General features: G+C 66.5%; 52 protein-coding genes and 1 pseudogene (1 of these 53 running past the window's edge). 19 read left to right on the top strand and 34 right to left on the bottom strand.

Annotated elements, in window-relative coordinates; all coding sequences use genetic code 11:
- The 8 genes from hslU to V3B41_RS18385 all read right to left on the bottom strand — a co-directional run.
- Positions 1-784: the 5' portion of an ATP-dependent protease ATPase subunit HslU gene (gene hslU, locus V3B41_RS18420; RefSeq protein ID WP_049429260.1), read on the bottom strand. Its footprint begins 590 nt before the window's first position; 784 of the gene's 1,374 nt are visible here — the first part of the coding sequence; its start codon is at positions 782-784; its stop codon lies beyond the left edge, outside the window.
- 94 nt (positions 785-878) lie between these two features.
- Positions 879-1,430 (bottom strand): ATP-dependent protease subunit HslV, encoded by a 552-nt coding sequence (gene hslV, locus V3B41_RS18415; protein ID WP_005411093.1) that lies wholly within the window; start codon positions 1,428-1,430, stop codon positions 879-881.
- 85 nt (positions 1,431-1,515) lie between these two features.
- The gene (xerC, locus tag V3B41_RS18410) at positions 1,516-2,412 is read right to left on the bottom strand and encodes a tyrosine recombinase XerC (RefSeq protein ID WP_049429259.1); all 897 of its coding nucleotides are present in this window, start codon (positions 2,410-2,412) and stop codon (positions 1,516-1,518) included.
- A 16-nt stretch (positions 2,413-2,428) separates the two neighbouring features.
- On the bottom strand, positions 2,429-3,103 hold the full coding sequence (locus V3B41_RS18405) for a DUF484 family protein (RefSeq protein ID WP_049429258.1): 675 nt from the start codon (positions 3,101-3,103) through the stop codon (positions 2,429-2,431).
- Complete coding sequence (gene dapF / locus V3B41_RS18400; protein WP_010481382.1) at positions 3,100-3,951, bottom strand: diaminopimelate epimerase; 852 nt, start codon at positions 3,949-3,951, stop codon at positions 3,100-3,102. Before dapF ends, V3B41_RS18405 begins: the two co-directional genes overlap by 4 nt.
- Positions 3,944-4,216, bottom strand: coding sequence for a lipoprotein (locus tag V3B41_RS18395; RefSeq protein ID WP_329861766.1), 273 nt, complete (start codon positions 4,214-4,216; stop codon positions 3,944-3,946). The genes dapF and V3B41_RS18395 overlap by 8 nt, the downstream gene beginning before the upstream one ends.
- A 159-nt stretch (positions 4,217-4,375) precedes the next feature.
- A complete protein-coding gene (locus tag V3B41_RS18390) occupies positions 4,376-4,801 on the bottom strand; it encodes a YbaN family protein (protein ID WP_049429256.1) in 426 nt (141 codons plus the stop codon).
- A gap of 54 nt (positions 4,802-4,855) precedes the next feature.
- Positions 4,856-6,967, bottom strand: a complete 2,112-nt coding sequence (locus V3B41_RS18385; protein ID WP_329861765.1) for a S9 family peptidase — start codon at positions 6,965-6,967, stop codon at positions 4,856-4,858.
- Positions 6,968-7,158: 191 nt separating this feature from the next.
- Between V3B41_RS18385 and V3B41_RS18380 the strand changes: the two genes are divergently transcribed.
- Positions 7,159-8,343, top strand: coding sequence for a pyridoxal phosphate-dependent aminotransferase (locus tag V3B41_RS18380; RefSeq protein WP_049429254.1), 1,185 nt, complete (start codon positions 7,159-7,161; stop codon positions 8,341-8,343).
- Between the two features lie 162 nt (positions 8,344-8,505).
- Here V3B41_RS18380 and V3B41_RS18375 read toward each other — a convergent pair whose 3' ends face one another.
- Together V3B41_RS18375 and V3B41_RS18370 are read right to left on the bottom strand one after the other, a co-directional pair.
- The gene (locus V3B41_RS18375) at positions 8,506-10,602 is read right to left on the bottom strand and encodes a prolyl oligopeptidase family serine peptidase (protein WP_049429253.1); all 2,097 of its coding nucleotides are present in this window, start codon (positions 10,600-10,602) and stop codon (positions 8,506-8,508) included.
- Positions 10,603-10,671: 69 nt separating this feature from the next.
- Complete coding sequence (locus V3B41_RS18370) at positions 10,672-11,001, bottom strand: hypothetical protein (RefSeq protein ID WP_049429252.1); 330 nt, start codon at positions 10,999-11,001, stop codon at positions 10,672-10,674.
- A 127-nt stretch (positions 11,002-11,128) separates the two neighbouring features.
- Between V3B41_RS18370 and V3B41_RS18365 the strand changes: the two genes are divergently transcribed.
- Positions 11,129-11,731, top strand: a complete 603-nt coding sequence (locus V3B41_RS18365; protein WP_049411005.1) for a lipocalin family protein — start codon at positions 11,129-11,131, stop codon at positions 11,729-11,731.
- 120 nt (positions 11,732-11,851) lie between these two features.
- Here the strand turns inward: V3B41_RS18365 and V3B41_RS18360 are convergent, their stop codons facing one another.
- The 3 genes from V3B41_RS18360 to V3B41_RS18350 all read right to left on the bottom strand — a co-directional run bounded on the left by V3B41_RS18360 (position 11,852) and on the right by V3B41_RS18350 (position 14,652).
- Positions 11,852-12,541, bottom strand: a complete 690-nt coding sequence (locus V3B41_RS18360; RefSeq protein ID WP_049429251.1) for a methionine ABC transporter permease — start codon at positions 12,539-12,541, stop codon at positions 11,852-11,854.
- Entirely contained in the window at positions 12,538-13,545 is a 1,008-nt protein-coding gene (locus V3B41_RS18355; protein ID WP_010481369.1) for a methionine ABC transporter ATP-binding protein, read from the bottom strand. Before V3B41_RS18355 ends, V3B41_RS18360 begins: the two co-directional genes overlap by 4 nt.
- 210 nt (positions 13,546-13,755) lie before the next feature.
- Entirely contained in the window at positions 13,756-14,652 is an 897-nt protein-coding gene (locus tag V3B41_RS18350; RefSeq protein ID WP_008268196.1) for a DMT family transporter, read from the bottom strand.
- 91 nt (positions 14,653-14,743) lie between these two features.
- Here V3B41_RS18350 and V3B41_RS18345 point away from each other — a divergent pair, with 91 nt between their 5' ends.
- Positions 14,744-15,226, top strand: coding sequence for a YajQ family cyclic di-GMP-binding protein (locus V3B41_RS18345; protein ID WP_005419468.1), 483 nt, complete (start codon positions 14,744-14,746; stop codon positions 15,224-15,226).
- Between the two features lie 35 nt (positions 15,227-15,261).
- Here V3B41_RS18345 and V3B41_RS18340 read toward each other — a convergent pair whose 3' ends face one another.
- From V3B41_RS18340 to V3B41_RS18330, 3 genes are all read right to left on the bottom strand, one after another.
- Positions 15,262-16,356, bottom strand: a complete 1,095-nt coding sequence (locus V3B41_RS18340; protein WP_329861764.1) for a helix-turn-helix domain-containing protein — start codon at positions 16,354-16,356, stop codon at positions 15,262-15,264.
- 339 nt (positions 16,357-16,695) lie between these two features.
- A complete protein-coding gene (locus tag V3B41_RS18335; protein WP_049429250.1) occupies positions 16,696-17,823 on the bottom strand; it encodes an NAD(P)-dependent alcohol dehydrogenase in 1,128 nt (375 codons plus the stop codon).
- Positions 17,824-17,839: 16 nt separating this feature from the next.
- The gene (locus tag V3B41_RS18330; protein WP_049429249.1) at positions 17,840-19,306 is read right to left on the bottom strand and encodes a benzaldehyde dehydrogenase; all 1,467 of its coding nucleotides are present in this window, start codon (positions 19,304-19,306) and stop codon (positions 17,840-17,842) included.
- Between the two features lie 193 nt (positions 19,307-19,499).
- On the opposite strand from V3B41_RS18330, the gene V3B41_RS18325 reads away from it, so the two are divergent.
- Together V3B41_RS18325 and V3B41_RS18320 are read left to right on the top strand one after the other, a co-directional pair.
- Positions 19,500-20,066, top strand: coding sequence for a DUF1415 domain-containing protein (locus V3B41_RS18325; RefSeq protein WP_049429265.1), 567 nt, complete (start codon positions 19,500-19,502; stop codon positions 20,064-20,066).
- Positions 20,063-20,866, top strand: coding sequence for an SDR family oxidoreductase (locus tag V3B41_RS18320; protein ID WP_049429248.1), 804 nt, complete (start codon positions 20,063-20,065; stop codon positions 20,864-20,866). Before V3B41_RS18325 ends, V3B41_RS18320 begins: the two co-directional genes overlap by 4 nt.
- A gap of 108 nt (positions 20,867-20,974) precedes the next feature.
- Here V3B41_RS18320 and V3B41_RS18315 read toward each other — a convergent pair whose 3' ends face one another.
- Positions 20,975-23,005, bottom strand: a complete 2,031-nt coding sequence (locus V3B41_RS18315; protein ID WP_049429247.1) for a M3 family metallopeptidase — start codon at positions 23,003-23,005, stop codon at positions 20,975-20,977.
- Positions 23,006-23,175: 170 nt separating this feature from the next.
- On the opposite strand from V3B41_RS18315, the gene V3B41_RS18310 reads away from it, so the two are divergent.
- Complete coding sequence (locus tag V3B41_RS18310) at positions 23,176-23,580, top strand: hypothetical protein (protein ID WP_049429246.1); 405 nt, start codon at positions 23,176-23,178, stop codon at positions 23,578-23,580.
- 48 nt (positions 23,581-23,628) lie between these two features.
- On the opposite strand, the gene V3B41_RS18305 is transcribed toward V3B41_RS18310, so the two are convergent.
- Positions 23,629-24,741, bottom strand: coding sequence for a PLP-dependent cysteine synthase family protein (locus V3B41_RS18305; protein ID WP_049429245.1), 1,113 nt, complete (start codon positions 24,739-24,741; stop codon positions 23,629-23,631).
- A 125-nt stretch (positions 24,742-24,866) separates the two neighbouring features.
- Here V3B41_RS18305 and gloA point away from each other — a divergent pair, with 125 nt between their 5' ends.
- Positions 24,867-25,385 carry a lactoylglutathione lyase gene (gene gloA / locus V3B41_RS18300; RefSeq protein ID WP_049429244.1) on the top strand — a complete coding sequence of 173 codons (519 nt, stop codon included), beginning with the start codon at positions 24,867-24,869 and terminating at the stop codon, positions 25,383-25,385.
- A gap of 79 nt (positions 25,386-25,464) precedes the next feature.
- A complete protein-coding gene (locus tag V3B41_RS18295) occupies positions 25,465-25,893 on the top strand; it encodes a VOC family protein (protein ID WP_049429243.1) in 429 nt (142 codons plus the stop codon).
- A gap of 67 nt (positions 25,894-25,960) precedes the next feature.
- Here the strand turns inward: V3B41_RS18295 and V3B41_RS18290 are convergent, their stop codons facing one another.
- Together V3B41_RS18290 and glmS are read right to left on the bottom strand one after the other, a co-directional pair.
- Positions 25,961-26,392, bottom strand: coding sequence for a CBS domain-containing protein (locus V3B41_RS18290; RefSeq protein ID WP_005411115.1), 432 nt, complete (start codon positions 26,390-26,392; stop codon positions 25,961-25,963).
- 444 nt (positions 26,393-26,836) lie between these two features.
- Positions 26,837-28,675, bottom strand: a complete 1,839-nt coding sequence (gene glmS / locus V3B41_RS18285) for a glutamine--fructose-6-phosphate transaminase (isomerizing) (protein WP_049429242.1) — start codon at positions 28,673-28,675, stop codon at positions 26,837-26,839.
- 203 nt (positions 28,676-28,878) lie between these two features.
- Between glmS and V3B41_RS18280 the strand changes: the two genes are divergently transcribed.
- The 7 genes and pseudogenes from V3B41_RS18280 to V3B41_RS18250 all read left to right on the top strand — a co-directional run.
- Positions 28,879-30,156: an efflux RND transporter periplasmic adaptor subunit gene (locus V3B41_RS18280; RefSeq protein WP_049429241.1), complete on the top strand. Its 1,278-nt coding sequence runs from the start codon at positions 28,879-28,881 to the stop codon at positions 30,154-30,156.
- Positions 30,157-30,191: 35 nt separating this feature from the next.
- Positions 30,192-30,917: an ABC transporter ATP-binding protein gene (locus V3B41_RS18275; protein ID WP_049429240.1), complete on the top strand. Its 726-nt coding sequence runs from the start codon at positions 30,192-30,194 to the stop codon at positions 30,915-30,917.
- 10 nt (positions 30,918-30,927) lie between these two features.
- Positions 30,928-32,226 carry an ABC transporter permease gene (locus tag V3B41_RS18270; protein ID WP_329861763.1) on the top strand — a complete coding sequence of 433 codons (1,299 nt, stop codon included), beginning with the start codon at positions 30,928-30,930 and terminating at the stop codon, positions 32,224-32,226.
- 20 nt (positions 32,227-32,246) lie between these two features.
- Complete coding sequence (locus tag V3B41_RS18265; RefSeq protein ID WP_049429239.1) at positions 32,247-33,464, top strand: FtsX-like permease family protein; 1,218 nt, start codon at positions 32,247-32,249, stop codon at positions 33,462-33,464.
- Between the two features lies 1 nt (position 33,465).
- Positions 33,466-33,858, top strand: coding sequence for a PDZ domain-containing protein (locus V3B41_RS18260; RefSeq protein WP_049429238.1), 393 nt, complete (start codon positions 33,466-33,468; stop codon positions 33,856-33,858).
- Between the two features lie 123 nt (positions 33,859-33,981).
- Positions 33,982-35,328 (top strand): sigma-54 dependent transcriptional regulator, encoded by a 1,347-nt coding sequence (locus V3B41_RS18255; protein WP_049429264.1) that lies wholly within the window; start codon positions 33,982-33,984, stop codon positions 35,326-35,328.
- Positions 35,253-36,677: pseudogene (locus V3B41_RS18250) on the top strand (HAMP domain-containing sensor histidine kinase); the annotation flags it as partial. The gene V3B41_RS18255 and the pseudogene V3B41_RS18250, both read left to right, overlap by 76 nt.
- A gap of 90 nt (positions 36,678-36,767) precedes the next feature.
- Here V3B41_RS18250 and V3B41_RS18245 read toward each other — a convergent pair.
- Together V3B41_RS18245 and glmU are read right to left on the bottom strand one after the other, a co-directional pair.
- Entirely contained in the window at positions 36,768-37,301 is a 534-nt protein-coding gene (locus tag V3B41_RS18245) for a GNAT family N-acetyltransferase (protein WP_049429236.1), read from the bottom strand.
- Positions 37,270-38,637: a bifunctional UDP-N-acetylglucosamine diphosphorylase/glucosamine-1-phosphate N-acetyltransferase GlmU gene (gene glmU / locus V3B41_RS18240; protein WP_049429235.1), complete on the bottom strand. Its 1,368-nt coding sequence runs from the start codon at positions 38,635-38,637 to the stop codon at positions 37,270-37,272. Before glmU ends, V3B41_RS18245 begins: the two co-directional genes overlap by 32 nt.
- 83 nt (positions 38,638-38,720) lie before the next feature.
- Here glmU and V3B41_RS18235 point away from each other — a divergent pair, with 83 nt between their 5' ends.
- Positions 38,721-39,104 carry a GtrA family protein gene (locus V3B41_RS18235; RefSeq protein ID WP_329861762.1) on the top strand — a complete coding sequence of 128 codons (384 nt, stop codon included), beginning with the start codon at positions 38,721-38,723 and terminating at the stop codon, positions 39,102-39,104.
- A 173-nt stretch (positions 39,105-39,277) separates the two neighbouring features.
- Here the strand turns inward: V3B41_RS18235 and V3B41_RS18230 are convergent, their stop codons facing one another.
- From V3B41_RS18230 to V3B41_RS18190, 9 genes are all read right to left on the bottom strand, one after another.
- Entirely contained in the window at positions 39,278-39,700 is a 423-nt protein-coding gene (locus V3B41_RS18230) for a F0F1 ATP synthase subunit epsilon (RefSeq protein ID WP_005411127.1), read from the bottom strand.
- Positions 39,701-39,813: 113 nt separating this feature from the next.
- Positions 39,814-41,220: a F0F1 ATP synthase subunit beta gene (gene atpD, locus V3B41_RS18225; RefSeq protein WP_049429233.1), complete on the bottom strand. Its 1,407-nt coding sequence runs from the start codon at positions 41,218-41,220 to the stop codon at positions 39,814-39,816.
- Between the two features lie 38 nt (positions 41,221-41,258).
- Positions 41,259-42,122, bottom strand: coding sequence for a F0F1 ATP synthase subunit gamma (gene atpG, locus V3B41_RS18220; RefSeq protein WP_006471334.1), 864 nt, complete (start codon positions 42,120-42,122; stop codon positions 41,259-41,261).
- A 97-nt stretch (positions 42,123-42,219) separates the two neighbouring features.
- Positions 42,220-43,767 (bottom strand): F0F1 ATP synthase subunit alpha, encoded by a 1,548-nt coding sequence (gene atpA / locus V3B41_RS18215; RefSeq protein ID WP_005419511.1) that lies wholly within the window; start codon positions 43,765-43,767, stop codon positions 42,220-42,222.
- 44 nt (positions 43,768-43,811) lie between these two features.
- Positions 43,812-44,339 carry a F0F1 ATP synthase subunit delta gene (locus V3B41_RS18210; protein WP_005411131.1) on the bottom strand — a complete coding sequence of 176 codons (528 nt, stop codon included), beginning with the start codon at positions 44,337-44,339 and terminating at the stop codon, positions 43,812-43,814.
- Positions 44,340-44,341: 2 nt separating this feature from the next.
- Entirely contained in the window at positions 44,342-44,812 is a 471-nt protein-coding gene (locus tag V3B41_RS18205) for a F0F1 ATP synthase subunit B (RefSeq protein WP_005419512.1), read from the bottom strand.
- A gap of 106 nt (positions 44,813-44,918) precedes the next feature.
- Positions 44,919-45,224, bottom strand: coding sequence for a F0F1 ATP synthase subunit C (gene atpE / locus V3B41_RS18200; RefSeq protein ID WP_005411133.1), 306 nt, complete (start codon positions 45,222-45,224; stop codon positions 44,919-44,921).
- 73 nt (positions 45,225-45,297) lie between these two features.
- On the bottom strand, positions 45,298-46,098 hold the full coding sequence (atpB, locus tag V3B41_RS18195) for a F0F1 ATP synthase subunit A (protein WP_010481316.1): 801 nt from the start codon (positions 46,096-46,098) through the stop codon (positions 45,298-45,300).
- A 31-nt stretch (positions 46,099-46,129) separates the two neighbouring features.
- Positions 46,130-46,495, bottom strand: coding sequence for a hypothetical protein (locus V3B41_RS18190; RefSeq protein ID WP_014648497.1), 366 nt, complete (start codon positions 46,493-46,495; stop codon positions 46,130-46,132).
- Positions 46,496-46,954: 459 nt separating this feature from the next.
- Between V3B41_RS18190 and V3B41_RS18185 the strand changes: the two genes are divergently transcribed.
- Positions 46,955-47,773 (top strand): hypothetical protein, encoded by an 819-nt coding sequence (locus V3B41_RS18185; RefSeq protein ID WP_049429263.1) that lies wholly within the window; start codon positions 46,955-46,957, stop codon positions 47,771-47,773.
- 438 nt (positions 47,774-48,211) lie between these two features.
- Here V3B41_RS18185 and lpdA read toward each other — a convergent pair whose 3' ends face one another.
- The 3 genes from lpdA to V3B41_RS18170 form a co-directional block, all read right to left on the bottom strand.
- Entirely contained in the window at positions 48,212-50,020 is a 1,809-nt protein-coding gene (gene lpdA / locus V3B41_RS18180; RefSeq protein WP_329861761.1) for a dihydrolipoyl dehydrogenase, read from the bottom strand.
- 107 nt (positions 50,021-50,127) lie between these two features.
- Positions 50,128-51,840, bottom strand: a complete 1,713-nt coding sequence (gene aceF / locus V3B41_RS18175) for a dihydrolipoyllysine-residue acetyltransferase (RefSeq protein WP_100443694.1) — start codon at positions 51,838-51,840, stop codon at positions 50,128-50,130.
- Between the two features lie 167 nt (positions 51,841-52,007).
- Positions 52,008-52,523 carry a DNA-deoxyinosine glycosylase gene (locus tag V3B41_RS18170; RefSeq protein WP_197620385.1) on the bottom strand — a complete coding sequence of 172 codons (516 nt, stop codon included), beginning with the start codon at positions 52,521-52,523 and terminating at the stop codon, positions 52,008-52,010.
- Positions 52,524-52,709: 186 nt separating this feature from the next.
- On the opposite strand from V3B41_RS18170, the gene V3B41_RS18165 reads away from it, so the two are divergent.
- Entirely contained in the window at positions 52,710-53,345 is a 636-nt protein-coding gene (locus V3B41_RS18165) for an OmpW family outer membrane protein (RefSeq protein WP_005411140.1), read from the top strand.
- Positions 53,346-53,537: 192 nt separating this feature from the next.
- A complete protein-coding gene (gene glpD, locus V3B41_RS18160; protein ID WP_329861760.1) occupies positions 53,538-55,025 on the top strand; it encodes a glycerol-3-phosphate dehydrogenase in 1,488 nt (495 codons plus the stop codon).
- Positions 55,026-55,084: the final 59 nt, after the last annotated feature.

Genomic DNA, 55,084 nt, shown 5'->3' with positions numbered 1-55,084 from the left:
GCTCGCAGGCCTCGATCGCCGCGGTGCGGATGTCGTCTTCGTTGACCAGCTTGCCGGCCTCTTCCTCGATCAGCAGCGGACGCGCGGCCTTGATGGTCAGCGTGCGCTTGTGCGCCTTGGCGCCACCGCCGAGGTTGGCGAACATCGACTTCAGCTGCTGGCCCATTTCCTCCATGCCCGGCGGGGTCATGATGTCCATGCTGACATTGGCGGTCAGGTCGAGTTCGATCTCGCGCTCGTCCAGCTCACCGTTGCGCAGCATCTTGCGGAACTTGATGCGGGTCTCGTTGTCCTGCGCCGACGGTTCGTTGCGGGCGACTTCCGGATCGAAGCCGATGCCACCGCTGCGGCGCGGCAGCAGCGCATCGAGGATGCGGTCTTCGGCGCGTTCTTCGGCCTGGGTACGCACGCGCACCTTGGCCTGTTCGCGGTACAGCTTCACTGCGGTATCGGCCAGGTCACGGATGATCTGCTCGACATCCTTGCCGACGTAGCCGACTTCGGTGAAGCGGGTCGCTTCGACCTTCACGAACGGCGCGTTGGCCAGCGTGGCCAGGCGACGCGCGATCTCGGTCTTGCCGACGCCGGTGGGGCCGATCATCAGGATGTTCTTCGGCATCACTTCATTGCGCAGCTCCGGCACCAGCTGCATGCGACGCCAGCGGTTGCGCAGGGCAATGGCCACCGCGCGCTTGGCGTCGTGCTGGCCCACGATGTGCCGGTCCAGTTCCTGCACGATCTCGCGCGGGGTCATGGTGGCGGAGGAAACTTCGATCTTCGGCATGGTTGTGCTCACGAATTCAGATGCATGTAGAGCCGAGCCATGCTCGGCTGACGGGCAGCCCTGCCGAGCATGGCTCGGCACTACAGAAGAGCGGTCAAAGCTCCTCGACCACCACGTTGCGGTTGGTGTAGATGCAGATGTCACCGGCGATGCCGATCGCCTCGCTGGCGATGGTGCGTGCATCCAGCTCGGTGTGTGCCATCAGCGCACGCGCAGCCGAAAGGGCATACGAACCGCCGGAACCGATGGCGATGATGCCGTCCTCCGGCTCGATCACATCGCCGGTGCCGCTGATGATCAGCGAGGTTTCCTTGTCAGCCACTGCCAGCAGGGCTTCGAGCTTGCCCAGGCGGCGCTCGGTGCGCCAATCCTTGGCCAGCTCGACCGCTGCACGCTGCAGCTGGCCGTGCTTTTCCAGCTTGGCCTCGAACAGCTCGAACAGGGTGAAGGCGTCGGCGGCGGCACCGGCAAAGCCGGCCAGCACCTGGCCATCACGGCCGAGGCGGCGCACCTTGCGCGCATTGCCCTTCATCACGGTGTGGCCCAGCGTGACCTGGCCGTCGCCGGCAATGGCCACGTGCTCGCCGCGACGGACGCAGACGATGGTGGTGGCGTGGAAAACGTTGGGGTTCTGACTGGGGTCCATGATGCCTCCGGGGTGACAGAACCAGAGGTGGGGACTGCGCTGCGCCCTTCAAGCCACCCGCGACCGCCTGCCGCAGGGGCAACGTTCAGCTTTCTCCGCTGCCCTCGTTGCTGCGTCGACGCTTCGCGCGCGGATGCGCGGCGTCGTAGACCTTGGCCAGGTGCTGGAAGTCGAGGTGGGTATAGATCTGCGTGGTGGCGATGTCCGCATGGCCAAGCAGTTCCTGCACGCCACGCAGGTCACCGGACGATTCCAGGATATGGCTGGCGAAACTGTGCCGCAGCATGTGCGGGTGCACGTGCTTGAACAGGCCCTGGCGTTGCGCCAGCTGGCGGATGCGGATCTGCACCGCGCGTTGGCTGATCGGCCCGTTGCGGCCGGGAAACACCGGCGAGGCCGGGCCACCACCACTCTCCGTGCGCCACGCCTGCAGCGCTTCGCGCGCCGGCCGGCCGAACGGCACGCGGCGTTGGCGATTGCCCTTGCCCAGCACGTTGACCAGGCCACTGGCGAAATCCAGGTCGCGCCAGGTCAGCGCGCAGACTTCGCTCAGGCGCAGGCCGGAGGAGTAGAACAGTTCCAGCAGCGCGCGGTCGCGGCGGCCGAGCTCGCCTTCCGGCTCCAGCTCGACCAGCTGCACGGCTTCGTCGGCGTCGAGGACCTGTGGCAACCGGCGCGGTGCGCGCGGTGCCTTCAGCGTCGCCGCCGGGCTGACCTCGATGCGCCCGTGCTTGAGCAGCCAGGCATAGAAGCTCCGGCACGCCGACAACCGGCGCTGCAGGCTCTTCGCGGACAGGCCACGGCGATGCTCATCGGCAACAAACTGGCGCAGCGCGTCGGCATCGAGTGCCTCCACCGCCACGCCACGCGGCTCGGCCCAGACCGAGAGCGCATCCAGGTCGCGGCGGTAGGCGTCGAGCGTATGCGCCGACATCCGCCGCTCCACCTGCAGGTGCTGCAGGAAGGCCTGTACCGCGCTCATCGTCGTGATGTCCTGCTCAGCCCGCGAAGCGCTTCAGGCCGGCGACCAGGGCATCGCCCATCATGCGCAGGAACAGCGTGCCCATGCCCGGATAGAAGCGGTTCGGATCGTGGCTGCCGACCGCGATCAGGCCCACGCCCGGCAGCGGCAGCAGTGCGGTGGTCTGCACCTCCTCGCTGCGCACGCCATACAGCACGGCGTTCTTTTCCGGCTGCAGGCGGCCACAGATCGGCTCGCCGTCCTTCAGGCAGTCGCGGAACGGGCCCAGCTGCGGATCATCGGCGGCGATCACCTGCAGCCAGTCGGCCTGCTCCAGCCCGGCCACCGGCGTGTGCACCACCAGCCGTACCAGGTCCCCGGCGAAATCTTCCTGCAGCGAGGCGGCCATCGCACGCAGGGTATCGGCGGCGTTGTCCTGCTTCATCAGTGCCAGGGTCAGCTGATGCGTGCGCACTGCCAGGCGTTCATTGATCTGGGCGGTGGCGCCCAGATCGGCCAACCGTCGTGCCAGCTCGCGGTTCTTCTCGCGCAGCACTTCCAGCTGGTAGCTGGCCAGCGACGCGGTCGGACCGTCGTCACGCGGCACCACCAGGGTCAGGGCCAGGTCCGGGAACTGCTTGAGGAAGCCCGGATGACGCCGCAACCAGGCAGCGACTTCATGGGCTCCGAGCTTGTCGACGGTTTCGGTCATGCGATCCACTCCCCTTCGAAGACGAATGCGGTCGGGCCGGCCATCACTACCGGCTGGCCATCGCCCGGCCACTGGATGCGCAGGTCACCACCGGGCAGGCTGATGCGCGCGTCACGCTGCAGGCGGCCACGCTGCATCAGGGTCACCGCAGCGGCACAGGCACCGCTGCCACAAGCCAGGGTTTCACCGACGCCGCGCTCATTCACACGCAGACGCGCATGCGCCGGGCCCATCACCTGGGCGAAACCCACGTTCACCGAGCGCGGGAACGATGCATGCTGCTGCAGCAGCGCACCGACGCGCTCGACCGGCGCAGCATCGATCAGGCCCACTTCGATCACCGCATGCGGGTTGCCCATCGACACCGCGGCAAATCGCACGCTTTCCCCCTGCAACGGCAGCAGGTATTCCTCACGCGCGTGGGCGAAGCCCATCAGCGGCACGTTGGCCGGCTCGAAGGCAGGCACGCCCATGGTTACCGCGAACTGGCCCTCGCCCAGCACCTTCACTTCGTGGCTGGCCAACGGGCTGTCGATGACGAATGCATCGCCCTGCGCACTGCCCTCGCGCACCAGCCAGGCCGCGATGCAGCGCGCGCCGTTGCCGCACTGCTCGGAGTTGGAACCGTCGGCATTCCAGATGCGGTAGGACGCCACCGAGCCTTCCGCGCGCGGTGCTTCGATGGTCAGGATCTGATCGCAGCCGACGCCAGTGTGGCGGTCGGCCAGGCGCGCGGCCAGTTCAGGCGTGGGCGGCGCAGTGCCGCCACGCAGGTCGATCACTACGAAATCATTGCCCGCGCCATGCATCTTGCTGAAGCGCAGCGCCTTGGAACCGGCCTTACTCATTCCCGCCGCCCACCTTCTTCGCAGGCGCAGGCGCCGGTTGGGTGGTCGGTGCAGCCGGGTCCACGGTCGTGGCCGGCGTGCCGCTGCCCTGGGTCTCCGCCGGGGTCGCTTCGGTCGCGGGCTCGGCAACGGGTTCAACGGTCTCTTCCACCGGCACCGGCTTCTGCGGCAGTACCAGCGGGCCCTTGTTGCCGCAGGCGGCGAGGAACAGCAGCGAGGCCGCTGCCAGCGGAATCAGGATGGCGTTTCGATGGGGGGTCTTCATGCCCCGAGTATAGCCATTGGCGGCTGAGCGGTAGGTAGAGTCGACTGTTAGTCGACTGCTCTTCGATCAGATAGCGAAAACCCCGCGCTGCGCGCGATAGTCGACTAACAGTCGACTCTACCCCTTGCCGCCCCCATGGGGGCCGCTGGCGGGCCATGTTCAGCCCTCCGACGGTGGCAACGGCCGGGTCCACAGCCAGATCGCCACCACGGTCATGCTGCCGATCGAGAACCACTTCACCCAGGCGATCGGCACGCACCACAGCATGATGCCGGCACATACCGCCATCGTGATCGTGGCCATCCACTTGCCGTAGCGGCTGACCGCCCCGTGCGCCTGCCAGTTGGCGATGGCCGGACCGAAGCGCGGATGCTGCAGCAGCCAGGTGTGCAGGCGCTCGGAGCCGCGCGAAGCGGCCCAGGCCGAAATCAGGATGAATACGGTGGTCGGCAGGCCCGGCACGAAGATGCCGACGATGCCGGTGCCAAGGCTGACGTAGGCCAGCAGCCACCACGCCCAGCGGAAACGCACCACGCGCGGTGGCGTGGTGGCGTCGCGTGGGGCGGAAGGATCTGGCGCGCTCATGGCCGCAAGGATACCGGTTCAGGGTGCCCGGCAGTGCCCGGCACCCTGTCGCGATCACGGCTGGGCGATGCCCAGCTGCTGCAGCACGAACGCGTACGACTCGGACAGCTCGCGGTAACGCTGGAAGCGCCCCGACTTGCCGCCGTGGCCGGCTTCCATGTTGGTGCGGAACAGGATCGGGTAATGGCCGGTGTTGTCGTCACGCAGCTTGGCCACCCACTTGGCCGGTTCCCAGTACTGCACCTGCGAATCCCACAGGCCGGTGCCCACGAACAGCGCCGGATAGGCCTGCTTCTTCACGTTGTCGTAGGGCGAGTAGGACAGCATGTAGTCGTAGTACGGCTTCTGCTCCGGGTTGCCCCACTCGTCGTACTCGTTGGTGGTCAGCGGAATGGTCGGGTCGAGCATGGTGGTGACCACGTCGACGAACGGCACCTGCGCCACCATCACGCGGTAGTCCTGCGGCGCCTGGTTGGCTACCGCGCCCATCAGCAGGCCACCGGCACTGCCTCCGGATGCCGCCACGCGATCCTTCGCCGCCCAGCCCTGCGCCACCAGGGCACGGGTGACGTCGATGAAGTCGTTGAAGGTGTTCTGCTTGTGCAGCAGCTTGCCGTTCTCGTACCAGTCGCGGCCCATTTCCTGGCCACCACGGATGTGGGCAATGGCATACACCACGCCACGGTCGAGCAGGCTCACCGCGGTCTGGTTGAAGTACGGGTCCATCGACATGCCGTAGCTGCCATAGGCGTACTGGAACAGCGCGCCCTTGCCGTCCTTCTTGTAGCCCTTGCGGTAGACCAGCGACACCGGCACCTTCACGCCATCGCGCGCGGTGATCCAGACGCGGTCGGTTTCGTACTTCGACGCGTCATAGCCGATCACCGGCTGCACCTTCAGCTGGCGACGCTCACCGGTGGCGGTATTCAGTTCGAACACCGTGGTCGGGGTGGTCATCGAGGTGTAGATGTAACGCAGCCACGGCGTGTCGGCTTCGGTATTGTCGCCCAGGCCCATCGAATACGCCGGCTCATCGGCCTTCACGTAGTCGCTGCGGCCGTCCTTGAAAAGCAGGCGGATGCGCTCCAGGCCTTCGGAACGTTCGGCGATGGCGGTGTAGCTGTCGAACAGTTCGAAGCCCTCGATCAACACGGCATCGTCATGCGCGATCCAGTCCTTCCACTGCGCGCGCGAGGTGGCATCGGTGGGTGCGGTGACCAGCTTGAAGTTCTTCGCACCGTCGTTGGTGCGGATCACCCAGCGGCCATCGTAGTGGTCGGCGTCGTACTCGACGTCGCGCTGGCGCGGCGCCAGCACGGTGAAGGTGGTCGGGTCGCTGGCGGGTGCATATCGCTCTTCCGAGGACACCGTGCTGTGCACGCCGATGGTGATGAAGCGATCGTCGCGGGTGCGGCCGATGCCCATGTAGAAGCTGTCGTCCTTCTCCTCGTAGACGACGGTGTCGGCGCTGGCCGGGGTGCCCAGCACGTGCTTCTTCACGCGCACGGTCAGCAACGTTTCCGGATCGTTCTCGACGTACAGCACGGTGCGGTTGTCGTCGGCCCAGACCAGGTCGCCGGAGCTGCCGGTGATCACGTCGGGCAGCACCTTGCCGGTGGCCAGGTCCTTGAAGCGGATCGTGTACTGGCGGCGACCGACGTCATCATCGGCCCAGGCCAGCAGCTGGTTGTCCTGACTCACTTCCATCGAGCCGACGCTGAAGTAGCCCTTGCCGGCAGCCATCGCATTGACGTCCAGCAGGACTTCTTCGGCCGCGTCCATGCTGCCCTTGCGGCGCGCATGGATCGGGTAGTCCTGGCCGGTCTCGAAGCGGCTGTAGTACCAGTAGCCGCGCTCACGCGCCGGCACGCTGGAATCGTCCTGCTTGATGCGGCCGACGATCTCCTTGTACAGGGTGTCTTCCAGTGGCTTCAGCGGTGCCAGCAGCTGGTCGGCATAGGCATTCTCGGCCTGCAGGTAGGCCAGCATGTCCTTGTTCTCGCGCTTGTCGTCGCGCAGCCAGTAGTAGTCATCGCTGCGGGTCGCGCCGAACGGCGCCTTGACCACATGCGGGTGCTTGGCGGCATCCGGCGGAACAGGCAGGGGGGCGGCGTTGGCAGTGGTGGTCATCAGGCTGGCAAGCAACAGGCAGAGGGTAGGTTTCATGAAATAAGGCTCCAGGCGCATCAATGCAATGGTCTTCGACGGGGTCAGATCCCTTTTCCCGAAAAGGGATCTGACCCCAATCGCGGCGATGCGGCAACCCTGCGGATCGTCATGGTGCGGCTCCTGCTGGGGTCAGAGCCCTTTTGCGTGCAAAAGGGATCCGACCCCAGCGCGCGGCGTACCATGGGCGCATGAGCACCCTGCCCCACACGCCGGGCTACAGCCGGCGCAGCCATGAAATCGCCCCGTTCCACGTGATGTCCCTGCTGGCCCGCGCCCAGGCGCTGGAACAGGCGGGCCACGATGTGATCCACCTGGAGATCGGCGAACCGGACTTCACCACCGCCGAACCGATCGTGCGTGCCGGACAGGCCGCACTGGCCGCCGGCCATACACGCTACACCGCCGCACGTGGCCTGCCGGCCCTGCGCCAGGCAATCAGCGGCTTCTATCGCAGCCACTACGGGCTGGACATCGACCCCGAGCGCATCCTGGTCACCCCTGGCGGCTCCGGGGCGCTGCTGCTGGCCAGCAGCCTGCTGGTCGACCCCGGCCGCCACTGGCTGCTGGCCGACCCCGGCTATCCGTGCAACCGCCACTTCCTGCGCCTGGTGGAAGGCGGCGCGCAGCTGGTGCCGGTCGGGCCGGAGACCGCCTATCAACTCACTCCGTCGCTGGTCGAACAGCACTGGAATGCCGACAGCGTCGGCGCGCTGGTCGCCTCGCCGGCCAACCCCACCGGCACCGTGCTCTCCGCCGACGAACTGGCAGCCCTGTCGCAGACCCTGCACGCGCGCGGCGGCCACCTGGTGGTGGACGAGATCTACCACGGCCTGACCTACGGCCTGGATGCACCCAGCGTGCTGCAGGTGGACGACAGCGCATTCGTACTGAACAGTTTTTCCAAGTACTTCGGCATGACCGGCTGGCGGCTGGGCTGGCTGGTGGCACCGCCGGCGGCGGTGCCGGACCTGGAGAAGCTGGCGCAGAACCTGTACATCAGCGCCTCGAGCATCGCCCAGCATGCCGCACTGGCGTGTTTCAGCGAGGAAGCGATGGCGATCTTCGAGCAGCGTCGCGAAGCCTTCCGCCAGCGCCGCGATTTCCTCCTGCCGGCATTGCGTGAACTGGGCTTCCGCATCGAAGTCGAGCCGCAGGGTGCGTTCTACCTGTACGCCGATGTCAGCGCATTCACCGGTGACGCGCAGGCGTTCTGCGCCCATTTCCTGGAAACCGAGCACGTGGCATTCACGCCGGGGCTGGATTTCGGCTTCCACCGTGCGAACCAGCACGTGCGGTTGGCCTACACGCAGGAAGTGCCGCGGTTGCAGGAGGCGGTGGAGCGGATCGCGCGCGGGTTGAAGCATTTCCGGTAGCGGGGGGGGGGGGGCGCGGCGCCCCGCCCCCGCCCCCCCCGGCCCGCGGGGGCGCGCCCCGGGGCGGGGGCCCCCGCCCCCGCGGCCCCCCGCGCCGCCCCCCCCCCCCCCCGCTACCCGATAACGGAAAACGCCGCCCTGGGGCGGCGTTTTCCGTTCTGCTTACTTACCGCCGAGGCGTTCCCACAGGAAGCTGTAGGCCAGCGCCGACATGTGTGCGGCCTGCGCGTTGTTGGCTGCGCCGCCGTGGCCACCTTCGATGTTCTCGTAGTAGGTCACGTCCTTGCCGGCGTCGATCATCTTCGCCGCCATCTTGCGGGCATGGCCCGGGTGCACGCGGTCATCGCGGGTGGAGGTGGTGAACAGCACCGGCGGGTAGTTCTTCTTCGCGTCGAACAGGTGGTACGGCGAGAAGGTCTTGATGAACTCCCAGTCGCTGGTATCCGGGTTGCCGTACTCGGCCATCCACGACGCACCGGCCAGCAGGTGGCTGTAGCGCTTCATGTCCAGCAGCGGCACCTGCACCACCACCGCACCGAACAGCTCCGGGTACTGGGTCAGCATGTTCCCGGTCAGCAGGCCACCATTGCTGCCGCCCTGCACACCCAGGTGCTTGGCGGTGGTGATCTTGCGCTTGACCAGATCGCGTGCCACGGCGGCCATGTCTTCATAGGCCTTGTGGCGGTTCTGCTTCAGCGCCGCCTGGTGCCAGCGCGGGCCGTACTCGCCGCCGCCACGGATGTTGGCAACCACGTACACGCCGCCCTTCTCCAGCCAGGCGCGGCCCATGCCACCGGAGTAGCCCGGGGTCAGCGAGATTTCGAAACCACCGTAGCCATACAGCAGGGTCGGGTTGGAGCCGTCCAGCTTCATCGCCTTGTCGTGCACCACGAAGTACGGCACGCGGGTTCCGTCCTTGCTGGTGGCGAAGTGTTGCTCGATCACCTTGCCCTTGGCATCGAAGAAGGCCGGCATGGTCTTCAGCGTTTCCGGGGCCTGTCCGATCTCGGCCAGCGCCAGGGTGGTCGGGGTCAGGTAGTCGGTGGCGGTCAGCCACACCGCGTCGCTGTCGTTGCTGTCGACCGCGGACACGCCCAGCGTGCCGAAGGCCGGCGCGCCGACGAAGCGGCTGGTCTGCCAGCCATTGGCGCCCGGGGTCAGCACCGACAGGCGGTTCTTGACGTCATCCAGCACGTTCAGCACCAGATGGCTCTTGGTCCAGGTGGCGCCGGCCAGCGAGGTGGTCGCAGTCGGGGTGAACAACACGTCGAACTCGCGCTTGCCGGCCAGGAAGTCATCCAGCCTGGTCGCCAGCAGCGAACCGGACGCATAGGTCTTGCCACCCACGGTCCACGGATCACGCAGCTCCAGGGTCAGCCACTGCTTGTGCAGGCCCTTCTCGGCCGAGTTCGGCGCGTCGATCTTGGTCAGCGTGCCATCGTCGCCGCGCAGGTAGATCTCGTTGTTGTAGAACGCCAGCGTGCGGCTGACCAGGTTGCGTTCGAAGCCCGGAGTGTCATCGTGCATCGCCGCGATGTACATGTCTTCCGGCTTGCCTTCATACACCACGCTGGCGGAGGCCATCGGCGTACCACGCTTCCACAGCTTGGCCACGCGCGGGTAGCCGGAGGTGGTCATCGAGCCGGCACCGAAGTCGGTGTAGACGAACACGGTGTCGCGATCGATCCAGTTCAGGCCACCCTTCGACTCGGGACGGAAGAAGCCGTCCTTGATCCAGCTCTTGCTGGATAGATCGAATTCGCGGGTGACGTCGGCATCGGCACCACCGCGCGACAGCGCGATCAGGCAGCGGCTGTAGTCCGGGCGCAGGCAGTCGGCGCCGTGCCAGACCCAGTTCTCGCCCTCGGCCTTGTTCAGCGCATCCAGGTCGAGCACGGTTTCCCACTGCGGCGAGGCCTTGCGGTACTCGGCCAGCGTGGTGCGCCGCCACAGGCCGCGCTCGTGCTGCTGGTCCTTCCAGAAGTTGTAGTAGTAGTCGCCGATCTTCTGCACGGCGGGAATCTTGGCGTCGGAGTCGAGCACCTCGCGGATGCTGGTCTCCATCTGCTTGAAAGCCGGGGTCTGCGCCAGGCGCGCTTCGGACTTGGCGTTCTGTTCCTTGACCCAGGACAGCGGCTTGTCGCCGGTGACGTCCTCCAGCCAGGCGTAGCGATCGGTGTCTTCAGCGGCCACGGCGGTCCCCACCGAGGCAGCGGTCATCATGCCGGCCAACAGGCAGGCGGAAGCGAGTCGAGACATTGCAGCTCCAGGCAGTCATAAGCCGTGGAACGCTAGCATGGATCGCTGCAGCCGCCCCCGTGTCGAAGGTCAGGCCGCGGCGGTCGAGCTACGGCGGCCACCACGGACGGCGCCACGGCCGCGGCGTCGCGCCTGTCCACCGGTGCGACGGGCCAGCCGCAACCACGACAGGCGCGGCGCAGGGAAGCGCAGCAGCGCCCACCAGGCCACCAGCGGCATGCCCACCAGCCACATCGGCAGCCAGCCCAGCCAGGCGTTGCTGCCACGCGCGGCTGGCCAGACCAGTACCAGCGCCAGGCCGGCCAGAGCGACCTGACGCACGCTGCGCAGCAGGCGCGGATGGGCGCGTTCAATGATGACGCGTTCAGTTGCAGGGCGACGAACGGAACGAGCGTTCATGGGGCTTCTCCGGTGGACAATGCAACACAGCTTGGGCAAGGCCCTTCTCACAGGTTGCGACACCATTGACGGATCGCGTGCACACAGTCGACCATGCGCGTGCAAGCCCACTGGAGCCCGCTCCCGCATGACTTCGATCCGCCCGCTCTGCGCCGCGCTGCTGGCCCTTTCCCTGGCCGGCCCCGCCGTGGCCGCCAGTGAGCCGCCGTCGCCCCGTACCAGCGCCTCTGGTGCGGCTGCCCTGGACGCACCGATCGACCTGAAGCGCTTCATGGGCACCTGGTACGTGATCGGCCGCGTGCCGAACTTCATCGAACGTGGCCATGTCGCCAGCGTCAACGAGTACGAACTGCGCGACGCACACAAGGTCGGCATCACCTACCGCTACCGTGATGGCTTCGGCGAACCGCTGCAGGAAGTGCGTGCCCGCGCCAGCGTCGACCCGGACAGCGGCAACCACGGCTGGCGTACCTGGTTCTACCGCGTCGTGCCGACCCATTCGCGGGTGCTGGAAGTGGCACCGGATTATTCCTGGGCGCTGATCGGCTACCCCGGCCGTGAGATGGCCTGGATCTTCTCGCGCACCCCGGACATGGACAAAGGCCTCTACAAGGAGCTGGCCGAGCGCCTGCGCGACGAGTACGGCGTGAACACCGACAAGCTCAAGCGCGTGCCGCAGCACCCCGAGCAGGTCGGCAAGCTGGGCTACGAAGTGCCGAACGTGCGTTGACCGCATGTGGAATAGCCGGCCAGCGGCCGGCACTACCGTTTCCAGACAATGGGTTAGAGCCGGCCGCTGGCCGGCTGCCGCGATGCACCGGGCGACGCCGGGGCAGCACGGGGCGCCGCGTCATTTGCGGCTGTAATGCGCGACCAGGCGGTCGCCGAGCATCTGCAGCAGCTGCACCAGGATCAGCAGCAGGACCACCGTGACCAGGGCCACGTCGGTGTGCGAGCGCTGGTAGCCATCGCGGAACGCCAGGTCGCCGAGGCCACCGGAACCGATCGCGCCGCCCATCGCCGTGAAACCAATCAGCGCCACGGTGGTGACCGTCGCACCGGCAATCAGGCCGGGGCGCGCTTCGGGCAGCAGCACGCGGGTGACCAGCTGCCAGGTGGTGGCGCCCATCGCCTGGGTCGCCTCGATCACGCCCCGGTCGACTTCACGCAGCGCGGTCTCGACCAAGCGCGCATAGAATGGTGCCGCGCCGATCACCAGCGGCACGATCGCACCGCGCACGCCCAGCGAGGTTCCCATCAGGAGCAGGGTGACCGGGATCAGCACGATCATCAGGATGATGAAGGGCACCGAACGCAGCAGGTTCACCACCAGCGCCAGCACGCCATAGGCGAACGGCCGGCGCTTCATCTGCGGTGCGCCGAACAGGTACAGCAGCACACCCAGCGGCAGGCCGATGGCCAGGGTCAGCGGCAGCGAACCGAGCAGCATCAGCAACGTGTCGATGGTGGCCTGGCCGATGTCGGCCCACTTGCCCGCATCCAGGTGGCGGAAGAAGCCGCCGGCAGTAGCGATGATCATCGACGCAGCTCCTCAACATGCACGCCGGCGGCCACGAACGCGGCCTGCGCGGCGGACTGGTCGCCGCCCACCAGGGCGACCACCAGCTGGCCATACGGGGTGTCCTTGATCCGGTCGATACGGCCGGACAGGATGTTGTAGTCGACCCCGGTCTGCCGCGCGACGCTGCCGAGCAGGGGTTCGTAGGTGTCGCCGCCGAGGAAGGTCAGGCGCACGATGCGGCCCCCGACCACGTCGAAATCGCGGTGCAGCGCGCCCTCGTCCACATGCTCCGATTCGCTGACGAACCGGCGCGTGGTCGGGTGCTGCGGGTGCAGGAACACGCGGGTGACCGGCCCGGTCTCGACCATCTGGCCGGCGTCGAGCACGGCCACGCGGTCGCAGACGCGGCGGATCACATCCATCTCATGGGTGATCAGCACGATGGTCAGGCCCAGCTCGCGATTGATCTTCGACAGCAGCGACAGCACAGACGCGGTGGTCTGCGGGTCAAGCGCACTGGTCGCCTCGTCGCACAGCAGGATCTGCGGACGGGTCGCCAGCGCACGCGCAATGCCCACGCGCTGCTTCTGTCCGCCGGACAGCTGTGCCGGGTACTTCTGCGCATGCGCTTCCAGGCCAACGGTCTGCAGCAGCTCGGCCACACGCGCGTCGATTTCCGCTTTCGGCGTGCCGGCCAGCTCCAGCGGGAAGGCCACATTGCCGGCCACGGTGCGCGAGGACAGCAGGTTGAAGTGCTGGAAGATCATGCCGATGCGCCGGCGCAGCGCGCGCAGGCCGTCCGCGTCCAGCGCGGTGACATCCTCGCCGCCGATCAGCAGACGGCCACCGCTGGGCTCTTCCAGGCGGTTGATCATGCGGATCAACGTCGACTTGCCGGCGCCGGAATGGCCGATGATGCCGAATACCTCACCAGCTTCGATGGTCAGGTCCAGCGGTTGCAGCGCGCTGACTTCGCGGCCGGCAACGGCATAGGATTTGTGCAGGCGCTGGAACTCGATCACGGGCGTGGCTCACCGGCTGGGTGACGGAAGGGGGCGTGCAGCCTACCAGCGCCGGCGCTCGCGCGCCCGCGCCATGGGCCAGAATGTTATTCCTTTTGGTTCTAAGGCGCCCGTGACGGTGATTGAGCCGAGGTCAGAGCCCCTGCGGGGATCCGGCCCCGGGGTCGGATCCCCGCAGGGGCTCTGACCCCATTCCCCGGCCGACCCAGCTCAGGGATGATCAAGCGGCTTCGGCGGTTCCTGCCGGTTCACCCGCTCGCGGTGCAGCAGGTACAGCCCCGACGCCACGATGATCGCCGCACCCACCCAGGTATAGCCGTCCGGCAGCTGGCCCCAGAAGGCCAGGTCCCAACCGATCACCCAGACCAGGCCGCTGTACTCCAACGGCGCGATCATCGACGCCTCGCCCAGCTGGAAGGCCTTGGTCAGGGCGATCTGGCCCAGTGCCCCGGCCAGGCCCATGCCGGCGATGAGCGGCGCATGTGCCAGCTGCAGCGGTACCCAGCCGGGAAGGGCCAGCAGGCCCGCGCCGATCGCCATGATCACCAGGAACCAGACCACCATCGACTGCGAAGTATCGGTGCGGGTCAGCAGGCTGACCGTGATCGCAGCCACGGCATAGGCGGTGGCCGCGGCGAGCACCATCAGCCCCGGCACCGAGATGAAGCCATCCACGCCCGGCCGCAGCACCACCAGCACGCCAACCAGGCCGATGCCGATGGCCACCCAGCGCCGCGGCCCGACCCGTTCACCGAGCAGCGGTACCGAGAGTGCAGCGATCAGCAGCGGCGCAACGAAATAGATGGTGTAGGCGGTGGACAGCGGCAGGTCGCGCAGGGCGAACACGAAGCACCCGATCATCGCCATGCCCAGCGCGCCACGCAGCAGGTGCAGGCCCCAGCGCCGCGGCACCAGCGAGCGCGGGCCGGCACTGACCAGCACCCACACCAGCACGAACGGCAACGAGGCCGCGCCGCGCAGGAAGGTCACTTCCAGGGTGGGGTAGCTGGCCGACAGCTGCTTCATGCCAGCGTCCATCAGCGAAAAACAGGCGACCGCAGCGACCATCCAGGCCACCGCACGCGAGGGGGAGCGTTGCACGTTCATGCCCCATTATCGCCGACCGCGCGCCCCGCCGGGCGCCGGGCATGGGCGCCGCGATAGAATGGCCGCCACTGAATTCCGCGGAGCCACGCCCATGCCTTCCTTCGACGTCGTGTCCGAAGTCGACACCCACGAGCTGACCAACGCCATCGACCAAGCCAACCGCGAACTGGCCACCCGCTTCGACTTCAAGGGCGTGGATGCCAAGTTCGAACGCGATGGCGACGTGATCAATCAGTTCGCGCCGACCGAATTCCAGCTCAAGCAGATGAACGACATCCTGCGTGCACGCCTGGCCGCGCGCGGCATCGATGTGCTCAGCCTGGAGTTCGGCGACATCGAGACCAACCTGGCCCAGGCCCGGCAGAAGATCACCGTCAAGCAGGGCATCGAGCAGAAGATCGCCAAGAAGATCGCCGCCGCGCTGAAGGAAGCGAAGCTGAAGGTGGAGAGCCAGATCAACGGCGACAAGCTGCGCGTGCAGGGCAAGAAGCGCGATGACCTGCAGGATGCCATCGCCGTGCTCAAGGCCGGCAAGTTCGAGCTGCCGCTGCAGTTCAACAATTTCCGCGATTGATCTGCCCGCCGGGCATGGCCCGGCGGACTGCAACGTCAACCGCGCAGCAGCTTGTACAGCGTGGTGCGCGAGATACCCAGCTGGCGCGCGGCCAGGCTCAGATTGCCATCCGCCGCCTGCGCGGCACGGCGCGCCGCTTCACGCTGCTGATCACGCAACAGCGGTGCATCCATCGTCGCCGCTGAAGGCCGTTGCGCGCTGCGGCCAGCGACCTTGCGCGGCGCCTGCAGGTGCTGCAGGTAAACCGCACTGCCCTCGCCCACCCGCACCCGATGCGGCGCCCCGGGTTGCAGCAGGCGCCGCCGCTGCGCGGCACTGGCGCCGGCAAACACGCTTTCCAGGTTCAACAACGGCAACGGTCCCCGACGCGGCAGGCCCAGCAGGCGCCGCGCAACACGGTTGGCCGCGCGCAGCTGGCCATCCTCCTGCACCGCCAGCAACCCCTGCAATGGTGACGCCAACCAGCGCGGATCGTGCTGCAGCGCCAACAGATGCACGTCGGCAAGCGCTTGGAACAGCCGGTTCTCGCTGGCCAGCGCGGCCTGCCGAAAATAGCCCTGCAACAACGATGGATCACGCTCACCCAGGCCGGTGATGTCGATCACCCCGCATACCTGCCCATCGAGATCGTGCAGTGGCTCGCTGAGGCAGAACACCGGGGCGAAGCGCTGCAGGTAGTGTTCATTGCCCCGTACCAGCGCAGGCAGGTCGTCGGCCAGGCTGACCGCCGGCGCCGTGGTGCCGATCTCGCCCTCGCCCAGCCTCCGCCCAACCTGGATCGGACGCAGCAGCGGTGCATCTTCCAGGCCATGGGCCTGCTGCGCGATCACCATGCCCTCACGGTTGGCACAGAACATCGTCCAGCCACGCCCGCCAAAGGCAGCCCACAGCTGTTCCAGCTCCGGCCGCACGCAGCGCGCGAGCCGACGGTCGCCGGAATCGGAAAGATGCCGGCCGTCACCCAGCAACGGACGATAGTCCGGCTCCTGCCCGGGCAGCAGGCCCGCCGCGCGCGAACGCAGCCATGACTGCTGCAGCGGCAGCGGCAACACGCCCAATGAACGCGCATCGCCCTCGGCGAAGGCGGCGCGTGCCGCCACCAACTGCTGTTGCCCGACTGTCGTGGCCATCATGAAGGCAGCGTACACCCGTCGGCGGCAACGCCACGTTACGTTCCGACAACGGAATGTTTCCGCCAGCGGGTCAAACAAGGGGTCAGAGCCGTTTTCCTTTGGAAAACGGATCCGACCCCGTGCCGACCAACAGCAGCGGGAACCTGTCGAAGGCGGGGTGGGCCCGGTTGCGGGGCGTGAGCGCCATGGATGGCGCGACCGAGCTTACATGGACGTACTTGCAGCGCCCCCCGCAACCGGAGCCACCCCGCCATCCCACGGAATGCCCGCTTTTGCCATTGCCGTGGACGTTGCTTCGGCGGGTGCAGGGCGCAGCCCTGCAACCCCACCCTCTGCTCAGGCCGCGATGCGCAGGATCGGCTTGAGCGTGATTCCCTTCGTACTGTCCTCCGCCGCCTGGTTGATCTGTTCCAGCGGGTAGAACCTCACAAGCTTGTCGAACGGGAAGCGGCCCTGCTGGAACAGCGTCACCAGCTGTGGAATGAACACCTGCGGCACGCTGTCGCCTTCCACGATGCCGCGGATGCTGCGGCCACCGAGCAGCAGGTTGTTCACATCGAAGCTGGCGGTGGTACCCAGCTTCGGTGCCCCCACCACGCCCATCATCCCCAAGCCACCCAGTGCCTCGATACCGGCCGACAGCACTTCCGGGCGACCGGTCGATTCCAGTGCGAAATCAGCACCACCGCCAGTGATCGCGCGCACGGCCTCGACCACATCGGTCTCGCGGCTGTTGACCACGTGGGTGGCACCCAGTTCCAGCGCCAGCTCAAGACGCGAGGGCACCACGTCGATGGCGATGATGGTGGTGGCGCCGGCCACCTTGGCCGCCATCACCGCGCTCAGGCCCACAGCACCGGCGCCGTAGCTGGCGAAGCTGCTGCCCGAACGCACCTGCAGCGAATTGAGGACCGCACCGGCACCGGTCTGGATGCCGCAGCCCAGCGGGCCCAGCAGTTCCAGCGGCGCGTCGTCGGGCACCTTGATCGCGTTGATCTCGCGCGCGATGGCGAAGGTGGCAAACGAAGACTGCGCGAAGAAATGGTCGTGCAGCGGCTGGCCCTGCGCATCGGTGATCGCGGTATGGCCGTGGCCATCATCGCCACCGAAGTTCAGCGCAAAGAAGTCCTTGCAGTAGGCACCATGACCGCCCCGGCACGGGTTGCAGTGGCCGCAGGCGCCGTAGGTCAGCACCACGTGGTCGCCCACCTTGAGGTCGCGCACGTTGGGGCCAACCGCTTCCACGATGCCGGCACCTTCGTGGCCGAGCACCGCAGGCAAAGGCACCGGGTAGTACTGATCGCGCACGATCAGATCGGTGTGGCACAGGCCGGTCGCCACCACCTTCACCAATACCTCGTCGTCCTGCGGGCCGCGCAGCCGGGCCTGCTCGATGACGAAGGGCTGTTCCTTGCCGCGTACCACGGCCGCAGTTATCTCGCGTGTTGTCGTGTTGCTGCTCATCGCAATGCTCCTTCGATCAGATCGGGTAGGCGGGCGCTTCGCCCTTGACGGTCAACCACTGCCACTGGGTGAACTCTTCTCCGTTGGCGGGGCCACCGATACTGGTGCCGTTGCCGGATGCACCGACGCCGCCGAAGGGATTGATCACGTCGTCGTTCACGGTCTGGTCGTTGATATGCAGCAGGCCGGTGCGCAGGCGCTCGCCGAGCTTCAACGCGCGCCCGACGTTGCTGGAGACGATGGCCATCGACAGGCCGTACTCGCTGTCGTTGGCCAGGCGCACGGCATCGTCGTCATCGTCGAACGGCACCACCACCGCCACTGGCGCGAAGATCTCTTCGTTGAAGGCTGGATTGTCGGCAGAGACGTTGCCAAGCACGGTCGGCGCGAAGAACAGATCGCGGTGCGTACCGCCGGCCTCCAGCGAGGCACCGGCCTGCAGCGCCTGCTCGACCACGCGCGCGGCGTGATCACGCTGGCCAGCATTGATCAGCGGACCGATGGCCACCTCTTCGCGTGCCGGATCTCCCACCTTCAGCGAATTGGCCTTGGCCACCAGCTTCTGCAGGAACGCATCATGGATCTTCCGATGCACCAGCACGCGGCCGGTCGCCATGCAGATCTGTCCCTGATGCAGGTAGACGCCCCACGCGGTGTTGGCCACCGCCAGGTCGAGGTCGGCATCATCGAGAATGATCAGCGAGTTCTTGCCGCCCAGCTCCAGCGACACCTTTTTCAGGTGCCTGCCCGCCGCTTCACCGACCTTGCGCCCGGCAGCGGTGGAACCGGTGAACTGGATCATCGCCACGTGCGGATCGCTGGTCAGCGCGGCACCGGCCGCGCCATCACCGGGCAGCATGTGCAGCACACCTGCCGGCAGCCCGGCCTGCTCGAACAGGCGTGCGATCACCGCGCCGCCGCACACCGCCGTGCGCGGGTCCGGCTTGAGCACCACCGCGTTGCCCAGCGCGATGGCCGGCGCCACCGCGCGCATGGCCAGGTACAGCGGGAAATTGAAGGGTGAGATGACGCCGACCACGCCCAGTGGCCGACGCCGCGCCAGGTTCAGCCGGCCCGGCTCGGACGGCAGGATCTCGCCGACGCTACGCGAAGGCAGCGCCGCGGCTTCGTGCAATGCTTTGATAGTGACCTTCGCCTCAAAGCCGGCCTTCAGGCGAGTGGAGCCGCTTTCGCGCACCAGCCACTCGACCAGGGTGTCAATGTTCTCTTCGGCCAGGCGTGCCGCTTTGCGCATGACCTCAGCGCGCTGCTCGTAAGGCGCTGACGCCCACGCCTGTTGCGCCTGGGCAGCGGCTGCCGCCGAGCGCGCCACCTGCGCCGGGTCGGCCAGGCCGATCTCGCCGAGGGTGTTGCCGGTGGCCGGCTCGATCACCAGCTGCCGTTGCTCGGCCGCCTGCCAGCGACCATCGAAGAAGGCGCCGGCCCAAAGGGCATCCGGCAGCCACGGGGAAGATGCAGTCATGGGTGTCCTCCTGTGTCGTGCGCCCATTCCACGCCCGCCGTCCGCGGCAGGCAATCGGCCATCCAGCGGCCGCCCGCAAGGGCTTGAACCGGCGGGGATTTCCAGCATGACGACTGTCCAGTTCCTGCACAGTGAACAGCGCGGCGGCGGCACACTGCCTACAATGTCCGCCCCGCCAGCCGACGTGCCCGCCATGACCGACACCCACCTGCCCACCGATGACCCGATCGCCGCCACCCGCCTGTGGCTGGAGCGCATCGTCATCGGCCTGAACCTGTGCCCGTTCGCCAAGGCGGTATACGTGAAGGACCAGGTCCGTTTCGTGCTCAGCGATGCGACCACGCCGGAAGCGCTGGTCGAACAGCTGGCCGAGGAGCTGGTGCTGCTGCGCGATACGCCGGCCGAGCAGATCGATACCACGCTGATCGTGCATCCGCAGGTGCTGACCGACTTCCTCGACTACAACGACTTCCTCGACAACGCCGACGCCGCGATCGAGGCACTGGACCTGCAGGGCATCCTGCAGGTAGCCAGCTTCCATCCGGATTACCAGTTCGAGGGCGTGGCCGCCGACGACGCCAGCAACTACACCAACCGTGCGCCCTTCCCCACCCTGCACCTGCTGCGCGAGGACAGCGTGGCGCGCGCGGTGGACGTCTATCCGGACCCGGACGTGATCGTCGAGCGCAACATCCAGACCCTGGACCGCATCGGCGTGGACGGCTGGCATCGCCGCCTGCGTGGCGACGACCTGTCATGAGCCGCGTTCCGCCGATTGCCGCATGGCCGGCCGCGCCGCTGTCGGGCAAGGTGGTGCTGATCACCGGGGGTGCCAACGGCATCGGCCGCGGCATCGCCCAGGCCGTGCTCGGTGCCGGTGGCCGCGTGCTGATCGGCGACCTGGACGTGGAGGCCGGCGAAGCGTGTCTGGTGGAATGGCAGCGCGGTGATGACGCTGCGTTCCAGCGCCTGGACATCACCGACGAAGGCAGCGTGCGCGCGTTCGTCGCCGAGGCGCTGCGTCGCTTCGGACACATCGACGGGTTGGTCAACAATGCCGGCATCGCGGGGCCGCACGGCACGCGGCTGCAGGACATGGAGTGGGACGAATGGCAACGCCGCCTATCGTCGCTGCATGGCGCCTTCCTGTGCAGCAAGCACGCGCTGTCGGCGCTGTCGGCCAGCGCTGCCGGGGCAATCATCAACATCGCCTCAACCCGCGCCTGGCAATCCGAGGCGCACAGTGAGGCCTATGCGGCCGCCAAGGGTGGGTTGGTCGCCTTCACCCATGCGCTGGCGATCAGCGCCGGCCCGGCGGTGCGGGTGAACAGCATCAGCCCCGGCTGGATCGGCACCACGGCCTGGCAGGCGCCCTCGCGCCGCCACGAGCCCGACTACTCGGCCATCGACCACGCCCAGCATCCGGTCGGCCGGGTCGGCCGCCCTGAAGATATCGGTGCACTGGCGGTGTATCTGCTGTCCTCGCTGTCCGGCTTCAGCACCGGACAGGACTTCGTCGTCGACGGCGGCATGACCCGGAAGATGATCTACGCCGAATGACCCGCCTCATCCACGCATGGCGTGGATCTACTGAAGATCATTGGTAGATCCACGCCATGCGTGGATGGCGGTGAAGTGCCAACCAGGGTTGGCACCTACCAGAGCGGCTTACGCCATGCCCGAATGGCGCAGCAGCGCGTCGATCTGCGGTGCGCGGCCGCGGAAGGCCTTGAAGTTCTCCGCCGCCGGGCGGCTGCCACCCCGCGACAGGATCTCATCGCGGAAGCGTGCACCGGTTTCCGCCAGCGCCTGCGGCGCTTCCTCGAACGCGGCGTAGGCATCGGCACTCAGCACCTCGGCCCACTTGTAGCTGTAGTAGCCCGCCGCATAGCCACCGGCGAAGATATGGTTGAACTGGTGCGGGAAGCGGTTCCAGACCGGCGGATGGTTCACCGCCACTTCCGCGCGCACGCGATCCAGCAATGCCAGCACGCTGTCCTGCGCCGGTTCGAACTGGCTGTGCAGCAGCATGTCGAACAGGCCAAATTCCAGCTGGCGCACGGTGGCCATGCCGCTGTGGAAGTTGCGCGCGGCCAGCATGCGCTCGTACAGCGCGCGCGGCAGCGGCTCGCCACTGTCCACGTGCGCGGTCATCGCCTGCAGGTGATCCCACTCCCAGCAGAAGTTCTCCATGAACTGGCTGGGCAGCTCCACTGCATCCCATTCCACGCCATTGATACCGGCCACGCCCAGTTCGCCGATGCGGGTCAGCAGCTGGTGCAACCCATGGCCCATCTCATGGAACAGCGTGGTCACTTCGTTGTGGCTGAAGGTAGCCGGCTTGCCATTGGCACCACGGCCGAAGTTGCACACCAGGTAGACCAGCGGCGTCTGCACGCTGCCATCGGCGCGCACGCGGCGGTTGCGGCAATCATCCATCCACGCACCACCGCGCTTGCCCTCGCGCGCATAAAGATCCAGATAGAACTGGCCGACCAGCGCACCCTGCGCATCGACCAGGCGGAAGAAGCGCACGTCCTCGTGCCACACCGGGGCGCTGTCCTCCTGCACACGCAGGCCGTACAGCTGCTCGATCACCGAGAACAGGCCGCCCAGTACCTTCGGTTCGGTGAAGTACTGCTTCACGTCCTGCTCGGAATAGCTGTAGCGCGCCTGCTTCAGGCGATCGGCGGCGAAGGCCAGGTCCCAGGCCTGCAACGGCTCGATGCCCAGCTGCTCGCGCGCGAACTGCTCCAGCTCGGCGCGATCCTTGGCCGCGAACGGCTTGGCACGTGCAGCGAGGTCACGCAGGAAGCCGAGTACTTCGGCCGGGTCCTGCGCCATCTTGGTCGCCACCGAATACTCGCCGTATGAACCGAAGCCGAGCAGCGCCGCCAGTTCCGCGCGCAGGGCGAGAATGCGGTCGATATTGCCGCTGTTGTCCAGCGCGTCGTCGCCGAATTCGGAGGCGCGCTGCGCACTGGCGCGATACAGGATCTCGCGCAGGTCACGGTCCTCGCCCCAGGTCTGCACCGGCAGGTAGCACGGCATCTGCAGGGTCAGTTTCCAACCTGCTTTCCCCTCCTTTTCTGCCGCAGCGTGCGCGGCGGCCTTCACGTCATCGGGCAGGCCGGCCAGGCGCGCTTCGTCCTCGATGATCAGCGACCACGCATCGGTAGCGTCCAGCACGTTCTGCGAGAACTTCGCCGACAGCGCCGACAGTTCCTCCTTGATCGCGGCGAAGCGCTGCTGGGCCTCCGGCGCCAGTTCGGCGCCCCCCAGGCGGAAATCGCGCAGGGTGTTGTCCAGCACCTTGTGCTGGGCCTCATCGAAGGTCGCCGCCTCGGGGCTGCCGGCCAGCGCCTGGTACTGGCGATACAGCGCCAGGTTCTGGCCCAGTGCACTGGCAAAGCGGGTCACCCGCGGCAGGTTGCTGTTGTAGGCCTCGCGCAGTTCCGGCGTGTTGACCACGCCCTGCAGGTGGCCGACCAGGCCCCAGGCACGCCACAGACGCTCGGTGGCATCGTCCAGCGGGGCCACGAAGGTCTGCCAGGTGACCGGCTGCACCTGCTCGGCGACGCCGACAGCGGCTTCCGCCTCGGCCAGCAGCACGTCCAGCGCCGGCGCCACGTGCTCCGGACGGACCGCCTCGAAACGCGGCAGGCCGGAAAAATCGAGCAGGGGGTTGGCAACGGTCACGGCAGGTCTCCAGGGTACGGGCCCGGCGGGCGGGCAGTTCTGTAGATATGGCGCTGGCAGGCGTGGCTGACAAGGGGGCACGGCCCGGCATTCACATCGGCCTTACGGCCACGCACCGAAGCTCTGAGTGCGGGGGAGTCCGCAGCGGTACGCACCGAACGAGGCCCCACATGGAAGGTCTGGCTGCAGTTGCATCCGCCTCACCGGCCCGGTCACTGGCATTGTCCGCCAGCCCGGCCGAACTGACCTGGATCGCCGCATTGTGCGATGCCGGCGACGACGCCCCGCGCCACCTGCAGCAATTGCAGACGGTGCTGCAGCAGGGCGGCACGTTCAGCGATGCCCAGGAGTGGTACCCGTTCGAAGTGATCGAACGCGGCGCCAGCCAGCTGCGGCTGGGCCATGAGCGCGAGTTCGTGATCTGCGTGCTGCTGTGGCTGCAGGCGTTGGCGCAGGGCCGCGCCAGCACGCTGGACCCGAGCCTGCATCTTGATGACCGCGCGATGGACATCGAGGCGCTGCCCGATGCCCTGCGTGATGCGGTGCTGGATGCGTTCACCGCAGCGGGGTATTGAGACGCCATCGTGATCGCCGGGCGTGGCCCGGCGACAACATCGACCGTCCTACAGCGCTTCCAGGCTGCACCACGGCAACGCCGGCAGTCCCTGCCCGGCCACCGCCGCCGCCAGCTGCGCGTCGGCGCCGTCGACATCGATGCCCTGGCGCGCGTACCACGACGGGTCGTAATAGCTCTGCGCGTAGCGCTCGCCGCTGTCGCACAGGATGCTGACGATACTGCCCTGATGGCCCGCCTCGCGCATCCATTGTGCGGCCTGCAGCACGCCGATGAAGTTGGTGCCGGTGGAGCCACCGACGCGGCGGCCCAGCTGGCGGCTGACATGGCGCATCGCGGCCAGGCTCAGCGCATCGGGCACCTTCACCATCGCATCGACGCTGGTCGGGATGAAGCTCGGCTCCACCCGCGGCCGGCCAATGCCTTCCACGCGCGAGCCACCGCTGCAGGTCAGGCCACGCCAATCCTGCTCACCGGCCACGGCGGCCTGGTAACCGTCGAAGAACACCGACACTTCCGGGTCCGCGCACAGGATGCGGGTGTCATGCCGGCGGTAGCTGACATAGCGGCCCAGCGTGGCGGCGGTACCGCCGGTGCCGGGGCTGCACACGATCCATTCCGGAACCGGGCTGGGCTCTTCGGCCATCTGCTTGAAGATGGATTCGGCAATGTTGTTGTTGGCGCGCCAGTCGGTCGCACGTTCGGCGTAGGTGAACTGGTCCATGAAGTGGCCGCCGGTTTCACGGGCCAGCTTTTCCGAATCGCAGTTGAGATCGCAGGCACGCTCGACCAGATGGCAGCGGCCACCGTGGAATTCGATTGCCGCGATCTTCTCCGGCGAGGTCGTGGCCGGGATCACCGCAATGAACGGCAAACCAAGCAGGCGCGCGAAATAGGCCTCGGAGACCGCGGTCGAGCCGCTGGATGCTTCGATCACCGGGCGCCCTTCGCGTAACCAGCCATTGGTCAACGCATACAGGAACAGCGAGCGCGCCAGCCGGTGCTTCAGGCTGCCGGTGGGATGGCTCGATTCATCCTTCAGGTACAGGTCGATGCCCTCGAACCCGGGCAGCGCCAACGGGATCAGGTGGGTATCGGCGGAACGGTTGAAATCGGCTTCGATCTTGCGGATGGCGGCGGCCACCCATTCACGCTGCGACATGGCGGGCAATCGTTGTCAGGACGGAACGGTGCGATCCGGCCATTGTACGTCGCAGTGCCGTCAGGTGCTGGCCGGTAGAATGGCCCCATCCGGCCGGCAACGGCCCTGCCTGAAGGACCTCCCCCATGACCATTCCCGCCCTGCGCGATGTTCCCGGCGTCGCCGCCCAGGCCCCGGCCGAAACCACCGGCTTCGTGTTCAACCACACCATGCTGCGGGTGAAGGACATTACCGCCTCGCTGGACTTCTACACCCGCGTGCTCGGCTACCAGCTGATCGACAAGCGCGACTTCCCGGAGGCCCAGTTCAGCCTGTACTTCCTGGCCTACGTGCCCGCCGGCGTCATGGTGCCGGAAGATGACAACGCCCGCCGCCTGTGGATGGCCGGCCTGCCGGGCGTGCTGGAACTGACCCACAACCACGGCACTGAGAGCCAGGACGGCGCGGTCTACCACGACGGCAACAGCGACCCGCGCGGCTTCGGCCACATCTGCGTGTCGGTGCCGGACATCGAGGCCGCCTGCCAGCGCTTCGAGGATCTGGGCGTGACCTTCCAGAAGCGCCTGACCGACGGCCGCATGAAGAACCTGGCCTTCATCAAGGACCCGGACGGCTACTGGGTCGAGATCATCGCCAACGCCTGACCCGGAAAGGGGCACAATTCCGGTAGCGCCAGGCCATGCCCGGCGCTACCGACTCCGTCCCCTTTTTTGCGAGGTTCGTATGGAAACGATGGAACTTCACCGTGGCCGCCTGATCGACCACATCCAGCTGGTAGTGCGCGACCTGGCGGCCAGCCGCCGCTTCTACCAGGCGGTGTTCGACACCATCGGCATCCCGGTGGCCGGTGAAGGCGAGGACTACTTCTGGGCCGACGAGCTGTTCGTTTCCAGCGCCAGCAGCGAGGCCGCCGCTGGCCAGCTGACCGGACGCCACCACCTGGCATTCCAGGCCCGCGACACCGCCACTGTCGATGCCTTCCACAGCGCCGCCATTGCCGCCGGCGGTACCGACAACGGCGCGCCCGGCGAACGCCCCTACCACCCGGGCTATTACGGTGCGTTCGTGCTCGATCCCGATGGCAACAACATTGAAGTGGTCTACCACGGCCCGGCCAACTACAGCGCCGACTCGGTGAAGGTCACTTTCTGATTTCACCGATGCCGTAAACGAAGAAGCCGGGCAATGCCCGGCTTCTCTGCTTCCGACGGTGTGGCCCTCAGTGGGCGGCCATGTAGATGTCCTGCAGCACGGCCTTTTCAAGCTCCAGCTCGCCCAGCAGGTTCTTCACGATGTCGCCCAGGCTGAGGATGCCAACCAGGCGGGTGCCTTCGGTGACCATCAGATGACGGCGCCGCGAGTACGTCATCAACGACATGGCCTGCTTCAGGGTGGCCTCCGGGGCGATGCCTTCCAGGCCGGTGGACGGCAGGCTGGAAATCACCCGGCGGCCGGCCTGCGGGCCGTCGTCGGCCAGGGTGCGCACGATGTCCTTTTCGGAAATGATGCCGACCGGGGCATCGTCCTTCATCACCACCAGCGCAGCGATCCTGTTCGCGCTCATCTTGTGGGCGGCGGCACCGATGGTGTCTTCGGCGTCGATGGTGATGACAGCTTCTTTCTTGGATTGCAGGAGTTCGCGGACGTTCATTCTTGTTTCCTGGTGCAGGTCACTGAAGTCAAAAAAGTGTGCTCTTCCGATACGCCCCCTCCCCGGGAACAGACCTTACAGCGCACGTCTGGCGCACCCGGCTGCCGGTGGAATGCATCGACAGGCGACGTGCTGCAACGCGAACGAGGCGGGTTCAACAGCACAGCCCGTATCTCGGTCAAATCGATTCTACGACTGCGTCCCTCGGTCACTATCGGCATCGATGGGACAGTTCGTCGTGGGAACCAACCGACGATCCAGAGAATGGCACCGTGGCTGAAACCGCCGCTGAATACTGGCGATGCCGCGCGTTAAAGATTGATTGATGGCTGCCGACGGCGGACAGAACACCCTGAGGCTGTCCCACTTCGCACGGACGCCGGCACAAACGAAAGGGGCCACTGGGGCCCCTTTCGCTTGCAGCATCCAACCGAGCCGACGGGTTTACTCCACTGTCACGCTCTTGGCCAGGTTGCGCGGCTTGTCCACGTCGGTGCCACGTGCCAGCGCGGTGTGGTACGCCAGCAACTGCACCGGAATGGTATGCACGATCGGGCTGAGCACGCCGGCATGGCGCGGCGTACGAATCACGTGCACGCCTTCGGACGCGTTGAAGTTGCTGTCCTGGTCGGCGAACACGAACAGTTCACCGCCACGCGCACGCACTTCCTGCATGTTCGACTTCACCTTTTCCAGCAGGCTGTCGTTCGGCGCGATCACCACCACCGGCATGTCCTCGTCCACCAGCGCCAGCGGACCATGCTTCAGCTCGCCCGCCGGGTAGGCCTCGGCGTGGATGTAGGAGATTTCCTTGAGCTTGAGCGCGCCTTCCAGCGCGATCGGGTAGTGCAGGCCGCGGCCCAGGAACAGCGCGCTGCTCTTGCGCGCGAAGCGCTCGGCCCACGCAGCAATCTGCGGCTCCATGTTCAACGCGTGCTGCACGCTGCCCGGCAGGAAGCGCAGCTGCTCCAGGTAGTCCGCTTCCTGTGCCGCGTCGATGCGGCCATGCAGCTTGCCCAGCACCACGGTCAGCTGGAACAGTGCCGCCAGCTGGGTGGTGAAGGCCTTGGTCGATGCCACGCCGATCTCGGCACCGGCACGGGTGTAACAGACCAGTTCGCTGGCACGCGGGATCGCGCTTTCCGGCACGTTGCAGATCGACAGCGTGTGCTTGTGGCCCAGCGACTTGGCGTACTTCAGCGCTTCCATCGTATCCAGCGTTTCGCCGGACTGGGAAATGGTCACGATCAGGTGCTTCGGATTCGCGTAGGCGGCGCGGTAGCGGTACTCGCTGGCGATCTCCACGCTGCACGGCAGGCCGGCGATGGCCTCGACCCAGTAGCGTGCAGTCAGGCCGGCGTAGTAGCTGGTACCGCAGGCGATGATCTGCACGCCCTCGATGCCCGACAACACGGCTTCGGCGTTCTTGCCGAACAGCTCGGCCGGGAAACCACCGGCATCGATCGCCGCCTCGATGGTGTCGCCCAGGGCGCGCGGCTGCTCGTGGATTTCCTTCTGCATGAAGTGGCGGTACGGGCCCAGCTCCAGCGATGCCAGCGATACGTCGGACAGATGCACGTCGCGCTCGACCGGCTGGTCGTGCTCGTCGAAGATGCGCACGCCATCGCGGCGGATTTCGGCGGTATCGCCTTCCTCCAGGAAAATCACCTTGCGGGTGGCCGAGATCACCGCCGAGACATCCGAAGCGACGAAGTTCTCGCCCTCGCCCAGGCCGATCAGCAGCGGGCAGCCCATGCGCGCACAGACGAAGCGCTCCGGCTCGGCGCGGCTGACCACGGCCAGCGCGTAGGCACCGGTCAGTTCCTTCACCGTGTGCTGCAGCGCCACCAGCAGGTCGTCGCCGCTCTTCAGGTGATGGTGGATCAGGTGCGCGATGACTTCGGTATCGGTCTGCGACTCGAACGTGTAGCCCAGGGCGCGCAGCTTCTCGCGTTGCTCTTCATGGTTCTCGATGATGCCGTTGTGCACCAGCGCCACGCCCTGGCTGATGTGCGGATGCGCATTGGCCTCGGTGACACCGCCGTGGGTGGCCCAGCGGGTGTGACCGATGCCCAGCACCGCGTTGAAGCCCTCGGCCTCGGCCGCGGTGGCCATTTCCGACACGCGACCGGTACGACGCACGCGACGCACCTCCGACCGCTCGGCATGGTCGATCACCGCGATACCCGAGGAATCGTAACCACGGTACTCAAGGCGCTTCAGACCCTCGATCAGCACCGGCACTACGTCGCGATCAGCGATCGCACCCACGATTCCACACATGTCACGCGTTTCCTTGAAGACGATCGTCGCATTCTAGCCTGCGTGTCCGGCTTCCCCCTCCTGTCCGCTTAATGAAAGTGTCCGGAAAGGTGTCCGCGGACACCCGGACACTTCAGACACCCACCCAACTCATTGATGGAGAAGGAAATAAAGTTGGCACGCTACGTGCTTGGTACTGGCTACCACCGTCAGGCACGCACCCGATGATCCGCGACACTTCCGCCCAGGACCAGATCGTTTCCTCCGCCCCGGCCAGCGCCCCGCGCGCCAACTGGCACCGTTACCGTTGGCCGGCGCTGGGCACGATCGCCCTGCTCGCCGGCATCGGCTGGGCCGTGCACGCCTGGTCCAACGCCAGCCGCTCCTTCGACAGCAGCCGCGTGCGCATCGCCGAAGTGAAACGTGGCGACCTGGTGCGCGACATCGCCGCCGACGGCCGCGTGATCGCCGCCAACAGCCCGATCCTGTATGCCATCTCGGCCGGCACCGTGGACCTGAAGGTGGTCGCCGGCGATGTGGTGAAGAAGGGGCAGGAGCTGGCGATCATCGACAGCCCCGAACTGCGCAGCAAGCTGGCCCAGGAACAGGCCACCCTGGCCGGCCTGGAAGCCGAGGCCAGCCGTGCCGCGCTGGACGCCACCCTGGCCCGCGCCAAGTCGCGCAAGGAAACCGACCAGGCCACCATCGAACGGCAGGCCGCCGACCGCGACCTGCAGCGCTACCAGCGCGGCTACGACGGCGGTGCGGTGCCGCAGATCGACCTGGCCAAGGCCAAGGACTCGCTGAAGAAGGCCGACATCACCCTGGCCAACGCCACCACCGATGCACGCCTGCAGAGCCAGGGCGCCGACCTGGATGCCCGCAACAAGCGTCTGCTGGCCGATCGCCAGAAGGCGGTGGTGGCCGAAGTGCAGCGCCAGGTCGACGCGCTGACGCTGCGTGCCCCCTTCGATGGCCAGGTCGGCCAGGTGCAGGCGGTGCAGTCCACCAACCTGGCCGCCAACGCACCGGTGCTGGGCGTGGTCGACCTGTCCAAGTTCGAAGTCGAGATCAAGGTGCCGGAGAGTTTCGCCCGCGACCTGGCGATCGGCATGCCGGCGCAGCTGACCGGTGGCAACGGCCAGCCGTTCCCGGGCGAAATCAGCGCAGTGTCGCCGGAAGTGGTCAACGGTGAGGTAAACGCCCGCGTGCGCTTTGCCAGCGCGCAGCCGGAAGGCCTGCGCCAGAGCCAGCGGATGTCGGTGCGCGTGCTGCTCGATACCCGCAGGAACGTGCTGAAGGTCGAGCGCGGCCCGTTCGTCGAACAGGGCAATGGCATGGCCTACGTGATGGATGGCCGCACCGCCGTGCGCCGTCCGGTGGAACTGGGCGTCAGCAGCCTGGGCGAAGTGGAAATCAAGTCGGGTGTGCAACCGGGCGACCGCATCGTGGTCTCCGGCAGCGACCTGTTCAAGGACGCCGAGCGCGTCTCCGTCAACTGATACCTGATACCTGAATCCTGGAGAGAGGACACCCCATGTACATGCTCGAAATGCGCTCGGTCGCCAAGGTCTTCCGCACCGAACAGGTGGAAACCCACGCACTGCGCTCGCTGGAACTGCAGGTCAAGGAAGGCGAATTCGTTGCCGTCACCGGCCCGTCCGGTTCCGGCAAGACCACCTTCCTCAACATCGCCGGCCTGCTGGAAACCTTCACCAGTGGCACCTACATGCTGGACGGCCAGGACGTGAGCACGCTGGGTGATGATGCGCGCAGCCGCCTGCGCAACCAGAAGATCGGCTTCATCTTCCAGGGCTTCAACCTGATCCCGGACCTCAACCTGTTCGACAACGTCGACGTGCCGCTGCGCTATCGCAAGATGAGCGCCAACGAGCGCCGCGAACGCATCGAGAAGGCGCTGACCCAGGTCGGCCTCGGCTCGCGCATGAAGCACTACCCGAACGAGCTGTCCGGCGGCCAGCAGCAGCGCGCGGCGATCGCACGTGCCCTGGCCGGCAGCCCGCGCCTGCTGCTGGCCGACGAACCGACCGGCAACCTGGATACGCAGATGGCCCGTGGCGTGATGGAACTGCTGGAAGAGATCAATGCCGCCGGCACCACCATCGTGATGGTCACCCACGACCCGGAACTGGCCGCACGCGCGCAGCGCAACGTGCACATCGTCGATGGCCAGGTGACCGACCTGGTGCGTGAGCCGGTGCTGGCCACGCCGGTGCGCCACATCGTCGCCGTCAACGAGTGAGGGCCCGACCATGTTCGCCTACTACGCCCGATTGGCGGCGCGCAGCTTCCGCCGCAACAAGGTCCTGACCGCGCTGATGGTGGTTGCCATCGCGCTCGGCATCGGCGCCTCGATGACCACGTTGACCGTGTTCCACGTGTTGTCCGGCGACCCGATCCCCGGCAAGAGCGACCGCCTGTTCTACGTGCAGCTCGATGCCGCGACCGGCGCCTATGTCGCCGGCGAAGAGCCGGAAACCCAACTCACCCGCTTCGACGGTGAAGCGCTGCTGCGCGAAGCCAAGGGTGAACGCCAGGCGCTGATGAGCGGCGGTGGCGGCACCATCGAACCGGACCACAGCACCCTCAAACCCTTCAGCATCGACACCCGCTGGACCTCGGCCGACTTCTTCCCGATGTTCGAGGTGCCCATGCAGTACGGCCGGCCCTGGACGCGCGAGGACGATGAAGGCCGCGCACGCGTGGTGGTCATCTCCAAGGCGCTCAACGACAAGCTGTACCAGGGTGCCAACAGCGTGGGCCGCGACCTGCGCATGGAAGGACAGAGTTACCGCATCGTCGGCGTGATGAAGGAATGGAGCCCGGAGCCGCACTTCTACGACCTGACCACCGGCAGCTACGGCAAGAACGAAGACCTGCTGCTGCCGATCTCCACCTCGTTCGACCTGAAGCTCGGCAACAACGGCAACATGAACTGCTTCGGCGAAAACCCCGACGGCAACAGCTACTCGCTCAATGCACCGTGCGCATGGCTGCAGTACTGGGTGGAGATGGATCCGGCCAAGGCCGGCGACTACCGCCGCTACCTGGAGAACTATTCGACCCAGCAGCGCGAGGCCGGCCGCTTCAAGCATCCGCCGAACGTGCGCCTGCGCACCGTGATGGAATGGCTGGACTTCAATGGTGCAGTCCCCAGCGACGTGCGCCTGCAGCTGTGGCTGGCGCTGGGCTTCCTCGGTGTCTGCCTGGTCAACACGGTAGGCCTGCTGCTGGCCAAGTTCCTGCGCCGCAGCGGTGAGATCGGCGTGCGCCGTGCACTCGGTGCCAGCCGCGGCCAGATCTTCCTGCAGTGCCTGGTGGAAGCCGGCGCGGTCGGCGTGGTCGGTGGCGTGCTGGGCATCGGTCTGGCCCTGCTCGGTCTGTTCGCGGTGCGCCAGCAACCGGTGGAGTACGCCAAGCTGGCCCACCTTGACGGCAACATGCTGCTGCTCGCACTGGGCCTGACCCTGTTCGCCAGCCTCGCCGCCGGTTTCCTGCCCGCCTGGCGCGCCATGCAGGTCACCCCGGCCATCCAGCTCAAGTCGCAGTAAGCACCCGAACGAGGACTCCCATGGACATCCGCCCCATCCTCAGCACGCTGCGCCGGCACAAGACCGCCGCTGCCCTGATCGTGCTGGAAGTCGCACTGACCTGCGCCATCGTCTGCAACGCGCTGTTCCTGGTCAGCCAGCGCGTGGAAAAGATCAGCATGCCCAGCGGCATCGCCGAGAGCGAACTGGTAATGCTGCGCGTCAGTGGCATCGGCAAGCAGACCGACGCCATGGCCCGCACCCGCGAGGACCTGGCATCGCTGCGTGCGATTCCCGGCGTCAGCAACGTCACGATCATCAACCAGATCCCCTTCCGCAACGGTTCCTCCAGCAGCAGCATCTCGCGCGTGATCGACCAGGAACGGCCGACCACCAACGCCTCGATGTACACCCTGTCCGAGAACGGGCTGGCGACGATGGGCATCAATCTGATCGCCGGCCGCGATTTCCTGCCCGACGAGTACCAGAACTTCGAAGACGTCAGCAAGGGCGGCGCCAAGGAAAAGGCCATCCCGGTCATCCTCACCCAGGCCACCGCCGCCAAGATGGAGCCCAATGGCAGTGCGCTGGGCAAGACCTATTACATGGGCAAGCAGTCGCTGCACGTGGTCGGCATCGTCGACACGCTCAGCACGCCCAATGGCTGGAATGACAACTGGACCAACTCGATGCTGCTGCCGATCCGCCGCACCTTCGACGACGGTGGCACCTACATCCTGCGCACCTCGCCCGAACGCCGCCAGGACGTGCTCGACGCCGGTGCCGCCGCGCTGGAACGCAACGACCCGAACCGGCTGATGCGCGACAAGCTGACCTATGAAGACCAGCGCAAGGACTTCTTCAAGAATGACCGCGCGATGGTCGGCCTGCTGATCACCGTCAGCATCTCGCTGCTGGTGGTCACCGCGCTGGGCATCATCGGCCTGGCCAGCTTCTGGGTGCAGCAGCGCAGCAAGCAGATCGGCATCCGCCGTGCGCTGGGCGCCACTCGCGGGCAGATCCTGCGCTACTTCCAGACCGAGAACTTCCTGCTGGCCACGCTGGGCATCGTGCTGGGCATGCTGGCGGCGTACGCGATCAACCTGGCGTTGATGAACCTGTACGAGCTGCCGCGCATGCCGCTGTACTACCTGCCGCTGGGTGCGCTGCTGCTGTGGGTGCTGGGCCAGATCGCGGTGTTCGGTCCGGCCCGGCGTGCGGCGGCGGTACCGCCTGCGGTCGCCACGCGGGGCGCGTGAGATGCGTGCCTGCGCGATGTGCCTGATCCTGCTTCTGCCACTGCCGGCGCTGGCCGGTGGTGGCAGCGCACAGACGCTGGAATGGCGCCAGGATGGAGCGCGGCTGTCGCTGCGCTCGACCGAAGGGCAAGTGCATGTGGAGGCCGCCAGCCCGGAAGCACGCTTCGGCGTGCGCAGCGGTGATCGCATCCTCCGCGTGGACGACACGGCGGTGCGCCGGGTCGAACACCTTGCCGTGGCCCTGCGCCATTCCAACGCAGCCACCGCCTACCTGTTGCTGCGCCGCGACAGACGCGAACTGACGGTGGCGGTCGACGCGGCGGCCTGGCGCCAGGCGCTGGACGCGCCACCGCCACCAGCGCCGCCAGCGCCCCCGGCCCGGCCCCAGCGCTGAGCGAGGGTCGCTCCTGCACAGCCACGGGTTTGGCTATGCTTGATGGGTGGCGCCGGGCTCTCCCGGTGCGTGGACACGAACGGCTCCATCGGCGCCGCCCATCCCTTTCTGCAGAACCGCTTGATGCCCGCGATCCTGATCATCGACGACAACGCCAGCGTGGGCACCGCGCTGGACGTGCTGTTCTCCCTGCACGACATCGACACCCTGCAGGCGCAGACGCCCGCAGACGGGTTGGCTCTGCTCGAATCACAGCCGGTCGACCTGGTCATCCAGGACATGAATTTCAGCGAGGACACCACTTCCGGTGAGGAGGGCGAGGCCCTGTTCGCACAGATCCGTGCGCGCCACCCTGACCTGCCGGTGATCCTGCTGACCGCCTGGACCCACCTGAGCAGTGCGGTGGACCTGGTCAAGGCCGGTGCCGCCGACTACCTGGCCAAGCCCTGGGACGACCGCAAGCTGATGACCACGGTCAACAACCTGCTGGAACTGTCCGAGGCACGCCGCGAGCTGGACCGCCGGCGCACGCGTGAACTGCGCCAGCGCAATGCGCTGGAAGCGAAGTACGACCTGTGCGGTGCAGTGGTCGCCGATCCGGCCAGCGAGCGTGTGGTCACCCTGGCCTGTCAGGTTGCACGCTCGGAACTGCCGGTGCTGATCACCGGCCCCAACGGCGCCGGCAAGGAAAAGATCGCGCAGATCATCCAGGCCAATTCACTGGTGGCCAAGGGTCCGTTCGTGGCGGTCAACTGCGGCGCGCTGCCCTCGGAACTGATCGAAGCCGAGCTGTTCGGTGCCGAAGCCGGTGCATATACCGGCGCCAACAAGGCACGCGAAGGCAAATTCGAAGCCGCCGATGGTGGCACCCTCTTCCTGGATGAGATCGGAAACCTGTCGCTGGGCGGGCAGATGAAACTGCTGCGTGTGCTGGAAACCGGCCGCTTCGAGCGCCTGGGCTCCAACCGCGAACGCCAGGTCAAGGTCCGCGTGGTCAGCGCGACCAATGCCGACCTGCCGGCGATGATCCGCGACGGCACCTTCCGCGAAGACCTCTATTACCGCCTCAATACGGTGGAACTGGTGCTGCCGCCGCTGGCCGAACGACCGGGCGACATCGTGCCGCTGGCCGAGCGCTTCCTGGCCGCCGGCAAACCGCTGTCCAGCGCGGCCACCGCAGCGCTGCAGCGGCATCCGTGGCCGGGCAACGTGCGCGAACTGCGCAACGTGATCCAGCGTGCCGAACTGCTGGCCACCGGCAACCGTATCGAAGTGGGCGATCTCAACCTGCCGCGCGCAGCCGTCGCACCGCGACCCGCACCCAGCGCAGGCAATGATCCCGACCGCGCACGCATCGAGGATGTACTGGCGCGCAACCATGGCGTCATCGCCCAGGCCGCCGCCGAGCTTGGCCTGAGCCGCCAGGCGCTGTACCGGCGCATGGACCGCCACGGTATTCCACGCGAATGAAACGACGCTCGTTCACTTTCCGCCTGTTCCTGCGCCTGCTGCCGGTGTTGGCACTGGCGGCGGCACTGCCGTGGCTGCTGGCCTACTGGATGGACCATGGTTGGGTGGTGACCACGGTATCGGCGCTGATCCTGCTGTCGCTGATGTGGTGGACCCTGCGCCGCGCGACGGCGCCGGTACGCTCGCTGATGCGTGCGCTGGCGGGTACCACCAGCAGTTATCGCGACGGCGAATACAACTTCGGCGTGCACTGGCCTGGGAACGACGAGCTGGGCGATCTGGTGCAGGCCCACCGCGAGCTGGGCGACGTACTGCGCGCGCAGCGACAGGGACTGGTGCAACGCGAGCTGCTGCTGGACACCATGGTGCAGAACACACCGGTGGCGATGCTGCTGATCGCCTCCGGCGGTGATGGCGTGGCCCGCGTGGTGTTCTCAAACCTGGCGGCGCGCAAGCTGCTGCACGGCGGCTGGAAGCTGGAAGGCCAGCGCCTGGAAGACGTTCTGGAACAGGTGCCGGTGGAACTGCGCGATGCCATCGCCCGTGGCGGTGACAGCCTGTTCGCGGTACATGCCGATGGCGAAGACGGCGACGAGGACGATGAGCAGGTCTACCACCTCTCGCGCCGCGCGTTCCAGCTCAACGGCCGCCCGCACGACCTGTTGCTGGTGCGGCTGCTGACGGCTGAACTGCGCCGCCAGGAAGTGCAGACCTGGAAGAAGGTGATCCGGGTGATCAGCCACGAGCTCAACAACTCCCTTGCGCCGATCGCTTCGCTCGCCCATTCCGGCGGCGTGCTGGTGCAGCGCGAGCGCTTCGACCGGCTGCCCGAGATCTTCACCACCATCGAGGACCGCGCGCGCCATCTGGAAGGCTTCATCCGCGGCTATGCACGCTTTGCCAAGCTGCCGCAGCCGCAGCTGCAGACCGTGCACTGGGCACCGTTCCTGTCCAGCCTGCGCCAGCAGATTCCGTTCGGCATGGATCGCGAGCCGGACGAGGCGCTGAGCAGCCGCATCGACATCGCGCAGTTCGGGCAGGCGTTGTTGAACCTGCTCAAGAACGCACATGAAGCGTGCGCCGAAGCCGATCCACCCAACGATGACGTGCAGGTGCAGCTGACGCGGCTGCCGCAGTGGCTGCGCCTGGACGTGCTGGATCGTGGCAAAGGCATGAACGAACAGGTGCTGCAGAACGCACTGATGCCGTTCTATTCGACCAAGCGCAACGGCACCGGGCTGGGGCTGGCGCTGACGCGCGAGATCGTGGAGGCACACGGCGGGCGCGTGTCACTGCAGAATCGCGGCGATGGTGGATTGTGCGTGTCGATCCTGCTGCCGGTGGGTTGAGCGGGTCGATCGGGGCTGCCGGTAGTCGCCCCCTGGTCGGCCAGTCAGTAGATCCACGCCATGCGTGGATATGTCGACCAAGGTCGGCAGCTACCAGGCGCGCCGCATCGCGACCCGCAGATGCATCGGAAACCCGAGCGCGGCCTCTTCGGCCATCACCGACTGCAGTCCGGCTCCCCACTCCGCCTCCGGCACGGCGGCGAACCCTTCGCTGGCATAGAAGCCCGCATTCCACGGCACGTCGGACAACGTGGACAGCACCGCCGAGCGATAGCCTTCCACCCGGGCCTGCACCAATGCGTGGCGCAACAACGCGCGCCCAAGACCTTGCCGCGCATGCGCAGGATCCACATCCATCTGCAACACGTGGAACTCACCCGCCAGTTCGCCGGCAAGCAGATAGCCGGCGATGCCACCGTCAGCCGCGTCCACCACCCACAGCTGCCGGCGCTCGAGGCCCTCCTGTAATGTCGCCAGGTCCAGGCCATGCCCGGCGAACACCGGATAGGCCTCATGGCCCTTCAACAGCTCGCCGGCGCGCTGCTCGATGCTGGGCAGCACACCGAGTTCTTCGGCGCGAGGAAGGCGGGGCTCAGGACTTCTTGAGCGGGCGCTTCCAGCCATCGATGGTTTCCTGTCGTGCACGCGCCAGTGTCAGCTTGCCATCCGGCGCGTTGCGGGTGATGACCGAACCGGCGGCAATGGTCGCCCCGTCGCCAATGGTCACCGGCGCTACCAGCGAACTGTTGGAGCCGATGAACGCGTTGTCGCCGATGGTGGTGGTCGACTTGTTCACGCCATCGTAGTTGCAGGTGATGGTGCCGGCGCCGATGTTCACCTTGCTGCCGATCACCGCATCGCCCAGGTAGGTGAGGTGATTGGCCTTGCTGCCCACACCCAGCGTGACCTTCTTGGTCTCGACGAAGTTGCCGACGTGCACGCCATCGGCCAGCACGGTGCCCGGGCGCAGCCGCGCGAACGGGCCGATCTGCGCAGCGCCTTCGGTGACCACGCCTTCCAGATCGCAATGCGCGCGCACCTCGGTGCCCGGCCCGAGGTTGACGTCCTTCAGGCGGTTGAACGGGCCGACGGTGACGCCGTCACCGAGCACGATGTTGCCTTCCAGCACCACGTCGACATCGATCAGCACGTCGCTGCCGACGGTGACGGTGCCGCGGATGTCCAGCCGTGCCGGGTCGCGCACGCGCGCGCCCTGCGCGCACAGCGCACGCACCGCGCGACGCTGCCAGGCACGCTCCAGCTGCGACAGCTGCCAGGGGTCGTTTGCACCTTCGGCCTCCTGCGCATCGGCCACCAGCGCCATTTCGGCCGGTGTGTACTCGTGCGCGGCAAAAGCAAAGACATCGGTGAGGTAGTACTCGCCCTGTGCGTTGCTGTTCGACAGCTGCGACAGCCAGCGGCGCAGCGCGGTCGATTCCGCGGCGATGATGCCGGTGTTGATCGTACGCACGCGCAGCTGGTCATCGGTGGCGTCCTTCTGCTCGATGATCGCGCCGACCTTACCCTCGGCATCGCGCAGCACGCGGCCATAGCCGGTCGGGTCATCCACCTCGGCCACAAGTACCGCCAGCCGGCCCGGCTGCGCCAGAAGGTCGCGCAGGGTCTGCGCACGGATCAGCGGCACATCGCCGTACAGGACCAGCACCTGCGCCAGGTCGGGAACCTGGGGCATCGCCTGCGCCACCGCGTGGCCGGTGCCGAGCTGTTGCGCCTGCTCGGCCCATTGCAGGTCGGGCTGTCCGGCGAAGTACTGACGCACCGCCTCACCGCCATGGCCATGGACCACGTGTATCGCCGTCGGCTGGAGCTCACGGGCCGCATCGATCACGTGCGCCAGCATCGGCTTGCCCGCGATCGGCTGCAGCACCTTCGGCAGCACCGACTTCATGCGCTTGCCAGCGCCGGCGGCGAGGATGATGACGTGCAGGGGTTGGGTCATGGGAACGGCAGTCCGTGGTTCGTTGCCGATGATTCTAGAGCGTGCGCCGTTAACATGGGCATCCCTCCCCCTTCGCCATGCCGATGAGCCTCATCCGCCAGGGAAGCGCCTACCTCGTCATCGGGCTCGTGCAGCTGCTGCTCGACTGGCTCGTGTTCGTGGCCGCCACCGCGCTGGGCATGCCAGTGGCGCCGGCCAACGTCGCCGGGCGCCTGGCCGGCATGCTGCTGGGCTTCTGGCTCAACGGCCGCTACACCTTCGCCGAGGCGGGCGCACACAGGCTGGGCTGGAAGCGCTTTGCCCGCTTCTTCGGGCTGTGGCTGCTGATGACCGCGGCAAGCACGCTGCTGGTGAGCCTGGTGGACCACGCACTGGGCCTGCAGTACACCTGGCTGGCCAAGCCGCTGGTGGAAGGTGCGCTGGCCTGTGTGTCGTTCCTGTTGATGCGCTACGTGGTGTTTCGCTGAGACGGCGCCAGGATCTGGAAGCGGAACCGGAACGGTAGAGGCGACTGTTGGTCGACTGCTCTTCCGTGAGGTCGCGAAAATCCCACGCTGCGCGCGGTAGTCGACTCTGCCCAGCCACCCAAACAAAAACGCCGGCACAAGGCCGGCGTTTTCGTGGATGCAGCGCGTGAACCTCAGTGCTTGAGGGTCTTGCGCAGGCGTTCCAGGGCCTGCAGCTGGACAACGGCTTCGGCCAGCTTCTGCTGGGCTTCGGCCACTTCCATGGCTTCACCGCGGTTGGCCAGGATGCGCTCGGCTTCTTCCTTGGCCTTGCGGACCGAGGCTTCGTCGATGTCCTGCGCGCGGATCGCGGTGTCGGCCAGCACGGTCACCACCTGCGGCTGAACTTCCAGGATGCCGCCGGAAATGGCGAAATCCAGCTGCTCGCCGTTCGGCGTGGTCACCACCACCTTGCCCGGCTTCAGGCGGGTGATCAGCGGCGCGTGCTTGGGCGCGATGCCCAGTTCGCCCAGCTCACCGGTGGCCACGACCAGGGTCGCTTCGCCACGGAAGATTTCCTGCTCGGCGCTGACGATGTCGCAACGGATCGTGCTCATGCAAATCTCTTCGCTGTTCGCGGCGGCGCAATGCCACCGTGGGAGTCCACCGGCGCGGGCGGTTGCCCGGCGCCGGCGTCAGGTCGGGCAGGATCGCTCCCGCCCGCCCCGGATCAGGCCTTCTCGGCCATCTTCTTGGCCTTCTCGACCGCTTCTTCGATGCCGCCGACCATGTAGAACGCCTGCTCCGGCAGGTGGTCGTACTCGCCATCGACGATGGCCTTGAAGCCACGAATGGTGTCCTTCAGAGGCACGTACTTGCCCGGCGAACCGGTGAACACTTCGGCCACGTGGAACGGCTGGCTGAAGAAGCGCTCGATCTTACGGGCGCGCGACACGGCCTGCTTGTCCTCTTCGGACAGTTCGTCCATGCCCAGGATCGCGATGATGTCCTTCAGTTCCTTGTACTTCTGCAGGGTCTGCTGGACGCGCTGGGCGGTGTCGTAGTGCTCGTGGCCGATGACCAGCGGATCCATCTGGCGGCTGGTGGAGTCCAGCGGATCGACGGCCGGGTAGATACCCAGCGAGGCGATCGAACGCGACAGGGTGACGGTCGAGTCCAGGTGGGCGAAGGTGGTCGCCGGCGACGGGTCGGTCAGGTCGTCCGCGGGAACGTAGACGGCCTGGATCGAGGTGATCGAGCCATTCTTGGTCGAGGTGATGCGCTCCTGCAGGACGCCCATTTCCTCGGCCAGGGTCGGCTGGTAACCCACGGCGGACGGCATGCGGCCCAGCAGTGCCGACACTTCGGTACCGGCCAGGGTGTAGCGGTAGATGTTGTCGACGAACAGCAGGACGTCCTTACCCTTGCCGTTTTCGTCCTTCTCGTCGCGGAAGTACTCGGCCATGGTCAGGCCGGTCAGGGCGACGCGCAGACGGTTGCCCGGCGGCTCGTTCATCTGGCCGTACACCATCGCCACCTTGTCGAGGACGTTGGAGTCCTTCATTTCGTGGTAGAAGTCGTTGCCCTCACGGGTACGCTCACCCACGCCGGCGAACACGGACAGACCGCTGTGCGCCTTGGCGATGTTGTTGATCAGCTCCATCATGTTGACGGTCTTGCCGACGCCGGCGCCGCCGAACAGGCCGACCTTGCCGCCCTTGGCGAACGGGCACATCAGGTCGATGACCTTGATGCCGGTTTCCAGCAGCTCGGTGGCCGGGGACTGGTCTTCGTACGACGGCGCCGCACGGTGGATTTCCCAGTTGTCGCTGGCAGCCACCGGGCCGGCTTCGTCGATCGGACGGCCGAGCACGTCCATGATGCGGCCCAGGGTGCCGGCGCCGACCGGCACCGAGATGCCACGACCGGTGTTGGTGGCGACCAGGTTGCGCTTCAGGCCGTCGGTGGAACCGAGGGCGATGGTACGCACCACGCCGTCGCCCAGCTGCTGCTGGACTTCAAGGGTGATTTCGGTGTTGTCGACCTTCAGCGCGTCGTACACCTTCGGCACCGACTCACGCGGGAATTCGACGTCGACGACCGCGCCGATGATCTGAACGATCTTGCCCTGACTCATTGCTGCATCCTCTAAATGTGTGCTTTGAACGAACGCGGTCAGACTGCTGCCGCGCCGCCGACGATTTCGGAGATTTCCTGGGTGATCGCTGCCTGGCGCGCCTTGTTGTAGACGAGCTGCAGGGTGCCGATCAGCTTGTTGGCGTTGTCGCTCGCCGCCTTCATCGCAACCATGCGTGCTGCATGCTCGGAGGCGACGTTTTCCAGCAGTGCCTGGTACACCAGCGACTCGATGTAACGCGTCATCACGTGCTCCAGCACGGTCGCGGCATCGGGTTCGTACAGGTAATCCCAGTCGTGGTGAGCGACCTGCTTCTCAGCCGGCGGCAGCGGCAGCAGCTGATCGAAGCTGGCCTTCTGCGTCATGGTGTTCACGAAGCGGTTGTAGACCAGGTACACACGGTCGACCTTGCCTTCGGTGAAGGCGTCGAGCATGACCTTGATCACACCGATCAGCGATTCCAGCTTCGGCACGTCGCCGATGTGGGTCACGCTGCCGACCATGTTGACCTTCACGCGTCGGAAGAAGGTCGATGCCTTCTGGCCGATGGTCACCAGGTCCACTTCAGCACCCTTGTCCTGCCATGCCTTGGCTTCGCCCAGCATCTTGCGGAACAGGTTGTTGTTCAGGCCGCCGGCCAGGCCGCGATCGGAGGAGATCACGATGAAACCGACCCGCTTGACCTGCTCGCGCTCGACCAGGAACGGATGCTGGTAGTCGGTGCTGGCCTGGGCCAGATGACCGATCACCTGCTTCATCGCCTGCGCGTACGGACGCGAGGTCTTCATCCGATCCTGCGCCTTGCGGATCTTGGAGGCCGAGACCATTTCCAGGGCGCGCGTCACCTTGCGGGTGTTCTGCACGCTCTTGATCTTGGTTTTGATTTCGCGTCCGCTTGCCATCTCTTGTTTCCCGTGGCGCGGGGCTGATGCCCCGCGTTGTTCAACCGTTTGTCATCTGGTCCAGCGGAGCCAGCGGCTCCGCTCTACAGGACCGCGATTACCAGCTGCCGGTGGTCTTGAACTCGGCGATGCCCTTCTTGAAGGCACCTTCGATGTCGTTGTCCCAACCGCCGGTGGCGTTGACCTTGCTGATCAGCTCGCCCTGGGTGTTGGCGAAGTGGGCGTGCAGGCCTTCTTCGAACGCCAGCAGCTTGTTGACCGGCACGTCGTCGAGGTAACCCTCGTTGACGGCGTAGATCGACAGCGCCTGGTTGGCGATCGACATCGGCGCGTACTGCTTCTGCTTCATCAGCTCGGTGACGCGCTGGCCACGCTCCAGCTGCTTGCGGGTCGCTTCGTCCAGGTCCGAGGCGAACTGCGCGAACGCAGCCAGCTCGCGGTACTGGGCCAGCGAGATACGGATGCCGCCCGACAGCTTCTTGATGATCTTGGTCTGGGCCGAGCCACCGACGCGCGACACCGAGATACCCGCGTTCACGGCCGGGCGGATGCCGGCGTTGAACAGGTCGGTTTCCAGGAAGATCTGGCCGTCGGTGATCGAGATCACGTTGGTCGGAACGAAGGCGGACACGTCGCCGGCCTGGGTTTCGATGATCGGCAGCGCGGTCAGCGAACCGGTCTTGCCGGTGACCTTGCCTTCGGTGAACTTCTCGACGTACTCCTCGGACACGCGGGCTGCGCGCTCAAGCAGACGGGAGTGCAGGTAGAACACGTCACCCGGGTAGGCTTCACGACCCGGTGGGCGCTTCAGCAGCAGCGAGATCTGGCGGTAGGCGACGGCCTGCTTGGACAGATCGTCGTACACGATCAGCGCGTCTTCGCCGCGGTCCATGAAGTACTCACCCATGGTGCAGCCCGAGTAGGCGCTGATGTACTGCATGGCAGCCGATTCGGAAGCGGTCGCGGCCACCACGATGGTGTGGGCCAGCGCGCCGTTCTCTTCCAGCTTGCGCACGATGTTGGCGATGGTCGAAGCCTTCTGGCCGATCGCAACGTACACGCACTTGATGCCGGTGCCCTTCTGGTTGATCACCGCATCGATCGCCATCGCGGTCTTGCCGGTCTGGCGGTCGCCGATGATCAGCTCGCGCTGGCCACGGCCGATCGGGATCATCGAGTCGACCGACTTGTAACCCGTCTGCACCGGCTGGTCGACCGACTTGCGCCAGATCACGCCCGGAGCAACGCGCTCCACCGGAGCGGTCAGGTCGGTGCCCAGCGGGCCCTTGCCGTCGATCGGCTCGCCCAGCGCGTTCACGACGCGGCCCAGCAGTTCCGGACCGACCGGCACTTCCAGGATGCGGCCGGTGGTCTTGGCGACGTCACCTTCGCGCAGGTGCTCGTAGTCACCCAGGACCACGGCGCCGACCGAGTCGCGCTCCAGGTTCAGGGCCAGTGCGAAGGTGTTGTTCGGCAGTTCGATCATTTCGCCCTGCATCACGTCGGCCAGACCGAAGATGCGCACGATGCCGTCGGACACGCTGGTCACGGTGCCTTCGTTGCGCGATTCCGCGGCCAGCTTGACCTTCTCGATGCGGTTCTTGATCAGTTCGCTGATTTCGGAGGGGTTGAGCGTGGTTGCCATCGTCAAGTCCTAGTGCCGGCAGCGGGGCCGGACGTTAAATGAATTCAGTTAGCGAGCGCGGTCTGCAGACGGGCCAGCTTGCCCTTCAGCGAACCATCGATGACCACGTCGCCGGCGTCGATCACGGCGCCGCCGATCAGCGAGGCATCGACCGCGGTGGTCACGTCGACCTCGCGGTTGAAGCGCTTGCGCAGCGCGACCTTGATCGCGTCCAGTTCACCGGCCGACAGTTCGGCGGCCGAGGTGACGGTGGCCTTGACCACGTGCTCGGCTTCGGCGCGCAGGGCGTCGAACATGCCGGAGATTTCCGGCAGCAGCGGCAGACGATGCGATTCGGCCAGGATGGCCAGGAAGCGCGAGTAGGTCTCGCCGTGCGACACCGGCGCCAGCAGGGCGACGGCGTCGTCACGACCCAGCTCCGGGTTGGCGAGCAGGGCCGCCACGCGCGGGTCGGCGGCGACGTGGGCGGAGAACGCCAGGGCGTCCGACCACGGCGCGAACGCGCCTTCGTCGCGCGCGGTCGCGAACGCGGCGCGGGCGTACGGGCGGGCAAGCGTGAGGGCCTGGCTCATCCTTAGATCTCCGAGGCCAGCTCGTCGAGCAGCGCCTTGTGGGCGTTGGCGTCGATTTCGCGCTTGAGCAGCTTTTCGGCACCGGTCACGGCCAGCGCGGACACCTGCTTGCGCAGATCTTCACGGGCACGGTTGGCGGCGGCGTCGATTTCAGCCTGGGCCAGTTCCTTCTGACGGGTGGCTTCGGTGATCGCTTCGTTGCGGGCAGCATCGACGATCTGGTTGGCACGTGCGTGGGCCTGATCGATGATCTCGTTGGCCTTGGTGCGTGCTTCCTTCAGCGCTTCGTTGACCTTCTCCTGCGCCTGGGCCAGATCTTTCTGGCTGCGGTCGGCAGCAGCGAGGCCTTCAGCAATCTTCTGCTGGCGCTCTTCGATCGCGTTCATCAGCGGCGGCCAGATCTTGGTCGCGATGATCCAGATCAGACCAGCGAAGGCCAGCGCCTGCGCAAGAAGGGTGAAATTGATATTCATGGTTAGCTCGATCGCTGGTTTCGGGGTGGACGCGCCGCCGTAGCGGCGCATCCGGCCTTCATCCGAAACCGGGTGCATCAGCACCCGGTCGTCTCAAACCGCTGTATCAGCCGGCCAGAGCCTTGGTGACGGCGCCAGCGAAGGCAGCCGACAGCGGGTTGGCGAAGGCCAGCAGCAGGCCGACGGCGACCGAGATGATGAACGCGGCGTCGATCAGGCCGGCGGTGATGAACATGCGGACCTGCAGGACCGGGATCAGTTCCGGCTGGCGGGCGGCCGACTCCAGGAACTTACCAGCCATGATGGCCAGACCCAGACCGGCGCCCAGCGCGGCCAGGCCGATCATGATGCCGACGGCAAGGGCGGTGGAGCTCTGAATCTGCGCGAAGTTGGTCAGGACGGCGAAGTACATGGTTATCTCCAGGAACTTAAGTTGCTAAGGGTGATGAAACGGATGAAGGTTGAAACGCGTTGAAGCTTGAAACTCAGTGAGCGTCTTCCGACAGGCTCAGGTACACGATCGACAGCATCATGAAGATGAAGGCCTGCAGCGGGATCACCAGCAGGTGGAACAGCATCCAGCCGAGGCCGAACACACCACCGGCAATGGCACCGAAGAAACCGGCACCACCCAGCACCCAGATCAGCAGGAACACGATTTCGCCGCCGAACATGTTGCCGAACAGTCGCATCGCCAGCGAGATCGGCTTGCTCAGCCACTCGACGATGTTGAGGATCAGGTTGAACGGCATCATCCACTTGCCGAACGGCGCCGTCAGGAATTCCTTGATGAAGCCGCCAAGGCCCTTCGACTTCAGTGCGAAGAACAGCATCAGGAAGAACACGCTGATGGCCATGCCCAGGGTGGCATTGACGTCAGCGGTCGGGACCGGCTTCCAGTAGTGCACGCCCACCCATTCCAGCGGCTTGGCGATGAAATCGGCCGGGATCATCTTCAGCAGATTCATCAGCAGAATCCAGAAGAAGATGGTGATGGCGATCGGCGTGACCAGCTTGCTCTTGCCGTGGTAGGTGTCCTTGGCCTGGCGGTCGACGAACTCCAGGCAGATTTCCACGAAGGCCTGCCACTTGCCCGGCACACCGGCGGTGGCCTTGCGGGTGCCCAGCCAGAACGCGACAACGATCACCAGGCCCATCAGGACCGCGGTGAGGAAGGTATCGACGTGGATATGCCAGAACATACCCTCACCCTTGCCGACCGGCGCGGTCAGGTTGTGCAGGTGATGCTGGATGTAGCTGGTAGGGGTTAGAGCCTCGCCCGCCATGTGTCCGGAACCTTCAGTTAATTGAATTCTGTCAACGCCTGGCCATCGCCAGGACCTGGAACATCAAGCCGACGGCGATACCGGCCAACAGCGCCAATGCAGGCAGCTTGAAGACCAGGAACCCCACCAGCAGGACGCCGAAAACCACGACCCACTTGGCTACGATCGCAATGATCAGGCGAGCCATCGCCGATCCTGCTGCCACCGCTCCCCCGCCCAGTGCCATCCGCGCCGCCACCCAGCCACCGGCCGAAATGGCCACACCGGACGCCAGCGCGCCGAGGGCGTATTTCGGACCCACCAGCAGGAAGGCCAGGGCCAGGACAGCGACCGCGGCCAGCGGGTAGACCGCGGCGCGCAGCATCAGTCGCCGACCCGCATCAACGGAGTTCAGCACAGGACGTCCCGCGTGGTTGCAAGTGGAGGGCTGAGGCGGCTACAGCAGGGGGGCCTCATCGAGCCGCCAAATTATAGCAATGGGACAATTTGCGAGACAACCGCTGCCTGTTCATCCCGGGAAGCCGCAAGTTGCGGTAACGGTTACATTTTTGCGTGCCACCCGGGGGACAATGACGTCCGTATGATGCTGCGGCGCAATATTGAACTTTGGTCGCATCCGGCGGAACTTTCGCCCAACGCACCGGTCCGATCTTTCGACCTGCCTGCAGCAACCTCGTCGACGCTCCGCCCCGCAGGTCCCACGATGGCCCCGAAGCCCGGCTCCGGGGCCATCTTTTTGCATCGTGGCGACAGCGCTGAACCGTGCACATCGCGTGGACCATACGTTCACGGATGGTGGACGCGCCTGTCCGGCACAGTGGATTTCATTCTGATGAACCACTGCAAGGACTCTTCGATGCGCTCCGTTCCCACCCTGCTCGCCCTCTCCCTGCTTGCCGCCGGCGCTTCGTTCGCCACTGCCGCCCACGCCGCCGAAGGCGATGATCGCTTCGCCCTGCGCCTGGGTGCGATGAACATCGACTCGGACAATACCCTGCGTGGCAAGACCAACGTCGCCGGCCAGGACATCGGCTTCTCGGAGGACTTCAAGCTGGGGGGCAAGGAATGGGAGCCGCGCATCGACGGCATGTTCCGCATCAGCAACCGCCAGCGCCTGCTGTTCAACTACTTCAAGTACGACAAGGACCGTCGCGAGACCCTCGGCCAGGACATTTCCTTCGGTGACGTCAACGTGCCGTCCGGCAGCTTCGTCAAGGGCGAGCTGAAGTACCAGGTGGCCAGCCTGGTCTATGACTACTCGGTGGTGGACACCGACACCTTCGATCTCGGCCTGCAGCTGGGTGCCGAGTACGCCAAGGTCAGCACCAAGGCATACGCGGATCTGGGCACCGTCTACGAAGGCCAGTTCCTCAACGAAAAGACCGACGGCGTAGCACCGGTGGTCGGCGCACGACTGAGCTTCACTCCGTCGGAGAAGTGGATGATCACGCTGCAGGGCCAGTACCTCAACACGCGCTGGGGCAGCTTCGACGACTACAAGGGCGACCTGAGTCGCGCCAACGCCATCGTCGACTACCGCTTCACCAAGAACTTCGGCGTGTTCGCCGGCTACGACTGGTTCAAGCTCGATGCGGACAAGAAGGGCAGCGACGGCACCATCGGCCTGAAGCAGGAATTCAAGGGCCCGGTGGCAGGCGTCAGCTTCGTGTTCTGATCCCCCGCTCCTTCCACACGCTCTCTCCTGGCGCGGCCTCCTGAACATCGGGGCCGCGCTTTTTTGTTTGCGACGCGGAGCTATGGGTAGAGTCGACTGTTAGTCGACTGCTTTCAGTCGTGATGCGGAAGAACCCGCGCTGCGCGCGCAAGTCGACTAACAGTCGACTCTACCGAAGCTGGGCATCACGGCGGCTGTTGCAGTGGCTCTGCGGCTAGACCGTCCGCAAGCCGAGCCGCTACGCGGGTGGCAGGCGTTTGGACAAAGTAAAGGAGGAGGCGACCGCCGCAGGCGGGCGACGGGGGACATTTGTCGAAATGCCTGCCACCCGCGCAGTGGCCCGGACCCTCGCGATGACAACAGCCGAAGATATTCCTGCAGCCAACAAAAAAACCCCGGCAGGAACCGGGGCTTTTCGTTTGGAACGGCGCGGGCGCCCTACTTCTTCTTCGGCATGTACAGATCGGTGATCGTGCCGTCGTAGATTTCCGAGGCCATCGCCACCGATTCGCTCAGCGTCGGGTGCGCGTGGATGGTGTGGCCGATGTCTTCGGCTTCCGCACCCATCTCGATGGCCAGGCCGATCTCGGCCAGCAGGTCGCCGGCATGCACGCCAACGATCGCGCCACCGATGATGCGGTGGGTCTCTTCGTCGAAGATCAGCTTGGTGAAGCCTTCGGTACGGCCGATGCCGATCGCGCGGCCGCTGGCGGCCCACGGGAACTTGGCCACGCCCACCTTCAGGCCCTTGGCCTTGGCTTCGGTCTCGGTCACGCCGACCCAGGCGATTTCCGGGTTGGTATAGGCCACCGACGGAATCACGCGCGCCACCCACTCCTTCTTGTGGCCGGCAGCCACTTCAGCGGCCAGCTTGCCCTCGTGCGTGGCCTTGTGCGCCAGCATCGGGTTGCCGACGATGTCGCCGATGGCAAAGATGTGCGGCACGTTGGTGCGCATCTGACGGTCAACCGGAATGAAGCCACGGTCGGTGACCTGCACGCCGGCCTTCTCGGCATCGATCTTCTTGCCGTTCGGCGAGCGGCCCACGGCCACCAGCACACGGTCGAAGGTGCCCTGCGCCAACGCAGGCGCCTGGCCTTCCTCGGCGGCTTCGAAGGTGACGGTGATGCCCTTGGCATCGGCGGTGACGCCCGAGGCCTTGGTCTTCAGGTGCACGTCGATGCCCTGCTTCTTCAGGCGGTCGGCCAGCGGCTTGACCAGGTCCTTGTCGGCGCCCGGCATCAGCTGGTCCATGAACTCGACCACGGTGACCTTGCTGCCCAGCGCGCCATACACGGTGGCCATTTCCAGGCCGATGATGCCGCCGCCGACGACCAGCAGCGAGGCCGGCACGTCGGCCAGCTCCAGCGCGTCGGTGGAATCCATCACGCGCTTGTCGTCCCACGGGAAGTTCGGCAGCTTCACCGCCTGCGAACCGGCGGCGATGATGCACTTCTGGAAGCGCAGCAGCTGGGTGCTGCCGTCAGCGGCGGTGATTTCCAGCTCGTTGGCGGAAACGAACTTGCCCACGCCCTGCACACTGCGGACCTTGCGCTGCTTGGCCATGCCGGCCAGGCCCTTGGTCAGCTGGTTGACGACCTTTTCCTTGTACTGGCGCAGCTTGTCCAGGGTGATGGTCGGCTTGCCGAACTCGACGCCGAAATCACCGGCGTGGGCGACTTCGTCGATCACCGCGGCGGCATGCAGCAGCGCCTTTGACGGGATGCAGCCGACATTGAGGCAGACGCCGCCGAGGCTGGCGTAGCGCTCGACGAGCACCGTATCCAGGCCGACGTCGGCGGCGCGGAAGGCGGCGGTGTAGCCGCCCGGGCCCGAGCCCAGCACGACCATTTCGCATTCGATGTCGGCCGGCTTGCCGCTGGACAGCGCCGGCTTCGGTGCCGCCGGCTCGGCCGGGGCGCGGTGCGACGGAGTCACCGGCGGCTTGCTGGCCGGGGCGGCTGCAGCCAGGGCCGGCGCGGCGGCCTTGGCCGGGGCTTCGGCGGCGCCTTCGGCATCCAGCAGCACGACCACGGCGCCTTCGGACAGGGTGTCGCCCAGCTTGACCTTGATTTCCTTGACCACGCCGGCGGCCGAGGACGGCACTTCCAGGGTGGCCTTGTCCGACTCCAGGGTCACCAGGCCCTGGTCCTTCTTCACCGTGTCGCCGACGGCGACCAACACTTCAATCACCGGCACATCGCTGTAATCGCCGATGTCGGGAACCTTGACTTCAATCGTGGCCATGGTGGGTTTTCCTCGTGCCCGGCCGGCATGGCCGGCGGGCTGTCACTGCATCTGTTCACGCGGCCGCGCCAGGGGCAGCGGCCGCACGGTGGGGGCGAAGCGGTGCCTTACAGCAGCACGCGGCGCATGTCGGCCAGTACCTGCGACAGGTACGTGGTGAAGCGTGCGGCCAGGGCGCCGTCGATGACGCGGTGGTCGTAGCTCAGCGACAGCGGCAGCATCAGCTTCGGTGCGAATTCCTTGCCGTTCCAGACCGGCTGGATGGACGACTTGGAGACGCCGAGGATGGCCACTTCCGGTGCATTGACGATCGGGGTGAACGCGGTGCCACCGATGCCACCCAGCGAGCTGATCGAGAAGCAGCCGCCGCTCATGTCGGCCGGGCCAAGCTTGCCATCGCGCGCCTTCTTGGCCAGTTCGCCGGTTTCCTGCGCGATCTGCACCACGCCCTTCTTGTCCACGTCGCGGATGACCGGCACGACCAGGCCGTTCGGCGTATCGGCGGCGAAGCCGATGTGGAAGTACTTCTTCAGGGTCAGGTTTTCACCGCTGGCATCGAGCGAGGCGTTGAATTCCGGGAACTTCTTCAGCGCAGCGGCGCTGGCCTTGATCAGGAAGGCAAGCATGGTCAGCTTGATGCCGGCCTTCTCGTTTTCCTTGTTCAGCGCCACGCGCAGGCCTTCCAGATCGGTGATGTCGGCCTGTTCGAACTGGGTGACGTGCGGGATCATCGCCCAGTTGCGGGCCAGGTTGGCGCCCGAGATCTTCTTGATGCGCGACAGCGGCTGCACTTCGGTCTCGCCGAACTTGCTGAAGTCGACCTTCGGCCACGGCAGCAGGTTCAGGCCACCACCACCAGCAACGGCGCCACCGGCAGCCGCCGGCACGCCACCGCTGAGGGCGGCCTTGACGAACTTCTGCACGTCACCCTTGGTGATGCGGCCGCCCTTCTCGGTGCCGCTGATCTGCAGCAGGTCCACGCCCAGCTCGCGGGCGAACACGCGCACGGCCGGGGTGGCGTACGGCACCTTTGCCGGCAGCACGCCATCGGCGTTGAACTGCACCGGCGGGCTGGACGGAGCACCGGCCGAGGCGATCTCGCGGGCGGCCAGCTTGTCCGGCTGGGCCGGAACGGCGACCGGCTCAACCTTGGTAGCAGTCTCGGCAGCGGCCGGAGCGGCGGCCGCAGCGGCCTTGCTCGGGGCCGGCGCGGCAGCGCCTTCGGCTTCGATGATGGCGACCACATTGCCCTGCGACAGAGTGTCGCCAACCTTGACCTTGATCTCCTTGACCACACCGGCCACCGAAGACGGCACTTCCATGGTGGCCTTGTCGCTTTCCAGGGTGACCAGGCCCTGGTCCTTCTTGACCGTGTCGCCCACGGCCACCAGCACTTCGATGACCGGAATGCCGGAGTAATCGCCGATATCCGGCACCAGCGCTTCCACCGCACCGCCGCTGGCGGCCGGAGCGGCCGGCGCAGCTGCGGCCGGGGCCGGCGCACTCTGGGTAGCAGCAGCCGGGGCAGCGGCCTTGGCCGGTGCCGGCGCAGCCGCCGCCGGCTTGGCGGCTTCGCCTTCGGCCACTTCGATCAGGGCCACGACCTTGCCTTCGGACAGGCTGTCGCCGACCTTGACCTTCAGTTCCTTGACCACACCGGCCACCGAGGACGGCACTTCCATGGTCGCCTTGTCGCTTTCCAGCGTCACCAGGCCCTGGTCCTTCTTGACCGTGTCGCCGACGGCGACAAGCACCTCGATTACCGGGATATCGCTGTAGTCACCGATATCGGGGACAAGTGCTTCCTTGATTTCGGCCATGGGGATAACTCCGGCAATCTGGTGTAGGGAAACGTCTATTGTGCGGCCAGCGGGGGCCAGCGCCAACCGTTACAGGTGTTTTCAGTACGCACGCAGCCGGGACAGGCTGTTGCCCATGGGGTGCGGCCGCGACCAGTCGGTAGCGTATTGTCCGGACGATGTCCGCTTCATGTCGCCAGCGCGTCGGCCACCGGCTGCCAGGCCACACGCAGGCGCGGCAACGACCAGGCCGCATTGGCCGGGCTGGTGGAAGGCAGCGCCATCAGCCGGGGTGGGGCCTCCAGCCATGGCAGCACCCAGCGCTGGAACGCCAGCATCGATGCACCGCCGTTGCAACCGATCAGCTCCAGCTCAGGAAGGGAGGCGATCAATGCCGGCAGCGCATTGGGTACTTCCGTGCCGCGCACGATGTGCGCATCCAGGCTGCCGCGACGTTCGCATTGGCCGATGACATCCCACAGGCCGACACCTGCCGCCTGCACTGCCTGCAACCGCTGTGCATACGGCAGGCCCGCATCAAACCCGCAGATATCAGCCATCAGCGGCCAGAAACGATTGCGTGGATGGGCGTAGTAGCGCTGCTCCTGCAATGACGCCGCGCCCGGCATCGAGCCCAGCAACAGCACCCGGCATTGCACGTTCACCTGCGCTTGCAGGCCGGTGCACAACGTTGCTTCGCTCACATCTTCTCCAACTGCATGAATGTCGGCACGCGCGGAAAACCCCATGGAAACAGGCTTTTCGCACTGCTCGCTGAACAAGGAAAACTATTTTTTAACGCGCGTCGGATTCGATTCATGTTGAGGCGACTACGGTGTGCTCGCCCCGCAACCGGGGGCCCAAAACAAGAAACACTAGGAGATACCCCCATGCGCTCCATCCGTATCCTGAGTCTCGCCCTGCTGACCTCCGCCGCCTTCGCGCCGGCCGCTTTCGCCCAGGACAGCAGCTCCACCGATACCGCTTCGGGCAAGCATTTTGCCGTGGTTGGCGGCGTCGCGCTGCTGCAGCCGAAGAATGATCCGATCGACGGCATCAAGAAGGTCGATGGCGGTCCGGCGCCGACCGTCAGCTTCAGCTACTACATCAACGACAACTGGGCCGTTGAACTGTGGGGCGCCGCCGACAAGTTCGACCACAAGGTGAAGGGCCCGAACAATGCCCGTCTGGGCAACGTCGAGCAGCAGCCGGTCGCGCTGAGCGGCCAGTACCACTTCGGCCAGGCTGACAACGTGTTCCGTCCGTTCGTGGGCGTGGGCTACTACCAGTCCAGCTTCAGCAATGAAACGCTGGCTGACGGCAGCAGCTCCGACATCCGCCTCAAGGATGCCAAGGGTGTGATCGGCACCGTCGGCGTGGACATGAACATCAACTCCACCTGGTTCGCCCGTGCCGATGCCCGCTACATGCGTTCGCGTCCGGACGTGAAGGTCGGCGGCGAGAAGATCGGCGAAGCAAAGATGGATCCGTGGACCGTCGGCTTCGGCATCGGCGCCCGCTTCTGATCCAGGCAGTACCGGCTTCATTGATGTAACGCGACGGGCCCTGCGGGGCCCGTCGTCGTTTCCGTCACCTGCGTTCCGCCTGTAGAGCCGAGCCCATGCTCGGCTGCTTTTTTGTAGAGTCGAGCTTGCCCGGCCACCCAGAAAGCAGCCGAGCATGGGCTCGGCTCTACATGAACAGGACACGGAGGCACGATGCACGAAGTCGACCTGCTGGTGATCGGTGGCGGCATCAACGGCGCTGGCATCGCCCGTGATGCGGCCGGCCGCGGCCTGCAGGTGCTGTTGTGCGAGCAGGATGACCTGGCCGCGCACACCTCCAGCGCCAGCAGCAAGCTGATCCACGGCGGCCTGCGCTACCTGGAACAGGGCGAGTTCGGACTGGTGCGCAAGGCACTGGGTGAACGCGAAGTGGTACGCCGGCAGGCCCCTCATCTGGTCCGTCCGTTGCGCTTCGTACTGCCATGGGAACCCCACCTGCGACCGCGCTGGATGCTGCGCACGGGCCTGTGGCTGTATGACCGTCTCGGCCGGCGCAGCCCGGCGTTCCCCGCCTCGCGCGCACTGGACCTGCAACGCGACCCGCTCGGCCCCTGGCTCTCCCCGGATCTGCGGCAGGCCTTCAGCTACGCCGATGCGCAGGTCGACGACGCGCGGCTGGTGCTGCTCAATGCGTTGGACGCCGCCCAGCGTGGCGCACGGGTGCATGTGCGCAGCCGCTGCGTCGAACTGCGCCCTGTGCAGGGCCGTTGGCAGGCCACGCTGGAAGCCACCGACGGCCGGCAGCAAACGGTGATCGCCCACGCCGTTGCCAATGCGGCCGGTCCCTGGGCAGGAGGCCTGCTGGAACGGATGCAGGCGCGCGATGGCGGCCCTGCCCTGCGCCTGGTACAGGGCAGCCACATCGTGCTGCGCCGGCCCTGGCCCGACGACAGTGCCTGCCTGCTTCAGCAACCCGATGGCCGCGTGGTGTTCCTGCTGCCCTTCGCCCACGACCACCTGCTGGTCGGCACCACCGACACCGACTACCGCGGCAACCCGGCCCGATGCAGCGTGCTGCCTTCCGAAGTGGACTATCTGTGCGAGGCCGCCAATCGCTACCTGCGCGAACCCATCACCCCGGAAGACGTGGTCTGGCAGTTCGCAGGGGTTCGCCCGTTGCTGGCCGATCCGGACCCGCGTGCAGCGAAGCTGAGCCGTGACTACCGCCTGCAACTGCAGTCCGGCCCGGCGCCTGCACTGCACGTGCTGGGCGGCAAGCTGACCACGTACCGGGTGCTGGCCGAAGAAGCGCTGGAGCTGCTGCGCCCTGCCCTGCTGCAGATGGGACCGGCATGGACAGCAGCGGGCCACCCGCTGCCGGGCAGCGACTGGGGCGACGCCGCGCAGGCGTACTCCCGCCTGCAGGCATTGGCACCGTGGCTGCCCTCCTGTACGGCGCAGCGTTGGGCCGAGGCCTACGGCAGCCGCAGTGCTGCGCTGCTGCAGGGCGCGCACGGCCTGGAAGATCTTGGCGAGGACCTTGGTGCGGGCCTGCACGCGCGCGAGGTCACCTTCCTGCGTGACCACGAATGGGCGCGTAGCGCTGAAGACGTGCTGTGGCGAAGGAGCAAGCTGGGATTGCGGCTGGACGCCGCCCAGGTGGCCCGGCTACAGGCGTGGATGGGGCAACCCACCCTGTAGAGGCGGGCGCGGCGGGGCGGGGGGGGGGGCAGTGGGGGCGGCCGGGGGCGGGGGGAGCC

This window comes from Stenotrophomonas sp. SMYL89, from assembly GCF_036319985.1.
Taxonomy (GTDB): domain Bacteria; phylum Pseudomonadota; class Gammaproteobacteria; order Xanthomonadales; family Xanthomonadaceae; genus Stenotrophomonas; species Stenotrophomonas maltophilia_Q.
This window is presented reverse-complemented; position numbering and strand designations above follow the sequence as displayed.

What these genes read in the sequence shown, in the direction of transcription:
- V3B41_RS18405 (WP_049429258.1), bottom strand. Translation starts at nt 3,103, where the DNA reads ATGACCGAAACCGTCGACAAGCTCGGAGCCCATGAAGTCGCTGCCTGG.
- V3B41_RS18275 (WP_049429240.1), top strand. Translation starts at nt 30,192, where the DNA reads ATGTACATGCTCGAAATGCGCTCGGTCGCCAAGGTCTTCCGCACCGAA.
- V3B41_RS18380 (WP_049429254.1), top strand. Translation starts at nt 7,159, where the DNA reads ATGAGCACCCTGCCCCACACGCCGGGCTACAGCCGGCGCAGCCATGAA.
- atpB (WP_010481316.1), bottom strand. Translation starts at nt 46,098, where the DNA reads ATGGCGGGCGAGGCTCTAACCCCTACCAGCTACATCCAGCATCACCTG.
- V3B41_RS18310 (WP_049429246.1), top strand. Translation starts at nt 23,176, where the DNA reads ATGGAAGGTCTGGCTGCAGTTGCATCCGCCTCACCGGCCCGGTCACTG.
- V3B41_RS18330 (WP_049429249.1), bottom strand. Translation starts at nt 19,306, where the DNA reads ATGACTGCATCTTCCCCGTGGCTGCCGGATGCCCTTTGGGCCGGCGCC.
- atpG (WP_006471334.1), bottom strand. Translation starts at nt 42,122, where the DNA reads ATGGCAAGCGGACGCGAAATCAAAACCAAGATCAAGAGCGTGCAGAAC.
- V3B41_RS18390 (WP_049429256.1), bottom strand. Translation starts at nt 4,801, where the DNA reads ATGAGCGCGCCAGATCCTTCCGCCCCACGCGACGCCACCACGCCACCG.
- V3B41_RS18340 (WP_329861764.1), bottom strand. Translation starts at nt 16,356, where the DNA reads ATGGCCACGACAGTCGGGCAACAGCAGTTGGTGGCGGCACGCGCCGCC.
- V3B41_RS18385 (WP_329861765.1), bottom strand. Translation starts at nt 6,967, where the DNA reads ATGAAACCTACCCTCTGCCTGTTGCTTGCCAGCCTGATGACCACCACT.
- dapF (WP_010481382.1), bottom strand. Translation starts at nt 3,951, where the DNA reads ATGAGTAAGGCCGGTTCCAAGGCGCTGCGCTTCAGCAAGATGCATGGC.
- xerC (WP_049429259.1), bottom strand. Translation starts at nt 2,412, where the DNA reads ATGAGCGCGGTACAGGCCTTCCTGCAGCACCTGCAGGTGGAGCGGCGG.
- V3B41_RS18325 (WP_049429265.1), top strand. Translation starts at nt 19,500, where the DNA reads ATGACCGACACCCACCTGCCCACCGATGACCCGATCGCCGCCACCCGC.
- V3B41_RS18295 (WP_049429243.1), top strand. Translation starts at nt 25,465, where the DNA reads ATGGAAACGATGGAACTTCACCGTGGCCGCCTGATCGACCACATCCAG.
- lpdA (WP_329861761.1), bottom strand. Translation starts at nt 50,020, where the DNA reads ATGGCCACGATTGAAGTCAAGGTTCCCGACATCGGCGATTACAGCGAT.
- V3B41_RS18290 (WP_005411115.1), bottom strand. Translation starts at nt 26,392, where the DNA reads ATGAACGTCCGCGAACTCCTGCAATCCAAGAAAGAAGCTGTCATCACC.
- V3B41_RS18395 (WP_329861766.1), bottom strand. Translation starts at nt 4,216, where the DNA reads ATGAAGACCCCCCATCGAAACGCCATCCTGATTCCGCTGGCAGCGGCC.
- hslV (WP_005411093.1), bottom strand. Translation starts at nt 1,430, where the DNA reads ATGGACCCCAGTCAGAACCCCAACGTTTTCCACGCCACCACCATCGTC.
- V3B41_RS18205 (WP_005419512.1), bottom strand. Translation starts at nt 44,812, where the DNA reads ATGAATATCAATTTCACCCTTCTTGCGCAGGCGCTGGCCTTCGCTGGT.
- V3B41_RS18360 (WP_049429251.1), bottom strand. Translation starts at nt 12,541, where the DNA reads ATGATCATCGCTACTGCCGGCGGCTTCTTCCGCCACCTGGATGCGGGC.
- glpD (WP_329861760.1), top strand. Translation starts at nt 53,538, where the DNA reads ATGCACGAAGTCGACCTGCTGGTGATCGGTGGCGGCATCAACGGCGCT.
- V3B41_RS18280 (WP_049429241.1), top strand. Translation starts at nt 28,879, where the DNA reads ATGATCCGCGACACTTCCGCCCAGGACCAGATCGTTTCCTCCGCCCCG.
- V3B41_RS18260 (WP_049429238.1), top strand. Translation starts at nt 33,466, where the DNA reads ATGCGTGCCTGCGCGATGTGCCTGATCCTGCTTCTGCCACTGCCGGCG.
- V3B41_RS18350 (WP_008268196.1), bottom strand. Translation starts at nt 14,652, where the DNA reads ATGAACGTGCAACGCTCCCCCTCGCGTGCGGTGGCCTGGATGGTCGCT.
- atpE (WP_005411133.1), bottom strand. Translation starts at nt 45,224, where the DNA reads ATGTACTTCGCCGTCCTGACCAACTTCGCGCAGATTCAGAGCTCCACC.
- V3B41_RS18365 (WP_049411005.1), top strand. Translation starts at nt 11,129, where the DNA reads ATGACTTCGATCCGCCCGCTCTGCGCCGCGCTGCTGGCCCTTTCCCTG.
- V3B41_RS18320 (WP_049429248.1), top strand. Translation starts at nt 20,063, where the DNA reads ATGAGCCGCGTTCCGCCGATTGCCGCATGGCCGGCCGCGCCGCTGTCG.
- aceF (WP_100443694.1), bottom strand. Translation starts at nt 51,840, where the DNA reads ATGGCCGAAATCAAGGAAGCACTTGTCCCCGATATCGGTGACTACAGC.
- V3B41_RS18230 (WP_005411127.1), bottom strand. Translation starts at nt 39,700, where the DNA reads ATGAGCACGATCCGTTGCGACATCGTCAGCGCCGAGCAGGAAATCTTC.
- V3B41_RS18255 (WP_049429264.1), top strand. Translation starts at nt 33,982, where the DNA reads ATGCCCGCGATCCTGATCATCGACGACAACGCCAGCGTGGGCACCGCG.
- V3B41_RS18345 (WP_005419468.1), top strand. Translation starts at nt 14,744, where the DNA reads ATGCCTTCCTTCGACGTCGTGTCCGAAGTCGACACCCACGAGCTGACC.
- atpA (WP_005419511.1), bottom strand. Translation starts at nt 43,767, where the DNA reads ATGGCAACCACGCTCAACCCCTCCGAAATCAGCGAACTGATCAAGAAC.
- V3B41_RS18370 (WP_049429252.1), bottom strand. Translation starts at nt 11,001, where the DNA reads ATGAACGCTCGTTCCGTTCGTCGCCCTGCAACTGAACGCGTCATCATT.
- V3B41_RS18165 (WP_005411140.1), top strand. Translation starts at nt 52,710, where the DNA reads ATGCGCTCCATCCGTATCCTGAGTCTCGCCCTGCTGACCTCCGCCGCC.
- V3B41_RS18235 (WP_329861762.1), top strand. Translation starts at nt 38,721, where the DNA reads ATGAGCCTCATCCGCCAGGGAAGCGCCTACCTCGTCATCGGGCTCGTG.
- atpD (WP_049429233.1), bottom strand. Translation starts at nt 41,220, where the DNA reads ATGAGTCAGGGCAAGATCGTTCAGATCATCGGCGCGGTCGTCGACGTC.
- glmS (WP_049429242.1), bottom strand. Translation starts at nt 28,675, where the DNA reads ATGTGTGGAATCGTGGGTGCGATCGCTGATCGCGACGTAGTGCCGGTG.
- V3B41_RS18245 (WP_049429236.1), bottom strand. Translation starts at nt 37,301, where the DNA reads ATGGCTGGAAGCGCCCGCTCAAGAAGTCCTGAGCCCCGCCTTCCTCGC.
- V3B41_RS18335 (WP_049429250.1), bottom strand. Translation starts at nt 17,823, where the DNA reads ATGAGCAGCAACACGACAACACGCGAGATAACTGCGGCCGTGGTACGC.
- V3B41_RS18305 (WP_049429245.1), bottom strand. Translation starts at nt 24,741, where the DNA reads ATGTCGCAGCGTGAATGGGTGGCCGCCGCCATCCGCAAGATCGAAGCC.
- gloA (WP_049429244.1), top strand. Translation starts at nt 24,867, where the DNA reads ATGACCATTCCCGCCCTGCGCGATGTTCCCGGCGTCGCCGCCCAGGCC.
- glmU (WP_049429235.1), bottom strand. Translation starts at nt 38,637, where the DNA reads ATGACCCAACCCCTGCACGTCATCATCCTCGCCGCCGGCGCTGGCAAG.
- V3B41_RS18265 (WP_049429239.1), top strand. Translation starts at nt 32,247, where the DNA reads ATGGACATCCGCCCCATCCTCAGCACGCTGCGCCGGCACAAGACCGCC.
- V3B41_RS18210 (WP_005411131.1), bottom strand. Translation starts at nt 44,339, where the DNA reads ATGAGCCAGGCCCTCACGCTTGCCCGCCCGTACGCCCGCGCCGCGTTC.
- V3B41_RS18375 (WP_049429253.1), bottom strand. Translation starts at nt 10,602, where the DNA reads ATGTCTCGACTCGCTTCCGCCTGCCTGTTGGCCGGCATGATGACCGCT.
- V3B41_RS18270 (WP_329861763.1), top strand. Translation starts at nt 30,928, where the DNA reads ATGTTCGCCTACTACGCCCGATTGGCGGCGCGCAGCTTCCGCCGCAAC.
- V3B41_RS18185 (WP_049429263.1), top strand. Translation starts at nt 46,955, where the DNA reads ATGCGCTCCGTTCCCACCCTGCTCGCCCTCTCCCTGCTTGCCGCCGGC.